Origin of the sequence: Mucilaginibacter terrenus (genome assembly GCF_003432065.1) — a bacterium.
GTDB lineage: Bacteria > Bacteroidota > Bacteroidia > Sphingobacteriales > Sphingobacteriaceae > Mucilaginibacter > Mucilaginibacter terrenus.
This window is the reverse complement of sequence record NZ_QWDE01000001.1, coordinates 1,614,274-1,671,944: the sequence shown is the minus strand read 5'-3', so window position 1 is coordinate 1,671,944 and position 57,671 is coordinate 1,614,274. Positions and strand designations below refer to the sequence as shown.

55 protein-coding genes (2 of these 55 only partly in view) are annotated in these 57,671 nt (G+C 45.3%); 36 read left to right on the top strand and 19 right to left on the bottom strand.

All coding sequences use genetic code 11. The features are described from left to right. From DYU05_RS07385 to DYU05_RS07345, 9 genes are all read left to right on the top strand, one after another. Positions 1-613: the 3' portion of a Gfo/Idh/MocA family protein gene (locus DYU05_RS07385; RefSeq protein WP_205771815.1), read on the top strand. 557 nt of this gene lie to the left of the window's left edge; 613 of the gene's 1,170 nt are visible here — the last part of the coding sequence; its start codon lies off the left edge, out of view; its stop codon occupies positions 611-613. Between the two features lie 3 nt (positions 614-616). After that, positions 617-1,672 (top strand): sugar phosphate isomerase/epimerase family protein, encoded by a 1,056-nt coding sequence (locus DYU05_RS07380; RefSeq protein ID WP_117382310.1) that lies wholly within the window; start codon positions 617-619, stop codon positions 1,670-1,672. A gap of 34 nt (positions 1,673-1,706) precedes the next feature. Then, entirely contained in the window at positions 1,707-2,918 is a 1,212-nt protein-coding gene (locus DYU05_RS07375) for an MFS transporter (protein WP_117382309.1), read from the top strand. Between the two features lie 73 nt (positions 2,919-2,991). Then, positions 2,992-3,435: a c-type cytochrome gene (locus DYU05_RS21315; RefSeq protein ID WP_235853969.1), complete on the top strand. Its 444-nt coding sequence runs from the start codon at positions 2,992-2,994 to the stop codon at positions 3,433-3,435. 48 nt (positions 3,436-3,483) lie between these two features. Beyond that, a complete protein-coding gene (locus tag DYU05_RS07365) occupies positions 3,484-4,734 on the top strand; it encodes a nucleoside permease (RefSeq protein ID WP_117382308.1) in 1,251 nt (416 codons plus the stop codon). 3 nt (positions 4,735-4,737) lie between these two features. Beyond that, entirely contained in the window at positions 4,738-5,628 is an 891-nt protein-coding gene (locus DYU05_RS07360) for a hydroxypyruvate isomerase family protein (protein WP_117382307.1), read from the top strand. 49 nt (positions 5,629-5,677) lie between these two features. Then, positions 5,678-6,553: a sugar phosphate isomerase/epimerase family protein gene (locus DYU05_RS07355; RefSeq protein ID WP_117382306.1), complete on the top strand. Its 876-nt coding sequence runs from the start codon at positions 5,678-5,680 to the stop codon at positions 6,551-6,553. Between the two features lie 25 nt (positions 6,554-6,578). Then, positions 6,579-7,349 (top strand): 3-keto-disaccharide hydrolase, encoded by a 771-nt coding sequence (locus tag DYU05_RS07350; protein ID WP_117382305.1) that lies wholly within the window; start codon positions 6,579-6,581, stop codon positions 7,347-7,349. A 119-nt stretch (positions 7,350-7,468) separates the two neighbouring features. Beyond that, entirely contained in the window at positions 7,469-8,569 is a 1,101-nt protein-coding gene (locus DYU05_RS07345; RefSeq protein WP_235853968.1) for a sialidase family protein, read from the top strand. Positions 8,570-8,591: 22 nt separating this feature from the next. On the opposite strand, the gene DYU05_RS07340 is transcribed toward DYU05_RS07345, so the two are convergent. Together DYU05_RS07340 and DYU05_RS07335 are read right to left on the bottom strand one after the other, a co-directional pair. Further along, positions 8,592-8,993, bottom strand: coding sequence for a tail fiber domain-containing protein (locus tag DYU05_RS07340; RefSeq protein ID WP_117382303.1), 402 nt, complete (start codon positions 8,991-8,993; stop codon positions 8,592-8,594). 199 nt (positions 8,994-9,192) lie between these two features. Continuing rightward, positions 9,193-10,140, bottom strand: a complete 948-nt coding sequence (locus tag DYU05_RS07335; RefSeq protein ID WP_117382302.1) for a manganese catalase family protein — start codon at positions 10,138-10,140, stop codon at positions 9,193-9,195. A 990-nt stretch (positions 10,141-11,130) separates the two neighbouring features. Between DYU05_RS07335 and DYU05_RS07325 the strand changes: the two genes are divergently transcribed. From DYU05_RS07325 to gapS4b, 5 genes are all read left to right on the top strand, one after another. Beyond that, positions 11,131-11,484, top strand: a complete 354-nt coding sequence (locus DYU05_RS07325) for a hypothetical protein (RefSeq protein WP_117382300.1) — start codon at positions 11,131-11,133, stop codon at positions 11,482-11,484. Positions 11,485-11,488: 4 nt separating this feature from the next. Then, on the top strand, positions 11,489-11,905 hold the full coding sequence (locus DYU05_RS07320) for an SH3 domain-containing protein (protein ID WP_117382299.1): 417 nt from the start codon (positions 11,489-11,491) through the stop codon (positions 11,903-11,905). A 22-nt stretch (positions 11,906-11,927) separates the two neighbouring features. Next, positions 11,928-12,338: a DUF937 domain-containing protein gene (locus DYU05_RS07315; RefSeq protein WP_117382298.1), complete on the top strand. Its 411-nt coding sequence runs from the start codon at positions 11,928-11,930 to the stop codon at positions 12,336-12,338. A gap of 841 nt (positions 12,339-13,179) precedes the next feature. Further along, the gene (gene gapS4a, locus DYU05_RS07310; protein WP_117382297.1) at positions 13,180-14,091 is read left to right on the top strand and encodes a GapS4a family protein; all 912 of its coding nucleotides are present in this window, start codon (positions 13,180-13,182) and stop codon (positions 14,089-14,091) included. Then, positions 14,088-15,212, top strand: coding sequence for a GapS4b family protein (gene gapS4b, locus DYU05_RS07305; protein ID WP_117382296.1), 1,125 nt, complete (start codon positions 14,088-14,090; stop codon positions 15,210-15,212). Before gapS4a ends, gapS4b begins: the two co-directional genes overlap by 4 nt. 99 nt (positions 15,213-15,311) lie before the next feature. Here gapS4b and DYU05_RS21065 read toward each other — a convergent pair whose 3' ends face one another. Beyond that, positions 15,312-15,482, bottom strand: a complete 171-nt coding sequence (locus tag DYU05_RS21065) for a hypothetical protein (protein WP_165852018.1) — start codon at positions 15,480-15,482, stop codon at positions 15,312-15,314. 104 nt (positions 15,483-15,586) lie between these two features. Continuing rightward, positions 15,587-15,820: a hypothetical protein gene (locus tag DYU05_RS07300; protein WP_133300190.1), complete on the bottom strand. Its 234-nt coding sequence runs from the start codon at positions 15,818-15,820 to the stop codon at positions 15,587-15,589. Between the two features lie 559 nt (positions 15,821-16,379). Between DYU05_RS07300 and DYU05_RS07295 the strand changes: the two genes are divergently transcribed. The 4 genes from DYU05_RS07295 (at position 16,380) to DYU05_RS07280 (ending at position 23,237) form a co-directional block, all read left to right on the top strand. Then, on the top strand, positions 16,380-20,558 hold the full coding sequence (locus tag DYU05_RS07295) for a hybrid sensor histidine kinase/response regulator (RefSeq protein ID WP_117382294.1): 4,179 nt from the start codon (positions 16,380-16,382) through the stop codon (positions 20,556-20,558). An 84-nt stretch (positions 20,559-20,642) separates the two neighbouring features. Beyond that, positions 20,643-21,413 (top strand): NIPSNAP family protein, encoded by a 771-nt coding sequence (locus DYU05_RS07290; protein WP_117382293.1) that lies wholly within the window; start codon positions 20,643-20,645, stop codon positions 21,411-21,413. 10 nt (positions 21,414-21,423) lie between these two features. After that, positions 21,424-22,632, top strand: a complete 1,209-nt coding sequence (locus DYU05_RS07285) for a glycoside hydrolase family 88 protein (RefSeq protein ID WP_117382292.1) — start codon at positions 21,424-21,426, stop codon at positions 22,630-22,632. A gap of 8 nt (positions 22,633-22,640) precedes the next feature. Further along, entirely contained in the window at positions 22,641-23,237 is a 597-nt protein-coding gene (locus tag DYU05_RS07280; protein ID WP_117382291.1) for a TMEM175 family protein, read from the top strand. Positions 23,238-23,248: 11 nt separating this feature from the next. On the opposite strand, the gene DYU05_RS07275 is transcribed toward DYU05_RS07280, so the two are convergent. Beyond that, positions 23,249-23,893: a YceH family protein gene (locus DYU05_RS07275; protein ID WP_117382290.1), complete on the bottom strand. Its 645-nt coding sequence runs from the start codon at positions 23,891-23,893 to the stop codon at positions 23,249-23,251. A gap of 82 nt (positions 23,894-23,975) precedes the next feature. Between DYU05_RS07275 and DYU05_RS07270 the strand changes: the two genes are divergently transcribed. Beyond that, positions 23,976-24,794 (top strand): SDR family oxidoreductase, encoded by an 819-nt coding sequence (locus DYU05_RS07270; RefSeq protein WP_117382289.1) that lies wholly within the window; start codon positions 23,976-23,978, stop codon positions 24,792-24,794. Here the strand turns inward: DYU05_RS07270 and DYU05_RS07265 are convergent. The 8 genes from DYU05_RS07265 to DYU05_RS07230 form a co-directional block, all read right to left on the bottom strand. Next, positions 24,781-25,173, bottom strand: coding sequence for a group III truncated hemoglobin (locus DYU05_RS07265; protein ID WP_117382288.1), 393 nt, complete (start codon positions 25,171-25,173; stop codon positions 24,781-24,783). The genes DYU05_RS07270 and DYU05_RS07265 overlap by 14 nt on opposite strands. A 48-nt stretch (positions 25,174-25,221) precedes the next feature. After that, a complete protein-coding gene (locus DYU05_RS07260; RefSeq protein WP_117382287.1) occupies positions 25,222-27,879 on the bottom strand; it encodes an alpha-L-rhamnosidase in 2,658 nt (885 codons plus the stop codon). Between the two features lie 65 nt (positions 27,880-27,944). Next, positions 27,945-28,682 (bottom strand): 3-keto-disaccharide hydrolase, encoded by a 738-nt coding sequence (locus tag DYU05_RS07255; RefSeq protein WP_117382286.1) that lies wholly within the window; start codon positions 28,680-28,682, stop codon positions 27,945-27,947. A 29-nt stretch (positions 28,683-28,711) separates the two neighbouring features. Continuing rightward, entirely contained in the window at positions 28,712-30,427 is a 1,716-nt protein-coding gene (locus DYU05_RS07250; protein WP_117382285.1) for a GMC oxidoreductase, read from the bottom strand. Between the two features lie 18 nt (positions 30,428-30,445). Then, positions 30,446-31,564 (bottom strand): hypothetical protein, encoded by a 1,119-nt coding sequence (locus DYU05_RS07245; protein WP_117382284.1) that lies wholly within the window; start codon positions 31,562-31,564, stop codon positions 30,446-30,448. Further along, positions 31,564-32,298, bottom strand: coding sequence for a glucosamine-6-phosphate deaminase (locus tag DYU05_RS07240; protein ID WP_117382283.1), 735 nt, complete (start codon positions 32,296-32,298; stop codon positions 31,564-31,566). The genes DYU05_RS07245 and DYU05_RS07240 overlap by 1 nt, the downstream gene beginning before the upstream one ends. 2 nt (positions 32,299-32,300) lie before the next feature. After that, positions 32,301-33,392, bottom strand: a complete 1,092-nt coding sequence (locus DYU05_RS07235) for a Gfo/Idh/MocA family protein (protein WP_117382282.1) — start codon at positions 33,390-33,392, stop codon at positions 32,301-32,303. 7 nt (positions 33,393-33,399) lie between these two features. Beyond that, positions 33,400-34,083 carry a GDSL-type esterase/lipase family protein gene (locus DYU05_RS07230; protein WP_117382281.1) on the bottom strand — a complete coding sequence of 228 codons (684 nt, stop codon included), beginning with the start codon at positions 34,081-34,083 and terminating at the stop codon, positions 33,400-33,402. A gap of 332 nt (positions 34,084-34,415) precedes the next feature. On the opposite strand from DYU05_RS07230, the gene DYU05_RS07225 reads away from it, so the two are divergent. Both DYU05_RS07225 and lysA read left to right on the top strand, forming a co-directional pair. After that, complete coding sequence (locus DYU05_RS07225) at positions 34,416-35,726, top strand: aspartate kinase (RefSeq protein ID WP_117382280.1); 1,311 nt, start codon at positions 34,416-34,418, stop codon at positions 35,724-35,726. A 138-nt stretch (positions 35,727-35,864) separates the two neighbouring features. Then, positions 35,865-37,034: a diaminopimelate decarboxylase gene (lysA, locus tag DYU05_RS07220; protein WP_117382279.1), complete on the top strand. Its 1,170-nt coding sequence runs from the start codon at positions 35,865-35,867 to the stop codon at positions 37,032-37,034. Here lysA and DYU05_RS07215 read toward each other — a convergent pair. Together DYU05_RS07215 and DYU05_RS07210 are read right to left on the bottom strand one after the other, a co-directional pair. Then, positions 37,031-37,825: a hypothetical protein gene (locus DYU05_RS07215; RefSeq protein ID WP_117382278.1), complete on the bottom strand. Its 795-nt coding sequence runs from the start codon at positions 37,823-37,825 to the stop codon at positions 37,031-37,033. The genes lysA and DYU05_RS07215 overlap by 4 nt on opposite strands. 7 nt (positions 37,826-37,832) lie before the next feature. After that, on the bottom strand, positions 37,833-38,489 hold the full coding sequence (locus DYU05_RS07210; protein ID WP_117382277.1) for an HAD family hydrolase: 657 nt from the start codon (positions 38,487-38,489) through the stop codon (positions 37,833-37,835). A 347-nt stretch (positions 38,490-38,836) separates the two neighbouring features. Here DYU05_RS07210 and DYU05_RS07205 point away from each other — a divergent pair, with 347 nt between their 5' ends. From DYU05_RS07205 to DYU05_RS07195, 3 genes are all read left to right on the top strand, one after another. Further along, complete coding sequence (locus DYU05_RS07205) at positions 38,837-39,976, top strand: GAF domain-containing protein (RefSeq protein WP_133300189.1); 1,140 nt, start codon at positions 38,837-38,839, stop codon at positions 39,974-39,976. A gap of 104 nt (positions 39,977-40,080) precedes the next feature. Further along, positions 40,081-40,623: a TIGR02594 family protein gene (locus tag DYU05_RS07200; protein WP_117382275.1), complete on the top strand. Its 543-nt coding sequence runs from the start codon at positions 40,081-40,083 to the stop codon at positions 40,621-40,623. A gap of 107 nt (positions 40,624-40,730) precedes the next feature. Next, positions 40,731-40,922 (top strand): cold-shock protein, encoded by a 192-nt coding sequence (locus DYU05_RS07195; RefSeq protein WP_117382983.1) that lies wholly within the window; start codon positions 40,731-40,733, stop codon positions 40,920-40,922. A 92-nt stretch (positions 40,923-41,014) separates the two neighbouring features. Here DYU05_RS07195 and DYU05_RS07190 read toward each other — a convergent pair whose 3' ends face one another. Together DYU05_RS07190 and DYU05_RS07185 are read right to left on the bottom strand one after the other, a co-directional pair. Further along, positions 41,015-41,719: a hypothetical protein gene (locus tag DYU05_RS07190; RefSeq protein ID WP_117382274.1), complete on the bottom strand. Its 705-nt coding sequence runs from the start codon at positions 41,717-41,719 to the stop codon at positions 41,015-41,017. Positions 41,720-41,809: 90 nt separating this feature from the next. Next, complete coding sequence (locus DYU05_RS07185) at positions 41,810-43,135, bottom strand: BamA/TamA family outer membrane protein (protein WP_235853967.1); 1,326 nt, start codon at positions 43,133-43,135, stop codon at positions 41,810-41,812. Between the two features lie 352 nt (positions 43,136-43,487). Here DYU05_RS07185 and DYU05_RS07180 point away from each other — a divergent pair, with 352 nt between their 5' ends. Then, positions 43,488-44,585: an SGNH/GDSL hydrolase family protein gene (locus DYU05_RS07180; RefSeq protein ID WP_117382273.1), complete on the top strand. Its 1,098-nt coding sequence runs from the start codon at positions 43,488-43,490 to the stop codon at positions 44,583-44,585. 413 nt (positions 44,586-44,998) lie between these two features. Next, positions 44,999-45,361, top strand: a complete 363-nt coding sequence (locus DYU05_RS07175; protein WP_117382272.1) for a hypothetical protein — start codon at positions 44,999-45,001, stop codon at positions 45,359-45,361. A gap of 652 nt (positions 45,362-46,013) precedes the next feature. Here DYU05_RS07175 and DYU05_RS20895 read toward each other — a convergent pair. Then, positions 46,014-46,208, bottom strand: coding sequence for a hypothetical protein (locus tag DYU05_RS20895; RefSeq protein ID WP_133300188.1), 195 nt, complete (start codon positions 46,206-46,208; stop codon positions 46,014-46,016). A 78-nt stretch (positions 46,209-46,286) separates the two neighbouring features. On the opposite strand from DYU05_RS20895, the gene DYU05_RS07165 reads away from it, so the two are divergent. After that, positions 46,287-47,468 (top strand): alginate lyase family protein, encoded by a 1,182-nt coding sequence (locus tag DYU05_RS07165; RefSeq protein WP_117382270.1) that lies wholly within the window; start codon positions 46,287-46,289, stop codon positions 47,466-47,468. A gap of 54 nt (positions 47,469-47,522) precedes the next feature. Here DYU05_RS07165 and DYU05_RS07160 read toward each other — a convergent pair whose 3' ends face one another. Beyond that, positions 47,523-49,082 (bottom strand): M20/M25/M40 family metallo-hydrolase, encoded by a 1,560-nt coding sequence (locus DYU05_RS07160; protein WP_117382269.1) that lies wholly within the window; start codon positions 49,080-49,082, stop codon positions 47,523-47,525. Positions 49,083-49,313: 231 nt separating this feature from the next. Between DYU05_RS07160 and DYU05_RS21060 the strand changes: the two genes are divergently transcribed. The 9 genes from DYU05_RS21060 to DYU05_RS07120 all read left to right on the top strand — a co-directional run. After that, entirely contained in the window at positions 49,314-49,478 is a 165-nt protein-coding gene (locus DYU05_RS21060; protein WP_165852017.1) for a hypothetical protein, read from the top strand. Positions 49,479-49,631: 153 nt separating this feature from the next. After that, positions 49,632-49,853, top strand: coding sequence for a hypothetical protein (locus tag DYU05_RS07150; RefSeq protein ID WP_117382267.1), 222 nt, complete (start codon positions 49,632-49,634; stop codon positions 49,851-49,853). Positions 49,854-49,880: 27 nt separating this feature from the next. After that, positions 49,881-50,039, top strand: a complete 159-nt coding sequence (locus tag DYU05_RS21055) for a hypothetical protein (RefSeq protein ID WP_165852016.1) — start codon at positions 49,881-49,883, stop codon at positions 50,037-50,039. A gap of 332 nt (positions 50,040-50,371) precedes the next feature. Then, complete coding sequence (locus DYU05_RS07145) at positions 50,372-50,743, top strand: hypothetical protein (RefSeq protein WP_117382266.1); 372 nt, start codon at positions 50,372-50,374, stop codon at positions 50,741-50,743. Positions 50,744-50,927: 184 nt separating this feature from the next. After that, on the top strand, positions 50,928-52,013 hold the full coding sequence (locus tag DYU05_RS07140; protein ID WP_117382265.1) for an efflux RND transporter periplasmic adaptor subunit: 1,086 nt from the start codon (positions 50,928-50,930) through the stop codon (positions 52,011-52,013). Between the two features lie 29 nt (positions 52,014-52,042). Continuing rightward, entirely contained in the window at positions 52,043-55,213 is a 3,171-nt protein-coding gene (locus DYU05_RS07135; protein ID WP_117382264.1) for an efflux RND transporter permease subunit, read from the top strand. After that, the gene (locus DYU05_RS07130; protein WP_117382263.1) at positions 55,206-56,639 is read left to right on the top strand and encodes a TolC family protein; all 1,434 of its coding nucleotides are present in this window, start codon (positions 55,206-55,208) and stop codon (positions 56,637-56,639) included. Before DYU05_RS07135 ends, DYU05_RS07130 begins: the two co-directional genes overlap by 8 nt. A gap of 228 nt (positions 56,640-56,867) precedes the next feature. After that, positions 56,868-57,272 carry a nuclear transport factor 2 family protein gene (locus DYU05_RS07125; RefSeq protein WP_117382262.1) on the top strand — a complete coding sequence of 135 codons (405 nt, stop codon included), beginning with the start codon at positions 56,868-56,870 and terminating at the stop codon, positions 57,270-57,272. Between the two features lie 135 nt (positions 57,273-57,407). Further along, a protein-coding gene (locus DYU05_RS07120; protein ID WP_117382261.1) for a helix-turn-helix transcriptional regulator crosses the window boundary here: on the top strand, positions 57,408-57,671 show its 5' portion. It continues 720 nt past the right edge of the window; 264 of the gene's 984 nt are visible here — the first part of the coding sequence; it begins with the start codon at positions 57,408-57,410; its stop codon lies beyond the right edge, outside the window.

The following is a 57,671-nucleotide window of genomic DNA, read 5'->3' as shown; positions in this document are numbered from 1 at the left end:
ATGGCGTACCGATCCTTCTAAATCGGGCAAGAGCGGTTGCATGGGTGATATAGGCACACACGCCGCCCACCTTGCAGAGTATATCTCCGGTAAAAAGATCACGCAGCTTAATGCCTCTTTAAATATTGTTGTTGACGGCCGTATGCTGGACGATGATGGCGCGGTACTGCTGCGTTTTGAAGATGGCGTTACCGGCACGCTTACTGCATCGCAGGTTGCGGCAGGCGAGGAGAATGCGCTTAAAATACGTGTATATGGCGAAAACGGCAGTTTAGAGTGGAGGCAGGAAGAGCCAAATACCTTAAACCTGAAATGGCTGGATAAACCTGCTCAGGTATTACGTGCAGGCAGCGGTTATACTGATCGCCTGTCTACCTACGCTACCCACAACGCACGTACACCGGGAGGCCACCCTGAGGGCTACCTGGAGGCATTTGGTAATTTGTACCGCAACTTCGCACTGGCGCTAAGCGCTAAGATTGAAGGTGTAGAACCACAGCAGGAATGGCTTGACTTCCCTGGTATTGATGATGGTATCCGCGGCATGGCATTCATTAACAATGTGGTTGCCTCAAACCAAAGCAACGAAAAGTGGACCGACTACACTATCTAACGTATGAACACTATTAAAGGACCTGCTATATTTTTAGCACAATTCATAGGCAACGACGCCCCATTTAACAGCCTGGAAACCATTTGCAAATGGGCTGCAGGTTTGGGTTACAAAGGTGTACAGTTGCCAACAAACGATACCCGCTTTATTGATCTGCAAAAAGCTGCAGAAAGCAAGACCTATGCCGACGAGATAAAAGGCATTGTAAGCGCTGCCGGATTGGAGATCACCGAGCTATCTACCCACTTACAGGGGCAGCTGGTAGCGGTAAATCCGGCCTACGATTCGTTATTTGACGCTTTCGCGCCGGATGCTTATAAGAACAACCCTGCAGAGCGCCAGAAATGGGCTGTGCAGCAGTTAAAGTATGCTGCTAAAGCTTCACAAAATCTAGGTCTTAACGCGCATGTTACCTTTAGCGGAGCGCTTATCTGGCAAACCGTTTACCCGTGGCCACAACGCCCGGCCGGTTTGGTTGATGCTGCTTTTACAGAACTCGCAAAACGCTGGGAGCCTATCCTGAACGTTTTTGACGAGAACGGCATAGACCTGTGTTACGAGATACACCCGGGTGAAGACCTGCATGACGGCATCACTTACGAGATGTTTCTAGACAAGGTAAACCAGCATAAACGCGCTTGTTTACTTTACGATCCATCTCACTTTGTTTTACAGGCGCTTGACTACCTGGAGTACATCGACATCTATCACGAACGTATAAAAATGTTCCATGTGAAAGATGCTGAATTTAATCCTACAGGCCGCCAGGGTGTTTATGGGGGTTACCAGGATTGGATAAACCGCGCGGGCAGGTTCCGCTCTTTAGGAGACGGTCAGGTTGACTTTAAAGGAATTTTTAGCAAATTAACTCAATACGATTATAAAGGCTGGGCAGTGCTGGAGTGGGAGTGTGCTTTAAAGCACCCGGAAGATGGTGCAAGGGAAGGCGCCCAGTTTATTAAGGACCATATCATCAGGGTTACCGACCGTACGTTTGATGATTTTGCGGCATCTGGATCTGATGATGCGTTTAACCGTAAATTAATGGGGATTGAGTAATTAGGCGGTAGAAACCAACAAACCTGATTATAAAATGAGTACTATTAACCGCACCCAATTATTTAGTGCGAGCTGTCTTGCCCTGCTGGTTACTTCTTTGTCTTTCGGTATACGTGCCGGTATCTTAAACAAACTCGGTACAGATTTCGAGTTAGATAAAGCACAACTGGCCACCATTACAGCTACCGCATTTTGGGGCTTCCCGCTGGCCGTTATCGTCGGCGGAGTAATTGTTGACTTGATTGGTATGAAACGCTTGCTTATGCTGGCGTTCTTTTTTCATTTGGCAGGCATCCTGCTCACCGTATTTGCTACCGGTTTCTGGACGCTGTTCTTCTCTACCTTCCTTATCGGCGTTGCCAATGGTACGGTAGAAGCAGCCTGCAACCCACTGGTAACTTGTTTGTACACCGACGAAAAGGCAACCAAGCTTAGCCACTTTCACCTGTGGTTTCCCGGCGGCATCGTAATAGGTACGTTAATAGTATTATTGCTTAATAAAGTAGGCCTTGGATGGCAGGTACAGGTAGGCCTTATGTTGCTGCCTACGCTGCTTTACGGTTACCTGTTCTCCAAACTGGATTTTCCGGTTACCGAGCGTGTGGCATCCGGCGTATCTACCGCAGGTATGTACAAAGCATTGCTTAATCCTTTGTTCATTTTTATGTTTATCTGCATGTTTGGCACTGGTATAACCGAGCTGTTTACGGGCCAGTGGATAGATGTGCTGTTAAAAAATGTTACAGATAATGCTATCCTGATACTTACGCTTGATACAGGCGTAATGGTAGTAGGCAGGGCTTTTGCCAAACCTATCCTTAAACAGTTCTCTCCGCAGGTGGTGCTGTTAATGTCTACCATTTTGGCGGCTGTGGGTATGTACTTATTGGGTACGTTAACCGGCAACGCTGTGTTTTTTGCGGCACTGATATTTGGTATGGGAGTTTGCTTCTTCTGGCCAATGATGCTGGGCTTCGTAAACACCAATCTGCCAAAAACCGGCGCGTTAGGGTTAAACCTTATGGGTGGGGCAGGCATGTTCTCGGTATCTATCTATACCGTTTTTATGGGCAGGTATTACGATAGGATAGTGGCCGATGCAGGTGGCGACAGCAGCCACGCCGGGCAGCAGGTTTTGCAAACAACACTGGTAATACCTATAGTACTTATTGTAGCTTTTACAGGGTTGGTAATTTATATGCGCAGCCGCAACAAAACAGCACCTGCGCCTGTTGTAACAGTTTAAATAAATAATTCATCTGAAAGTAAAAAATCGTACTTTTCGGGAGTTTAATAATTCTATAATAACATTGTAATCCATGAAAAAAGTATTCATCGTTTTAGGTATTAGTTTAGTGATAGCAGCATGTGGAGGCCCAAAACCGGGCGAAACTGAAGAAGGTACTGCCGATAGCGCAAATGCTGCGCAGCAATCAGCCGTTGCACACCAAAGCGATGCCGCACAAGACACTGCCGTATCAAAGATCGGTACCGAAAAAGCAGCAGGTACTGCAGACAATAAAGGCCAGCAGTTAATGGCTTCACTTGATTGTAACACCTGCCATAAAGAGCACGAGAAAGTAATAGGCCCTGCGTTTGCAGACATTGCTAAGAAGTATACGTCGGCTGACGAAGAAATGCTTGCAAAGAAGGTTATTGCAGGCGGCAGCGGCAACTGGGGTACAGTACCAATGACGGCTCACCCTGACCTGAAGCTTGAAGATGCTAAAGAGATGGTTAAATACGTACTGTCGGTTAAATAGCCCTTTTCTGAACTTCTGCGTACTAACCAATTATAACCAAATTAAATTATGACCTTAACTACACGCGTCAAGTTGTCTACCATGATGTTTCTCCAGTTTTTTATCTGGGGATCATGGTTTGTAACAATGGGGACGTATTTAGGTAAAACACTTGCGGCAAGCGGCACGCAAAACGCCACCGCTTATTCAAGCCAGTCTTGGGGCGCAATTATAGCTCCTTTCATAATCGGCTTAATTGCCGACCGTTTCTTTTCAGCACAAAAGGTATTGGGCGTTTTACACCTGATAGGCGCCGCCCTGCTTTATTACATTACAACCATACCCAATTTCGATGGGTTCCTTCCGGTAATATTTGCTTACATGATCGCCTATATGCCAACCCTTGCGCTGGTAAACTCGGTATCGTTCAAGCAAATGACCAATCCAAGTAAAGAATTCCCGCCTATCCGTATCTTGGGTACGTTAGGTTGGATAGTTGCCGGCCTGCTAATTGGCTGGTTAGGATGGGAGCAAAGCAATTCACTGGTGCTTACCTTTAAGATGGCTGCTATCGCGTCTTTAATCTTAGGCTTGCTTAGCTTCGCTTTGCCGTCAACTCCTCCTGCGAAAAAAGGTCAGAAAACAACCATGAGCGACATCATGGGATTGGATTCGATAGGGTTGTTGAAAAACACATCGTATCTTATTTTCTTCATTGCTTCTGTTGCTATATGTATACCGCTGGCATTTTATTACAATTTCACCAACCCTTTTCTTAACGAATTGAAGATGGAAGGTGCTGCTGCAAAGCAATCTATCGGGCAAATGTCTGAACTTGCCTTTATGGCATTAATGCCTTTGTTCTTTGTTAGGCTGGGTGTTAAAAAGATGCTTGCCGTAGGTATGCTTGCCTGGGTGCTGCGTTATGTATTCTTTGCTTACGGAGACATAGGTTCTAATTACTGGATGCTGATTGCGGGTATTGTGCTGCATGGTATCTGTTACGACTTTTTCTTCGTTACCGGTCAGATCTATACAGATAACCTTGCCGGCGAGCGTTTTAAGAGCGCGGCACAGGGCTTTATCACCTTAGCGACTTACGGTGTGGGTATGCTAATAGGATCGTACATGTCGGGCCCGATAGTTGACCATTGGAAAACTGCAGAAGGCCACAACTGGCAAACCATCTGGTTAATACCTGCAGGTATTGCCGGTGTAGTATTGCTTGTGTTCATCATTTTCTTTAAGGATACTAACCAAATACAAAACAAGCCGGGCCTTGATATTGAAGAACCAGCTGAAGGCCGTTTAGAAGTATAAACCATGGCATCAAACCACAACAGACGAACCGCTATTAAAAGCATGCTTGCAGGTACTGCGGCAATAGGGGCATCAGGCATGATCTCCTCTTTCACCGCAGATAACTCAAAATCACCTATGGCCGAAAAGCTGAAAGGAAACATAAACCACGCGGTTTGCCGCTGGTGTTATGGCGATATTACAGTAGAGAACCTTTGCATTGCTGCAAAGGAGATCGGCATAAAGGGTATAGACCTGGTTGGTCCGTTGGACTGGCCTACGCTGAAGAAGCATGGTTTATACTCCTCGATGTGTAATGGTGCGGAAATTAACCTTACAGACGGTTTTGGTGATAAAGAGTTCCACGCGCAACTGCATAAGAACTATACCGAGATGATCCCTAAAGTGGCAGCTGCGGGTTACAAAAACCTTATCTGCTTCAGCGGTAGCCGTCGCGGTAAGGACAACGAAACCGGTTGGAACAACTGTGTAGAAGGCCTTAAACCAATGGTAGCCCTCGCCGAAAAACATGGTGTGGTATTGGTGATGGAACTGCTTAACAGCAAGATTGACCATAAAGACTACCAGGCGGACAGGGTAGAGTGGGGTGCAGAACTTTGCAAGCGCTTAGGATCTGAAAACTTCAAGCTGTTGTTTGACATCTATCACATGCAGATAGACGAGGGTGACGTAATCCGTAACATCCGTCAGTATCACCAGTACATCAATCACTATCATACAGGTGGTGTACCGGGACGTAACGAGATAGACGAAACCCAGGAACTATACTACCCTGCAATTATGCGCGCCATTGTTGAAGTGGGCCACAAAGGGTTTGTAGCACAGGAATTTATACCAAAACAAAAAGACAAGATAGCTTCCTTACGCAAGGCAGTACAGATCTGCGACGTTTAAACCTTTAAACGTTGGCAGTGTCTCAAGTCGGATGATAAACCAGTAATAAATGACAACCAGGAGAAAATTTTTAGCCCAGGCTGGCTTGATGTCGGCCGGAATTATGCTTGCGCCACAATTATTGTCGGCAAAGAGCAAAAACGGTGTTGGCCTGCAATTATACAGCCTTCGCCAGCAATTACCTAAAGACGTAAAAGGCGTAATTGCCGAAGTAGCAAAAGCAGGTTACCAGGAAGTAGAAACTTTTGGTTACTCAAAGACTAATGGTTTTTGGGGCCTTAGCGCCAAGGAATTCAGCGAATTGCTTAAAGCAAATAACCTGAAGACTCCAAGCGGTCACTACGGCCTCGACGAGTTTTTTAGCACCGGTAAAATGGACCAGTTTGATGCGTACATCGAAGCAGCTTTGGCAACAGGCCAAACCTACGTTATTGTACCATCATTAAACCATAACCTGATTAAAACCGCTGCGGATTTTAAGACCATTGCCGAAAAACTGAACAAAGCTGCCGAGGTGTTAAAAACACACGGATTAAAGCTGGGCTACCACAACCACAACTTTGAGTGGACCGAAACTGAAGGTACTACCTTTTACGACACCATACTGAACGCAACCGACCCTAAGCTGGTGAACATGGAGCTGGACCTGTACTGGGTAGTTCGCGCTGGTCATGACCCGATCGAATTGTTCAAGAAACATCCGGGACGCTTCAAGTTTGTGCACGTGAAGGATATGGATAAAACCAACAACAACCTAAACACAGAGATTGGTACCGGTACCATTGATTTCAAGAGCATATTTGCACAGGCGAAACTCGCAGGCATAGAGCACTACATTGTAGAGCAGGAAAATTATACCAATATCGATCCTTACAAGAGCATCGCACAAAGCAGCGGCTACATCAAAAACACGCTGAAAGTTTAATTATCTACCAATAACTATAGTGAAAATGAAACACAAACTAATACTTACCGCTTTACTGTCAGGAGGCTTTTATATGGCTAATGCACAGCAAGGCGCAAAACCTGAAGACACAGAGAAATGGGAGCCGGTACCAAAGGTGGTAACCGCAGGCAAAACGGGCTCCGAAGCTCCGTCTGACGCTGTTGTTCTGTTTGACGGTAAGAACCTGGACGAGTGGGTTGACGTACAAAGCGGTTCACCCGCAAAATGGGACGTTAAGGACGGCATCCTGACCGTTAACAAGTCAACTGGTAACATCGAAACCAAAAAGAAATTCGGCAACTACCAGCTGCACATCGAGTGGAAAGTACCTGCAAACATCACCGGTACAGGCCAGGCACGTGGTAACAGCGGTATCTTTCTTGCTTCAATTGGCAAGGGCGATGCAGGTTACGAGCTTCAGGTGCTTGACTCCTACAACAACAAAACTTACGTAAATGGAATGGCTGGTAGTATTTACAAACAGTTCATCCCGCTTGCAAACCCGACCCGTCCTCCGGGTAGCTGGAACGTTTACGATGTGATCTGGACCGCGCCTACCTTCAAAGCTGATGGAAGTTTGAACACTCCGGCACGTGTAACCGTTATGTTTAACGGTGTATTGGTAGAGAACAACATTGAGTTATTGGGCCCTACACAGTACATTGGTGCTCCAGGCTACCGCCAAGCACACGGTGCATCGCCAATTAAGCTACAGGCTCACGGCGACAAAAGCGAGCCGCTTAGCTTCCGCAACATCTGGGTACGTGAATTATAGTAGCAGTTACCATATTAAAATACAAAGCCGGCACTTTACAGAGTGTCGGCTTTTTTGTTCTTTGTTCTTATTGCAATAATTTTGATATACGGAACCGATGAACCCATCAACACCCTTTATTGCGACCTCAGAACAGGCGAGTAGCAGAGCTTTCTTCATTTCAGGCAAACTTCCTATCTTCCGCCATGCTGTCTCTTAGATATACTTTGATATTCATCCTGGCATCTTTTACTACCTCTTTAGCGCAGCCACAGTGGAAAGTACTAAATCAGGAACTCCTGTTTACCGATCCGCCGTTCAAGAACTGCCATGCATCTACCATAATGCAAACTAAAACAGGCAGGCTACTGGTTGCGTGTTTTGGCGGATCGCAGGAGAGCAAGCCTGACGTTACCATATGGTTGCGCGACCTCAACGCTACCAAACAGCAGCCCGTTATGGTAGCCGATGGCGTTATCAATGATACCCTCCGGTATCCGTGTTGGAACCCGGTGCTCTTTCAATCCCGCAGCGGCAAGCTGTTCCTGTTTTACAAAGTTGGGCCAAACCCGCGCGAATGGTGGGGTATGCTTAAAACCTCCGCCGACGATGGTCGCACCTGGAGCGCTGCCCGGCGTTTGCCCGATGGTATACTCGGCCCGATTAAGAATAAGCCTGTACAGCTAAGCAATGGCGTTATACTGGCACCATCCAGTACTGAGGAGAACAGCGGCAGGTGGAAGGCGCATATAGAAAGCTCTGCCGATGATGGCAACACCTGGACGTCTGCTCCCGTAGATACTACCGGCGCGTTCGACGTTATACAGCCGAGCATATTGAGTTACAAAGGCGGGCGGCTGCAGTTGCTTTGTCGCAGCAAACAGGGCGCTGTTGTACAGGCATGGTCGGCAGATGGGGGCCGGAACTGGGGAAAGCTCAGCAAAACCAGCTTGCTTAACCCGAACTCCGGTACAGATGCGGTTACCCTCAGGAGCGGCACACAACTGATTGTATACAACCCCGACGTACCGGGAAAAGACTGGTATAATGGCCGCGGTAAGCTGCGCGTAGCCGTTTCAAAAGACGGGCAAACCTGGCGCGATATAGCCATGCTGGAAAACGGCAGTAAGGAGGAATACAGTTACCCTGCCGTTATACAAACGCGCGACGGCCTCATACACATCACTTACACCTACAACCGTGTGAATATTAAACACGTGGTATTGCAGGAGGGTAAATAACCATACACTTTTGTCTCTCAGCTTACTTTGCCGACAACCGCCGCACTTCTTCGCGCAGTTGCTTTATCTCTGCCTGTTGTTCCTGTATGGCGCTTACCAGTAAGGGTATCAGCACCTCGTGGTTGGCAGTGCTTACACTGGTGGCTACCTGCTGGTTTTTGCCTGCGGTGTGCCAAATGTTCTTTTCGGTAAGCAGGCCGGGTACCTGGGTAGGTGTTTGCGCGAAGCCGTACTGGCTGCCGGCCGTAAGTTTAAGTGAAGGATATTTCTTCGCGTCGAACTGGTAGGTAACCGGCTGCAGGGCGTTTATCACCGGTAAAGCATTTTGTACGGGTTGCTGTGTAGCTTGCTGGGCATAGGAAGTACCGGCTATTAATGAAAAGCCGAATGCGGCTGCCAGTGCAATATTGTATTTCAGTTTCATATTCGTGACGTAAAATCGCTGTAATTATAACGAGTGGCAAGCAAATTAGTTGCATGCCGGGTTCTTCAGCGGTGCTACATATTGAGACTGAATGCGTTTATTTTTAAGTATGCAGCCGATCGGATACACCCGCTACCCGGGCACAAAAAAGCCCGCCTCTTGTACAAGAGGCAGGCTGCTTAGTTTATAGCGTTATAGTTTATTGTATTTCACCAGAGCCGCTGTAATCGCTCCATTGGGCTACGCCTTTTGGCTGCGGGGCGCTAACCTCTTCGCTCTTGGTTTTGCTCAGCTCCTTGTTCATTTTCTCGGTTTGGGCAAGCTGTTTGTCCATTCCTTTGTCTTTGGTGGTCAGGCCTTGTGTTTCCTGCACGTGTGCAATAGGGTCTGCAATATATTCCCATTCTTTACCGGTTTCCGGCATGGTGCCTTCGTTCCATGGGCCGCGTGCGCTGTTAGCAGGCGACATATTAAAGTACTGCTGCGTAAAGCGCGGATCGGCCTGTAACACACCCGGCGGGAAGTTAGGCTCTATTGTATCCAGCGCCGCTTTAAACATGTTATAGTGCGATACCTCACGTGTCATCAGGAACGATAGGGTATCCTTAACATACGGGTCATCGGTAAACTGCATCAGGTATTCGTACACCAGCTTGGCTCTCGATTCTGATGCCAGGTTGCTGCGAAGGTCTACCGTAAGGTCGCCGTTAGAGTGTATGTACGATGCGCACCATGGTATGCCCTGGCTATTGGTCAAACGCGGACCACCGCCGCTTAGCGTCAGGAATTGCGGGTTTGCAAGCGCTTCGTGTATAATGTTTTCCTTTGCAGCTTTGCCATCCATCACCTGCATAATTTCCGATTGGTCCGCGGCGTCTTTCAGTTCGCCGTTAACGCCTTTCAGCAGCATTTGTATAGTGGCACCCACAATTTCAAGGTGGCTAAACTCTTCGGTCGCAATATCCATCAGCATATCGTACTTGTCCGGATAAGGCACTTTGGCGCCGTAGGCCTGGGTAAAGTACTGCATGGCCGCGGCCAGCTCGCCGTTTTCGCCGCCAAATTGTTCTAGTAACAAGTTAGCAAAGCGTGGGTCGGGACGCGACACCCGGGCGTTAAATTGAAGGTCTTTTACGTGATGGAACATATCTGGAATTTTTTAAGGTAAATGAAAATAATTTAGTTACTAAGTAAACCATAAAACAATACGGAATGTTTCAGTTGATTGACATTATATATTTTAGATAATTTTCTTAAACGTTAAATCATTATAAAGCGGACAGTTGGCAGGAGTTGAATAGGTTTAATCCCCTCCCGGGAGGCGGGGGAAAGAAGGTAGGCATGGATGCGTCCTTCAGCCCAAGGGATAAGTTCCTTCTCAAGAGGGAGTGCGCCGGAATACACCGCGTCATTGCGAGGAACGAAGCAATCCTCGAGCGACATGTAGCCGACATGCATGTCGATGATTGCCACGCTATCGCTCGCAATGACGAACCTGTTTGTCGTCTGGTAAGCTCTCGCGTCATTGCGAGGAACGAAGCAATCTCGAGCGACATGTAGCCGACATGCATGTCGATGATTGCCACGCTATCGCTCGCAATGACGAACCTGTTTGTCGTCTGGTAAGCTCTCGCGTCATTGCGAGGAACGAAGCAATCTCGAGCGACATGTAGTCGGCATGCATGTCGATGATTGCCACGCTATCGCTCGCAATGACGAACCTGTTTGTCGTCTGGTAAGCTCTCGCGTCATTGCGAGGAACGAAGCAATCCTCGTGCGACATGTAGCCGCCATGCATGTCGTGAATTTCCGCGCTATCGCTGCAAAGACTTCGAAATATGGAATGCTTTAACCCACCGCGTCATTGCGATGAACGATGCAATCACCAAGCGATATGTACCATTCCCCTCTTGAGAGGGGGTGCGGCGGATAGCGAAAGGGCAGGGGTGTGTCTTTCCGCTTTGAGCTCTCTGCTCTCAGCCCATCTACCACTTTATGCTTTCACCTTTCAGCTCTCCGCTCTCTCACCACTCACTAAATCTCACCAAATACAAACATTTAATTAAAAAATTTCTTCTTTGGTTAACAAAATTATCAAAATACTAGTTTTTATAACCACTCACAACAACGCTATCTAATGAAAAAGAACTTCGTTAAAGCAGCTTTTATGGCAGCGCTTATGCTGGCCGCCACGCAGCTGCCGGCCTGTAAAGGCAAAGACAAAACCAACAATGCCGACACGGCTACTAACACAACAGCAGCACCTGCCGACACCACCCCAACCGCGCCGGTTGTTGTTGCCGAAGACAGCAAGTTAAAAACTGATGTTACAGACGCTACCAAAGACTTCCCCGGCGTCACCGCCAGCGTAGACAGCGGCGTAGTAACCCTAACAGGTAACATTACGCGCGACAAGCTGCAAAGGCTGATGATGAACCTGAACGCGCTGCACCCAAAAAAGATAAACAACAACTTAACCATCAGCAAATAACACCATGGCACTACAAGAGAAATATGCCGAGCTGATACAGCAGGCAAAAACAGGTGGTATTACCAACCTGCAGGTGCGCGAACAAGACAACGTGTTGTACATTGATGGCAGCACCAGCAGCGGCGAACTTAAGGACAAGCTGTGGGATACCTATAACAAAATAGACCCGGACTACCGCGCAGGCGACCTGGTCCTGAACATAGATGCCACCGCGGCACCGGGCACAAAGGCAAAGGTTACTACGGAATCTTCTAACTTAAACATCCGCAAAGGGCCAGGTACCGATCAGCAGGTGCTGGGCAAAGCAGCCCATAACGAAGAGGTGACGGTATTAAGCCGCCCTAACGAACAATGGAGCCTGGTACGCACCGCTCATGGCGTAGAAGGCTACGCGTACAGCCAGTATTTAACACAGGTATAAACCAATATAAAACAGAAACAATATGTTCGACGAAATATTGAATATGGTGAAGGGCCAGATAGGCGGTCACCCCGAAATAGCATCATCCATTCCCCCGCAGCAGGCAGACGCCGTGCACCACGAGATTGCCACACACATAAACAACGGGCTGCAGAGCCAGGTAGCGCAGCAGGGCGGTGTAGGCGGCCTGCTCGATTCGTTGTCTAACGCGGCGACATCCGGCAGCCCTGTAACCAGCGCCATAGAAGGCGGGCTGGTAGGCAGCCTGGGCAGCAAGTTCGGCCTGTCGCCGGCAGTAACCGGCGCTATATCTGCCGCCTTACCTGGCTTGCTGCAAAAGTTTGCCCACAAAGCCAAAGACCCTAACGACCCAAGCATTACACCCGACAGCATCAGCGGCGGACTTGGCGGCATGCTGAAGAATATTTTTTAAGCACTGATTCTTATAATACGTAAGGCAGGTACAGTAATGTGCCTGCCTTTTTTGTTGGATAACAATTACGCTTAGCTACATATATACATACACCATGGCGCCTCGTTGCGAGGTACGAAGCAATCTTCGATAGAAAAGTAAGGACAAGCATGTCGAAGATTGCCACGCTATCGCTCGCAATGACGTTGGATGAGTTGCCATTAGTTAGATGCGCCATTGGGAGGTACGAAGCAATTTTCCAGAGGGTAGACTGCCAGATCTGACGACTTCTGATTTAGCAATTGGGGCACACAAACGCAAGAAAAACACAAGCGACAACTCGCATAAGAAAATAAAGGAATTCAGTTTTGAAAAAGGAAAGAGGCTTTTTTCTTAAAAGGCATTGATATAATACTACAAAGATGAAAGTTAAAAATAACAGTATATCAATAAAACCAAAGTAAAATAGATACATGCCAATTGGGGTGTAGTATTTTCCGCCGATCAGGACGGATATAGTCGTTAGAACAGCTAAGACCGCTGTTGTTGAAAATACAATTCTTAAAGTAGTTTTATAAAGTGCCAAAATTTAATAATAGTGATTGTCAAAGTGACAATGTTTTTTGCAATATAATAAGTATTTAGATTCATTGATTGCTTTCTCGATCTGTTTCTAACCTTCTGCAAACCGGAAGGAGGACGCTTCCGATAACATAGCGGAGATAAAAGCTATAAACCACTTATGTTCTATGAAAATCATGTCTATATAAATAACTTGTTTTAATTATATTTGACTACAACCTAAACAAGTATCGTGTACAATTCCCTTCTTGTTTAGATATCACATTTAATTATTACCAAGGTGGGAGAACTGTCTAAAAAAATTGGAGAATTTGGAGAACAAGTTGTTGACGACTTTTTGCAGGAAATTGGGTGGGTGCAGGCACAAAAAGGTATACAGCTAAACAATATATTCAAAGATAAGTATAACAAAACAACATACGGAATCGACTTTCTGGTATCTTACGAATGCCCGTTAGTGGATAATTCAATCAAAAATATTTTAGTCTCTGTTAAATACCATAAAGACAAGTATCCTGACAATTTAAAATCTTTAGCCAAGTCTCACTTGATTGAGCTTTCCGAAATGATGCATTCGTTCGATTTTTCTAATGAAAAATCAGCAGCTGACGAAATGTTGGTTGGCAATATTGTTGAGGACATTGGATTATTGATTTGGTTGTGCCATAAAGATTCCAAAATAGACTTACGTAGTGAATTAAGCAACATAAGAGTCGATTTACCTTTCGAAAGAACCAAAATCATCTTGCTGGATAATACGCAAGTCGACTTTTTACTATCTTCAATAACATTTATCAAAACGGTTTTTGATAAAGATGGGTTCGAATTTTATTACCCAAACACAGGTCAAAATATCAACCCCCTAACCAAAATTAACTCCGGTCTTGTATTACCAATAGAATTTATCTCAAGTGCGATCCTACCGTTTAAAACTACTGACAGCAATAATGTTATAACTTTATCAATCGTTAGTGGAGAGAACTTTAGCAACAGTAGCTTACGACGAATTATCGGGCTTGCTCAAGATTTATCAACGAACTTAACCAACCAAATCTTACTAGCGTTTCCGGATTATGACGAATTGGAACACTTGAATGATTTCAATAAGGTCAAGGGAGAGTTTTCAAACAACAACTTTGTTAAGAAAATATACGTCGCTAATTACAACAATAATCGATTTAGAATAAAATGAGAAAGAATCTAAAATCAGTTGATAAAATACTTCCCTATGGAGAAGCTATAAGAGGATTTCTAAATCAGTCTTTTCTTACCGAAACGGATATTAAAGTTTTCCTAAAGAATAGAGGAGTATTTTTGTATGATTATTCAAAAGGTAACTCGGTGCCTTTTATTACCTCTACATTGCTGAGTCCTGGAGAATTTGATTCATTAAAAGAATCACAGGGTACTCGAGAAGATAATCCAAAAAGAACCAATGAGATATTTGAATGGCATGGAGAGCAAACGTTAAAGGATGCAATTACAGAAAACAAAAGTCAAATCCTAAGTTCTTTAATTCCAAATAATTGCAATTTTAGACTTTTAAATAACCCTATAATTCATTTTGACCCAGATAAAAACAATGAAGCAAAAATCATTTTTGAAATAGAACGCGATGATCTAAATAAAAGTTGGTATGAGTCAAGAAGTTCTTTTAAAGCGGAAGTCTATTTAAATCTAAATACGACGAAAAAACAACTTCAACTAACTAAGACATATACATCTGATGAAACTAAGCAAGTTCTTACATTGCTTAGTAAGAACTTGAAAAACTCGTTCAGCGAAAAAGGTTATTTAGATAACTCACAAAAATCACAAAGTATTATCTTCAAAGACTTTTCGAACCAAAATCGGTTTTATTTTTTGTTCAACTTAGCAACCAATCTCCATAATAACGTCTTAGCAGTAGAGCATAAGGACATTAGCGATATTGAATTTAAGCCTGATCCAAATATCAACCTTCCTGATGACTTAAAATGGATGAACGATAAGTCAAAAGTTATTTTAAAAGGTAAGTCGATTCAGAAAACTGATTTTCTTACGAAAGTGGATAATTATCAATTATTAATATTATGGAGTGTGGAGGCTTTATACAGATTTGATATCGGAGGAATTCAAGGCACCTTAACTTTGCAAATAGGATTTCCAGATTACTCGAGAAACAATTACGAAGATGCAGAATTGACAATTGTTCCTAACAAGTGCTACATTTTCGACAGGTCTCATGCAATGAAAAAAAACGAAGTTACAAAAAGACTTCTTGATGAGATCGACAAAATTAAATTCGACATTTACGATCAATTTAAATCTTAGCCAGTTAGAAAAATCAATTTAATAATCCTGACTGGTCCAAATCTAACAACTTGCACCCAAATACCCGGACGCTTCCAGTTTCCGTGCAGTGTAAAAGCCTTACGACCTTTTAAACCTGCTGAACAATCCTTTGCTGCAATTAGCTTCGCCGCTTAGCGCAAGCCCGATGCCGGCACCAAGCGCGGTACCTACAGCCACGTTATGGAGTGCAACGCCCATTGCAATGCCGATGCCCAGGCCGATAACAAACAGGTTCTGGTTCTTTTTCATAGTATGATTTGCTAAATACTTTTGTTGAAATTAGATAAGTGCGGGCACCGGTTGTTACAGGGCTGCACAACAATATTCGCTAAAAAGCAGGAGGCTGGGTACGCTTACACCACCTCGTAAAAGCTGATGCCGTTTGCACCGTAGTTGCGCAGTACGTCTACCGCTTCCTGGGCCAGGCGGGCAGTAGGAGTGGCAATGTTCATGATAACGGCGGTACCCAGCGCGGCAGGGATCAGCTCGATATCGGTTTCCTCAAAGTCGTTAGAGAGCAGGTATTCTTTCGCGTCTTCGGCGTGGCTGTTATCGTCTAAGGTTCCGGTGGCAATGTGTGGGGTCATATGAGCGGGTATCTGTTGGTATGAAGGGCTAACAGCACCGCGGCAAATTTGTTCTGCAGGGTAGCAGAACATGGGTTGCCATCGGCTATTAAAAAAATGTGGTTTTTGCAGATTTTGGTCAGCCAAAACCAACTCCGGCACGCTCCGGCGCGCGGTTGTTGCAGGGTGTAAACAGGGCAGGGGCATTGCCGGTACAATCATCTATATGCCACATTTGCCCCGTGGCGGGGTGTCCCGGTAACCTTCAGCCGGGACACCAAGCGGTATTCATAACTCACTGGTAATTAGAATCTTGCATATTAAGCGTATTTTTCAAGGTGTCCCAAAGTGTCCCGCTTTTGCAAAAATAAAACCGTAAGTAGCTGATAGTCAATAATAGGGTGTCCTAAAGTGTCCCGGGTGTCCCGCTCTCAAAGCGGGACACTCTGGGGTCTTGATTCTTGTCTCTTAACTTCTTGTCTCTTGACTCTTAAGTTCTTGAAAACTAAATTCTTTTTCTTATTTTTCAACTTATTTATACGCCCTCCGTATAAGTACGAACCAATTATTTTTAAACTTCTTGAGAACCTATTTCACCAGATTAGCCTGCAGGGGCGTTTTACTTATATGCCTGCTGCTGAACTGTATAACTACAATTGCGCAAGATCAGAGCCTCAAATTTGAGCACCTGGGCAAAAAGGAAGGGCTTTCGCAGATAAACGTGAGCTGCCTTTTGCAGGATAGCCGGGGCTTTATTTGGGTAGGTACCCGCGACGGCCTTAGCAAATACGACGGTTACACTTTCACCAGCTACAAGCACGATTCGCAGGATGCGGCATCGCTCAGCAGCAGCATGGTGTCGGATATTGCCGAGGATAAAGCAGGGAATATCTGGATAGCTACCATCATCGGCCTCAACAAGCTCGACGGTCGTACCGGCGCCATTACCAAGTACTTACATAACGATAAAGACCCGCGGTCGTTATCGGATAACATCCTCAACAAACTTGTTGTAGACGAGAAGAACAACGTTTGGGTGGCCAGCCAGGGCGGCCTGGACTACCTCGACACCAAAACCAACACCTTTACCAAGCACTATAAGCACCAGCCCGGCAACCCGCAAAGCATCAGTGAAAATAAGGTAAGCTACATTGTGATGGACGACGCGCGGCGCCTGTGGATAGGCACTACCGGCGGCGGCCTGGACATGCTGGACACCCGCACAGGTAAGTTTACCTCGCGTAAGTTTGATGCTAGAGATGCAGGCACAATCGGCGAAAACTTCATTGCGAGCCTCTATGTTGATAAAAGCGCCCGTTTGTGGGTTGGCCTGGTAAACAATGGGCTCAACCGTATAGACCTCGCCACCGGCGCCGTGACCCGCTACCCGCACGATGGCGGTACCAACAGCCCCAAACTGGGTACCATTTACAGCCTAAACATGGACGAGAACCGTAACCTGTGGATAGGCAGCGAGAACGGTGGCCTCCGCATCTTAAACCCGGAGACTGGTAAGTTCTACACCTACCTGCACGATGATATAGACAAGAACAGCATCAACGGTAACACCCTTTACAGCATTTTAAAGGATAACCACGGTAACATGTGGCTGGGCGCTTTTAGCGGTGGTATCAACCTGTATAAGCGCAGTACGGGGAGCTTCACGCATTACAGGCATAACTCATCGGCTAATAGCTTGAGTAATGATTTTGTGCTGTCGCTCTACGAAGACGCCGACAAGAATATATGGGCAGGTACCGATGGCGGCGGCGTGAACAAGTTCGACTTTAAAACTGGTCAGGTAACTCATTATGAAAAAAAACACGGCAAAAACAGTATTACCGGCAACTATGTACTTACAGTAAACCAGGACTGGGAAGGCAATTTCTGGATGGGGACCTGGGCGGATGGGGTAAGCATTTTTAACCCAAAAACAGGCGTTTTCAGGAACATCAAGAGCGAGGCAGGCAAGCCGGGTACCCTGAGCGGTAACAACATCTACGCGTTGATACACGCACGCGATAAAACCACCTGGATAGGCACCTACAACGACGGCCTGAACCATTATAATAAGAAGACCGGGGAAATGACTGTTTATCACCATGATAACAGTAACGCTAGCAGCGTAAGCAGCGACCGAATTTATTCCTTACTGGAGGATAGCCACGGCAACCTTTGGGTAGGTACGTTTGATGGTGGCCTGAACTTATTTAATAAAAACGATAGCACTTTCACCCGCTTTCAGCATGATCCTAAAAAGAACAGCCTGAGCGATAATAACGTCCCCGACATTTATGAGGACCATAAAGGCGGACTCTGGATAAGCACCTTCAACGGCCTCAATTTATTTGATCCGATTAGCCACCATTTCACTGTATTTACCAAAAAGGATGGTTTACCAAGCGATATCATCTACGCAGCCCGGGAGGATGATGACGGTAAAATATGGATTAGTACCAACAACGGATTGTCGGTATATGATCCTTCTACACACAAGTTTAAGAATTATACCGTGGAAGATGGGCTTCAGGAAGATGAGTTTAAATCGCATTCGGCCTACAAAGGTGCATCTGGCAGGCTTTACTTTGGTGGAGTGAACGGCTTTAACGCTTTCTCGCCAAGGCAGATACTAAAGCCGGAGGGGTTTTCGCCGCTGGTGATCACGTCTTTCCAGATATTTAACAAAAAGGTGGTGCCCGCTAAAAGCGCCGATGATCCGTCGCCATTAAAGCAGGACATAGCTGATACCAAAACCATTAAGCTGGATCATAAACAATCAGTTATTTCACTTGAATTTGCTGCGCTTGATTATACATCAGCAGATAAAAAAAGCTACGCTTACATCCTTGAAGGTTTTGATAACGATTGGAATTATGTGGGCTCGCGCCATTCCGCAACATATACCAATTTGCCTGCCGGCACATACACATTCAAGGTGAAATATCGTAACAGCGCAGGTGATTGGTCGCCTGTCACCAGTGGATTGCAGATTATTACCGAGCCGCCATTCTGGCTTACCTGGTGGTTTAAAACGCTTGCAGTTCTATTCGTAGCAGGTGGAGTTATTACTGTGTTCCGTTTACGGGTGCGTGCTATTAAAGCGCAAAAAGCCATTCTTGAAGAGCAGGTCGAGGAACGAACTGAACGCTTGAAAGAGATGAGCAAGGAGGAGCGTATATTGCGTGAAGAGGCAGAAAAAGCACGCGAAGAGGCTGAGAAAGCTAATAAAGCCAAAAGCATCTTCCTGGCGACAATGAGCCACGAGATCCGCACGCCTATGAATGGTGTTATGGGTATGGCTACCTTGCTGTCTAATACTCCACTGAACGAGGAACAACGGGAGTTTACCGAAACCATTAAGAACTGCGGTGATGCATTGTTGAACGTGATAAACGATATACTGGATTTCTCAAAGATTGAATCTGGTAATATGGAACTGGATGAACAGGATTTCGACCTCCGCGATTGTATTGAAAGTGTGCTGGATATTTTTGCGGAAAAAGCGTCCCGTACCAACATCGACCTGGTATATCAGGTGGAGCATAACGTACCTGCGCAAATAATTGCTGATTCACTCCGCTTAAGGCAGATACTGATTAATTTAGTTGGCAACGCGGTTAAATTTACCGCTAAAGGGGAAATTTTTATTTGCGCTACGCTAAAGAGCCATAAAGATGATCGGTTAGAACTAATGTTCGAGATACGAGATACCGGTATTGGTATACCAGCTAATAAGCTCAACAGGCTGTTCAAAGCCTTCTCCCAGGTAGATTCCAGTACAACCCGTAAGTATGGCGGTACCGGTCTTGGTTTGGCCATCAGCGAGAAGCTGGTGAATCTAATGGGTGGCGACATCAGCGTTAAAAGCCAGGTAGGTAAGGGCACCACATTTTCGTTTACCATACTTACAAAGCCGGGCACCACATCGCAGCGCAACTATGTTCACTTAAATGTGGAGCAGGTGCAAAATAAGCGCATTTTAGTTGTAGACGATAACTCAACCAACCGGGATATTCTGGAGGAGCAGCTTAGGCAGTGGAATTTTGTGCCGGTAATGGCGGAGTCGGGCGAGGCTGCCCTTAAGGAGCTTACGTCCGGAGAGCCGGTGCACCTGGTAATATCAGACATGAACATGCCGGAGATGGATGGCATTCATCTTGCCCAGCAAATACGGCAGCATGATGCTGATTTGCCTATAATCCTCCTTACATCAATGGGGAACGAGCAAAGCAAGAAGAACGCGCATTTGTTTAATGCATCATTAACAAAGCCTACTAAACACCAGGTGCTGTACCGCCACATTATAGAACAGCTAAAGTTAAGCGAAGGAGTTAAGCAAGAGCCACAGACTGTACCATCGCCTTTCTCAGAGGAATTTGCTAAACAGCATCCGATGAATATCCTTATTGCTGAAGATAACGCCATTAATCAAAAGCTTGCAAAATACATTTTGAACAAACTTGGCTACAAGCCGGATATGGTTGAGAATGGGCACGAGTGTCTGAACGCCATCGTTAACAAAAAGTATGACATGGTTTTAATGGACGTGCAAATGCCCGAAATGGACGGCCTGGAAGCCACCCGGTTTATCAGGCAGAACATGGACGCTCAACCGGTGATAATTGCGATGACCGCAAATGCAATGTCAGAGGATAAAGACCAATGCCTTAAAGCCGGTATGGATGACTACCTGAGCAAACCACTTAAACTGCCGGAGATTATGGCCGCCCTGGAAAAATGGAAACCAACAAGCGTGTAACGAAATCGTTGTAGTGATACTGATGCTAATATTTGTTGTTTTTAGCACTGTATAGCTATATTTACCTCATCCATTATAACCTCAATGAAAAAACTTTCTACCCTGTTGGCCGCGTTGCTTCTGGCGTTTGTTAGTATGTCAAGCGCAAGCGCATCTGTACATTATTACCGTTTAAGAGTATATCACTTTAAAACTCCTGCACAGGAGAGACTTATTGAGAACTACCTCAAGGACGCTTACTTGCCAGCTCTTCACCGGCAAACCACCTCGCCTGTTGGTGTTTTTAAAACAATGGAACAGGATACGGACAAACGCGTATACGTGCTGCTTACTTACGACAACCTGAAAAAAGCGGTTGAGGCGGATGCCGAATTGGAAAAAGATAAGCAATACCTGCTGGCGGCTAAAGATTACCTGAACGCTGCTTACAACGCCACACCATATACCCGTTTTGAAGACATCTTGCTGAAAGCCTTTGACAAATGGCCGGATACAACAGTTCCGCAATTAAAGTCGCCTAAAGCAGAAAGGGTTTACGAACTGCGTAGCTATGAGGGCCCTACCGAAGCCTTTTATAAGAACAAGGTACAGATGTTTAACGCAGGAGGGGAGACGGTGCTTTTTAACCGTTTAAAGTTTAATGCTGTTTTTTACGCCGGTGTGCTGGCGGGAAGCCGTATGCCTAACCTGATGTATATGACCACTTTTGAGAACAAAGCTGATCGTGATAAACATTGGGAGGTGTTCTCCAACGATGCAGAATGGAAGAACTTGTCTTCAAGACCCGAGTATCAGCATAATGTATCTAAAGCGGATATTATCTTCCTTCATCCGACGGAATATTCTGACCTCTAAGCCATAGCTGATGAAGTATTTTAAACACTGCCTTATAGCGGCCGGACTTTTTGTATCCTGTTCTTTGTTTGCTCAGCAAAGAAATACATTTAAGCCACAGAAGGCATTGCTGGACACCATAGATAATAACATAAAGTTGTCGGTATCCCAGTACAAGTACATGGCTGCGCAATTGCCGCAGGGGCAGTTCCCAAAAACTTTCTACCCTGCTACAAACAAGGCGGAAACAAGTAACTCTGGCTGGTGGTGCAGCGGTTTTTACCCGGGCACCCTGTTGGAACTTTATGAACAAACCCATGACGTTGCCCTTAAAACTGAGGCAGACAGAATATTAAAGCTGCTGGAAAAGGAGCAATATAACACGCATACGCATGACCTTGGTTTTATGATGTATTGCAGCTTTGGTAATGCCAACAGGTTGTCGCCGAACTCTCAATACAAGCAAATATTATTAAATAGTGCTAAAAGCCTGTCTACCCGCTTTAACCCTGCCGTTGGCTGCATTAAATCGTGGGATTCAAAACCCTCGGATTTCCTGGTGATCATCGACAATATGATGAACCTTGAGCTGCTGTTTTGGGCGACGCGCGAGACAGGTGACTCGAGTTTTTACAAGATAGCCGTTACTCATGCCAATACCACCATGAAGAACCACTACCGCCCGGATTACAGCTCTTATCATGTTATCAACTACGATGCGCAAACAGGTGCTGTAAAAGAGAAGAAAACTGCACAAGGCTTTGCAAATGAATCTGCATGGGCAAGGGGACAGGCATGGGGCCTGTACGGTTTTACGGTGATGTACCGCGAAACGAAGGATAAAAAGTATCTGGATGAAGCTAATAGGATCGCCGGGTTCATCCTGAATAATCCAAACCTGCCTGCCGATAAAATACCCTATTGGGACTTTAACGCAACCAACATTCCAAATGCACTTCGCGATGCTTCTGCCGGCGCTATAATGGCTTCGGCACTGCTTGAACTTGCCAGGTACACCGATAAACAAGATGGCAGGAAATACTTCAATGCCGCTGAAATTGTCCTTAAATCATTATCTTCACCGCAATACAAAGCAAAACCAGGTACAAACGGCGGCTTTATTCTACAACACAGTGTAGGCCATTTTCCTGCCGGTACCGAGGTAGATGTACCGCTAACTTATGCCGACTATTATTTTTTAGAGGCGATGGAACGGTATAAAGCATTTGCCGCGAGATAGATTAAAATATGGGTAAAGGGCGCATAGAGGCTTTTAGCGATGGGGTTATAGCGATTATTATCACCATTATGGTTCTTGAACTGAAGGTTCCGCATGATGCAACTATAGAAGGTCTGCGCCCTTTGCTGCCGGTTTTTGTAAGTTATTTGCTAAGCTTTATATATGTAGGCATCTACTGGAACAATCATCACCACATGTTCCAGGCGGTAAAATCTGTTAATGGTGCAGTAATGTGGGCAAATCTGAACCTGCTGTTCTGGCTTTCACTTATCCCTTTTGTTACCGGTTGGATGGGCGAGAACCATTTTGCGCAATGGCCGGTGATCTGCTATGGCTTTGTGCTTATTATGTGCGCGGTCGCTTACAGTATACTGGTGCAGGTGCTTATCAGGCGACACGGAGAGCATTCGCTGCTTGCTCGTGCCTTGGGTAACGATTTTAAAGGAAAAGTATCGGTGGCTATTTATGTGATATCTGTAGCCGTATCCTTTTGGCAATCGTGGATTGCTTTTGCACTATACGTAGTGGTTGCCTGTATCTGGTTTATACCAGACCGGCGAATAGAAAAACGCATCGGCAGTGATGAACTGCACGAACAAAGTTAAGCCAGTTGAATTCAGCTTAGCTCTTTCATCAACTTATCAAAAGCTTCCTTTAACTCGGCCAATTCGTTTTCCACTTTGCTCAAGCGGCTTTCCAGATCAGTACTTCCACGACGAACTGGTTCATCTATCGCGTCATCCGCCGGAACGGTGCCGCCCAGCAGATGCCGGTATCTAACTTCTTTTTGGCCGGGGCGTTTTGGCATTTGCTCCACATAAGGCACATCACCACCGGCAAGTTTTTCCAATATGGACTGAACTTCGTCGAGGTTTTCAAATTCATATAAACGTCCCGAATTAGAGTTGATCTCGCCGGGCGTTAATGGTCCGCGCAATATCAGCAGGCACAATATGGATACTTCTGCCGGAACAACAGGGAACACAATAGCAAAGTTGTGCTTGTACTTTATGACGCGGCTGCTGCCCCCCGTTGCAGTGGAAATCAGTCCCTTTCTTTTCAGCGTGTCTAGCGCAATGGTCACCTCGTTCTCGCTGTACTCAACAACCGGCTTACGCGACGACTTTTGATTACATGCCGCGGTAAGGCTGTTCAGCGTCATGGGGTAGTAGTCGGGCGTGGTTTTGCTTTTTTCCATCAGCGAGCCCATCACGCGCAGCTCGGTGTCATTCAATACAGGTAAAGATTGCGGTGTATCCATGCGCAAATATAATATTGTTTGATTTGATGCCAACGCTTATATCAGCACCGAAACATTGCCAAAGGCTTATTATCTTCGTCTCATGACAATTAGTATTCTGGGCTGTGGGTGGTATGGCTTTGCGCTAGCAAAGCAACTTATTTCGGAGGGTATGTCCGTTAAGGGTTCCACCACTTCTGCCGACAAAGTAGCAACGCTTACTGAAGCGGGCATAACTGCCTTCCTGATAGATACAGGGTTAGATACCGAACTCCCGGGTGAGTTTTTCAGCTGCGATGTCCTCATCATTTCTATCCCCCCTAAAACCAGGAAGGGGGAAGGTGACGGCTATATTACAAAGCTGCAAAAGGTTATTGCGGCATCAGAATCCTATGAAGTTAAAAAGGTAATATTCATAAGTTCGACAGGGGTGTATGCCGACCAGAGTAATACTGTAACCGAAACGTCCAACCCTCAACCTGACACACCATCAGGTGTAATTCTGCTGGCGGCCGAGCAGTTGTTTACTGATAATAAAACGTTTAAAACTACCATCATCAGATTTGGTGGACTAGTTGGTCCTGGACGTGATCCGGGCAGGTTCTTTGCCGGAAAGAAAGATATTCCCAATGGGCTAGCTCCTGTAAACTTGATTCACCTGGACGATTGTATCGGTATAACAAAGGCTGTATTAATGCAAGATAAATTCGGCTGCACTATTAATGCCTGCACGCCGCATCATCCCGCAAAGTTTATCTATTACACTCAGTCGGCGCGGAAATCCGGGTTGGAGTTGCCGCAGTTTGTGCCCGAGTTAAAACAGTGGAAAATAGTTACCAGCGAAGTAGTGGGCAAAATGATAAAGTATGATTCTACGTTAACCAATTGGTATGACTGGATTGGTTACCCTATTGAATATTGAACTTGTTTTGTTTAATATAGGCAATCTTATGCTCAAACATCTCCGCCATTTTCCCGGCGCGCCACTTAGCTTCATCTGCTTTAGCGCCGGTGAATAACTCATCAACAGTAGCTGTAAACAACGCCAGCCATGTTGCAAAATGTTCGTGATCAACCGGCAGTTGAGCATGAGGTGGAAACGGGCGACCGCCGTAAGTATACTCTTCAAGTAATACGGTTTGCCAAAATCGGTACATCTTCTCCAGGTGTATTGGCCATCGGTCTTGTATTCGCTCGTTAAATATCGGGCCGAGTAGTTCGTCCGCCTGTATCCGCTGGTAAAATGTATCTACCAGCAGTCTAATGTCGTCCAGACCTGCTATTTCGTGCCTTGTTTCCATGTTAATACAAAGCTAAAACGTTTTTTGCTGCTTGTGAAGTATATGTTTTTATCTTACGGTAAACTGGTAATTACCTGCTGTTATTTGATAAATGTTTGCAACGGCCTTGCCGTTCAGGTACCCTTTTGTTCCTGCAGGGAAACGCACCTCGCCGGTTGAGTTTGCAGGAACTGTAACGGTGTAGGTAACATCATTAGCATTGCGTTTCCAGGAGGACATGATTTTACCGTATGGCCCCGTATGCTCCGCCTCGAAATGTGCCAGGCCGGGTACAAAGTTTGGCTGTAATATCACGTTCTTAAAGCCGGGTTGCCGTTCATCCGGAATAATGCCGCCAACGCCTTTATACAACCAGGCTCCAATACCGCCAAACATGATGTGATTAAGAGAGATGTCAGACTTGGCATCTATCTTCCAGTTCTCGTAAAGCGTAGTAGCACCGTTCACCATCCACCAGCCCCATGATGGATACGTTTCCTGTGAAGCTATTTTGTAGGCTACGTCTGCATGGCCGTTATCACTTAAAGCATTCAGGATGGCTTTGCCTCCAAGTATACCCACGTCTAAATGGAAGTTGTCGGCTTCAACCCGCTTAGCCAGGTTGTCTGCTACACGGGCTTTAAAATCGTCGGGAACCAGGCCCCAATACAGCGGAACACTAAGTTCGGTTTGCAGGCCTTTGTTGTACATAGCGGTTTCCCGGTTAAGGTACTTGTTGTTAAAAGCGGTCTTAATTTTCAAGCCAAGCTGGTTGTATTTGTCAGCATCTGCCGTTTTGCCCAGCAGTTTCGCAATGCGCGCAAGTATGGTTACGTCCGCGTAGTAATAAGCGGTAGAGGTCATCTCCACGGGCGATACAGACTTTACCGGAACCCAGTCACCTAATCCCCAACTGGTAAGCCCGGTAGGGTATAGGTCGTTAATATGGTTTACATACCTGCGGATATTGTCGTAGTTGTCGGCCAGGATCTTTGTATCGCCATAGAACATATAAATATTCCATGGGATAAGTGCCACAGTGCTGGTCCAGTCAGGTCCGTTGCCCCATTCGTAGCCCCAGCCAGCAGTCGGAATTATAGATGGTAATACCCCGTTGGGCTGTTGCTCGTCGCGGTGGTCGGCCATCCATTTTTCATATACAGTTATGGCGTCAAAACTGTATAAACCTGTTTCTATAGCGATGTGCGCGTCGCCGGTCCAGCCGTTCTTCTCCCGTTGCGGGCAATCAGTAGGATAGCCGAAGAGGTTACTTAAATAGCTGTTGTTGGTTGCATACCATATTTTGTCGATGATCGGGTTTGCACTACTTACGTTGCCCACTGGCGATACATCACTGTGCATAAAGTAACCGGTGAGGCTCTCTTTGGTGACCTCTACAGGTTCGCTGCTACTAACTTCTACATATTGGAAGCCCTTGTAATTGAACCTCGGCATAAAGCTTTCTTCTCCCTTACCGCTCAGTATAAACTCATCTACCTGGAACGGATCTTTGTCGTCGGTCGGGCGGTAGTGAATATCAATGTTTGAAAGATCGACGTGGCCGTTCTTGTACAGGCGCTCGCCGTGCTTAAGGTGGATAATTGTTCCTGCTTTCCCTTTAACTGTTATCTTGCTAACCCCCGAGATGTTCCGACCGATATCAAATACGTAGTTGCCGTCATCCAGCTTTGTTACGGATTTTGAATAAATGGTTTCTACCGCGCGTATAGGCACCACCTGCTGAGCCACGATGTTTTGCGAAGGCGTTGGCCGCGCAAAAGCAGGCTTCCACTTGGTGTCGTCGAAATTGATGGTGTTCCAGTCGGCTTGCTCCAGTCGTGCGTCATAGTGCTCAGCGGTGTAAATGCTGTTGAGTGTTATTGGGCTCAGTGCTGTTTTCCAATGCTCGTTACTGCTTATGGTTTCAATGGTGCCATCTTCATAAGTGATGCGCAGGTCGAGGCAAAACGTAGGCCGTGCGCGCCATGATGCTAAGTGGAAGTCCCATACGGCGGTACTCTGGTGGTTGTACCAGCCGTTGCCTAAGAGTACGCCGATTGCATTTTTTCCGGCTAATATTTGTTTGGTTACGTCGAAAGTAACATAGATCGTGCGTCTGTCAAACCTCGTGTACATAGGGTCTAACCGGTGGTTACCTACCTTTTCCCCATTTAAAGAAAGCTCAAACAAGCCTGCGGCAGCAATGTATGCCCTTGCCGATTTTACCTTTTTACCGGTGCCGAATGTAGTGCGGAAATAAGGCGCAGGCTTAACATTATAGCCCTGCTCGTCGCTTATCCAGGTGCCCTTCCAGTTGTCCATCTGCATAACGCCTGTCTCAAAACTGGCTATGGCAGATGGCGTTGCTTTAACACCATTTTGATCCCATGTTTCTACCTTCCAATAATATTTTGTGTAAGGTTGCAGCTCGCTACCTTCATAGCTTATCAGAATTGCCGGCGATGGCACTCTGTCTGTAGTCCACTTGTTGCCTTTGCCTGATAACACTGCGAGAGAATCTGTACCCACCACCAGTCTGTAAGCAGTTTGCTTAGCACCCTGACGTGAATCGTTCAGCATCCAGGTGAAGCGCGGATGTGTTGCATCTATACCCAGCGGATTTACCAGGTACTCGCAGCGTAAATTTACCGGCTGTGCTGCTTTAGCCGCAGGCAACATCGATAAGAATAAAGTAAATAGGAGGGCAAAGCGGTAAAGTGTTTTCATGGAATGGCTAATATCGAAATTACAAGCGTAATTTCACCACGGAAACACTCTTCTAAGTCTGTTGCTTATAGTTTTCTTATCTTGATATTCCGGTACCAAACATCGGCGCCATGATCCTGAAGAGCAATATGGCCTTTGCGAAACGTTCCGAAGTCTGGCCACTCTTTAAATTTACTTGAGGCAACTAGCTTCTTCCAATCGTCGGTCCAAAGCTTTGTAGTAAGTACCTGCTCGTTGTTTAGTAAAATATTAACCACGCCATCCTTCAGGATAATGGTAGTTTTGTTCCATTGGTCATAAGGCTTGGCTACATCCTTTGAAATGGAGATGAGATCATAAAGTTCACCTGTGCGGTGTTTTGGTATCTGGCCGTCTTCATTAAACTGATTGTCGACCACCTGTGTTTCTATTCCCGTATACCAGCAGTACTCGTACTTTTTCGGGTCTTCCTTAACGTTAAAGATAATGCCGCTGTTTCCTGCTTTGGATATCTTCCATTCTGTAGTAAACTCATAGTTCTCAAATTCGTCGTTCGTAAGCAGGTCACCGCCATCCTTGGTTTGCCAGTCGGCTTTTTGCCGCGCATCAAGATGTAAAATGCCATCTTCAGCTTTCCAGGCCTTACCCGGTTCTGTTTTGCCGTATGTATGCCAGCCGTTAGTTGTCTTACCATCAAATAGTACTGTCCAGGATGTGTCGGCGGCAGTATTAACACTGTCTTGCGGAACAGATTTAGTGTTTGACGATGAGTTACAACCTGCCATTGCAATGGCGGCTATTATGGTAACAAGAACGGTTTTCATGATTGACAAGAGTTACTGTTTGAGAAATATTAAAGCTTACCTTCTTTCATTTGGTTAACTGCATAGGTTGCCGCCCGGGCGGTTAAAGCCATATACAATATAGACGGACTTTGATTGCCTGTACTGGCCATGCAGGCCCCATCCGTAACAAATACGTTTTTGCAGAGGTGCAACTGGTTCCATTCATTTAGTAACGATGTTTTTGGGTCTTTACCCATACGCACGCCGCCCATCTCGTGGATGTCCAGCCCGGGTGCTTGTTTGGTGTTGTGTGTTTGTATGTTCTTGCAGCCGGCTTTTTCCAGCATCTGCGACGTTTGCGTGTGAAAGTCTGCAATCATCCGGTCGTCGTTGTCATCATACGCTACGGAGGTAACCAACAACGGGATCCCCCACTGATCTTTTTTGTCATCGCTCAGGCGCACATGGTTGCTTTCTTTAGGTACGGTTTCGCCCTGTAAATAAGCAAACACATGCCAGCTGCCGGGCTCACAAAGCTCGTCCTTATATTTCGCGCCTATCTGTTCTGTGGTTTTTTCAGAATGTTGATCACGATACGCATTCATGAAAGTGGTGTAACCACCCTTAAAATCAGTTTCCTGTTTGTGCAGGTTGCGGAAGTTAACCAGGATAAGATCCGTAGGGTTGCGGCCGTAATAGTAGCTGTCCAGGTAACCGTCCAGGTCTGCCGTTACCGAGGCTCGATAATTATGAAAAGCGATGTATTTACCCATTAAACCATTGTCGTTGCCTAAACCATTAGGAAAACGCTTTGATTTTGAATTAAGCAGTACAAGGTTGCTGTTTAGTGCAGATGCATTGAGGAAGATGATACGTGCCTTGTATTCTATTACTTGCTTTGTCTCAGCATCGATCACCCGCACGCCGGATGCTTTACCCAACTGTTCGTCGTAAATGATGGAATGTACTACAGAATGCGGGCGAATGGTGAGGTTGCCTGTCTTTTTTGCCCAGGGAAGCGTAGAACTTACCGAACTAAAGTATCCTCCGAATGGGCAGCCTCTCATGCACATATTACGTGCCTGGCATTTGCCCCTCCCTTGCTGCAGGTGTACTTCACCTGGTTCCGTGAGGTGTGCCCAGCGGGCGTGTACCAGGTGCCGGTCGGTATAGTTTTGTTTAAGCGATTCACGGATGTGTTTTAAGGGCGCATTCATCTCAAACGGTGTCATGAATTCGCCATCGGGCATTGCCTCCAGGCCATCTTTGTTACCGCAGATGCCTATAAATTTTTCTACATGGGAGTACCAGGGTGCAACGTCTTTGTAACCAATTGGCCAGCCTATACCATAACCAAAGCGCTCAGGAGCGGTAAATTCAAATTCGCTCCAGCGTTGGGTAGCGCGGCCCCAGGTGAGCGATTTGCCACCAACCTGGTATCCGCGGATCCAATCAAAAGGTTTTTCCTGTACATAAGGGTGATCTGCATCCTTTACAAAAAAGTGATCGCAGTCGTCGCCGTAACCCGCAGCCTTGGTTATAAGCGGGTTTTCTTCCTGCTGTGCACGGTTAATACTTCCACGATACCTGAATTCCCATGGCGGGGTTGCAGCAGTAGGGTAGTCCTTAATGTGTTCTACGTTGCGGCCGCGTTCCAGCACCAGGGTCTTGAGGCCCTGTTCGCAAAGCTCCTTAGCGGCCCAGCCGCCACTTATTCCTGAACCGATAACAATGGCATCAAACGTGAGCGACGCAGTATCGCCCGGGGTTGTATTTACAGACATGAAGAAGTATAATTGGTATTATAAAGATGCTGATATTTTCTGAGATAAATACCCAACCAACGTACTAATTGCAGGGCTTTCGCCGGTATTTATGTAACAATTTGATACGCTGTTTGCGAGGATGAGCGCCAAACCGGCATCTAAACCTAAAAGGCTACCGAGGCAATAACCAGCGTTGAAGTTGTCCCCGGCGCCCGTAGAAATAAGTGGATTGTCAATAAACTGCGGAACATCAACATAATTGCCATTTACATCCCAAGCCAGGGAGATTTTGGAAGTATGAATGATGAGGGTAGATACTTTAAGCAAACTAAACAAGTCCTTACCAACCTGTCCAAGATCCTGCGGGATTTGCTCATTAACCAGGATCCTGTACAGTATGCCTGCCTCATTGCGGTTAAGGCTCAAGGTTGCCTTGCCATAGCGGCCAAACTCTGCTATAAGCTTTAGTGCGGTTGTGATAGCTTCGCTACTGCGTTTAGAACAATCGGACAGGTCGAAGAAGAACTGCTTCGGATCGGTAGTGGGCGGTGCATTTGAGAATACATCTTTCAGTAAACCCTGCCAAATGGCATTGGAGTGTTCCAATTCGCTCCAGTTTACCAGGCATATTAAATCTGCGCTTAAAAAAATGTCCTTTAACTGGGTTAGGCCGATTGCATTATCAATGGTATTCCAGTCGGCATGGTTAAGGTCGGTCATCTGCGCGAGCATGATCTTGCCATCGGCAAACTCCATTGCCGTGGTAAACCCCGGGTTGGTAAAACTGTATAGACTGCAGGCTGGATGCATGGCGGCAAACGCGGGACTTAAGGCAGGCACACCGAAAGCGCCTACACAGCTCACGCTAGCGCCAAGGGCACCCAGCGCATTACTCATGATGGGCATGTTACCGCCAAGCTTCTGTACAAGTTCCTCACTTTCCAGGCTGAAGCCCGAACCGCTCTTTGCCGAGATATAGTTTCCAAACTCTTTAATAGTTTGGAAAAACACCGTAATGCCTTCAATAGTTTTGTTGTTGACCACCTTTACAATGGAGTCTACAAATCCGTCAAACCCGGCAGCTACCTTTTTACCAGATAAAAGTGCAGGCGCATTGTTTAACGCCGTAATTAACTGCGACAACTGCTGATTCATCAGGATGCGCGCTCCAGTTCGGAAGCCGCAAACTTGTCCAGCAGGATGCGGGCATGCGGAAGCGTTTGCAAAATAGTAGCCGGAACATCAACGCTGATATGCCCTTGTAGCGAGTCGGCAATGATGCCGGCCTTTTTGGTGCCTGCTGCTATTAATATAGGTTGTTTAGCTTCCTGCAAGTGCTTTAAGCCAAGTGTAATGCCTTTTGTTAAAGCTGTTTCTTCCTGGAAGTATTTCTGACCTACCTGCACTGTTATAGGATCCAGGTCAGACACATGGGCATACAGGTCCCAGTCAGTTCCTGGTTCGTTTAAGCCGAGGTGGCCGTTCATACCAACACCTACCATCATAATATCCAACCCGCCTTTACTACTGATAAAGTTGTTTATACGCTCGCATTCGGCTTCCAAGTCATCTGCCTTGGCGTTGAACATCACCACGCGCTCCGGATCAATGTCCAGATGGTTAAAGAAGTTTGTGTGCAGGTAATGCTTGCAGCTACCGTGGTTGCTTTCATCCATGCCCACCCATTCGTCTAATCCTACTATATAGCAGCGGCTCAGGTCGGCAGTGCCCTCATGAGCATATTGCACCAGGTAGCGTAACATGCCGGTAGGCGATTCGCCGGATGGGAAACAGATAACGGAATCAGGCTTTTCTTGTAGTTGCTGTACCACGAGGTCGGCAGCTGCTTTAGACATTTCGTCGTTAGTGTCGTATATTTTTATTTTCATTGTTATTCTTGTGTAGGGTTTAACCAAAGATCGACCGGTTTTTTCACTTGGGCAGAATAAGGAAGCATGATTTTTTTGCCGAGCCCGGCAGAAGCGTAAGCAGCGTAGATCATTTCCATTACGGCGCGACCATCCTCACCGGTAACCAGCGGGGTTTTGTCCTCGCGGACGCATTCAATAAAGTGCTTTAATTCGTGTGGATAACCCTGGTTAAACACTTCTTCAAAAATGGTAAATGTCCACCCGGCGGTAGTGTCGGCTTTTTCCATAGCATAGCCATAACCCTCACGGCTGTAAGTAAGTGCCGAGTTACCCAGAAATAAGTCGGCGTAAATTACTCCACCGGTACCATATACCTCACACTTGTCATCCATGCCGCCGTGCTTGGCCCAGCTGCTTTCTGCTATGCAGGTTACGCCGTTCTCAAATTCTACAACAACCACGGCATTGTCCTCGCCTTTGGTGCGGCCTTTGTGAAACACCGTTGCCATGGTTGCGTAAACGCTTTTAGGCATTGCATGATTGGTCATCCACCTGAACCAGCCCAGCGCGTGGCATCCCATGTCCATTAATACGCCTCCACCAGCCAGATCAATGTCATAGAACCAATCTGTATGAGGGCCGCTGTGCTTTTCAGACTGCTTTAGCATGTATACCTCGCCCACGGCTCCTTCATTAACCAGGTGCCGGGCACGCTCGTATTTAGGTGCAAAACATAGCTCTTCTGCGTACATCAGTTTAACGTTGTTTGCTTTGCATGCGGCAATCATTTTATCTGCTTCTTCAAGCGTTACAGCCAGCGGCTTTTCTATGATAATGTGCTTGCCTGCATTTGCTGCTTTAATGCAGTATTCCGCATGCAGGTAGTTTGGTACGCATATATCCACCACATCGCAATCAGTATTTGAAAGCAGTTCATCAACACTGGTGAACGATTGCGCTATGTGGTACTTTGCAGCAAATGCGCTGGCCTTTTCCGCACTGCGGGCGTAAACAGCCACTACTTCAGCTTCGGGAATAAAGCGGTGATATGATTCCAGATGTATGTCGGATATAAAGCCGGCGCCAAGAATGGCTACTTTTGTTTTAGTCATAGCAAGTTTACAGGTACTTGAGTTTTTTTAGATAAGCCACCCAAATTTCATAAGCAGCAGGTTTAAGATGCAGGCCCTCGGCGGTAAGCTCCGCTTTTAAAAGCCCGCTCTTGTCTGCAAAAATGGGCCACAGATTTATGTAGGTGTAGTTTAAAGCCGTGGCATTTGCCTGCAGCATTTTGTTAATACGTGGGATATGTTCGGCTTTGTCGTAATGCTGCGGAAAATGCGGCATTGTTGGATTAAGCGGTAAAATACTCTCTACATAAATCTTGGTATCGGGGCTCTTAGCATGTATTTCCCGCACGATCATAGCGTGATTGTAAGCAATCACCGAGTCGGGTATGTCCTTGCCTATGTCGTTTATCCCAATAAGCAGGAAGATCTTTTTAGGCTTGCGAATGGTAACATCATCTAATCGTTTTAGTAAACCATAAGTGATATCACCACCAATGCCGCGGTTTACTACCGTGGTGTCTTTCAGGATGCCGGCCCAGTTGCCCATTTCCGTGATACTGTTCCCCAGGAACATAATACCGCCGGTGGTCACAGGATGTTTCTTAAACTCGGCAAGCCTTTGCACGGTATGCTCCGGTATGAACGCTATGGTATCAAACAGATTTTGGTTTGTAGGCTTATGCTGCGCCATTGCAAACAAGGGCACAAACATCAGCAGGAAAATGTATTTCATTGATAGTTTACTTGGCAGCTAAAATTAACAAATTACAAACGGGATTAAACAGTTATTTTAATTTGAACGAACTCACCAACTCACCCCGGCGTCGCTACCGCTTGCCGACCCTCTCTACGCTGCGCGTAAAGAGGGTGAGGAGAAAAAGGTTAGAAGATAAAATATGATCCGCTAACAGCACCCCCTCTTTCCGCAAAGCGGAGAGAGGGGGCAGGGGTTCTGAAGCCTCCAAAATATTTTCCTACCTTGTAGATAGAACTGCTTTAAAATCCTATTTTTAGCCCCTCAATTGCAGCAGCGTGTTAGCTGCGGTTGGTTAATAGCACAAGTAGATGAAAGTTTTAAAATTTGGCGGTACATCGGTCGGCAGTCCCGCCCGTATGAAAAAGTTGCTGGATATCATTAATCCTGCAGAGCGCCAGATAGTGGTGCTATCCGCAGTATCGGGAACCACTAATAGCCTGGTAGAAATTGGCCAGGCTTACCTAAGCGGTGATAAGCAAAAGGCAGCTAACCTGATCACTATACTTAAAGATAAGTACGAGGTGTTCATCACCGAACTCTTAGAGAAACCTGAGTTTTACGAGCAGGGCAAAGAAGTAATAGATTACCACTTCAGGTTGCTTAACAACCTGGCTAATGATCTGTTCACTACAATAGAAGATAAGATCATATTAGCTCAGGGCGAGTTGCTTTCTACCACATTGTATCATATATACCTGAAGGAGATAGGCGTGCCATCTGTACTGTTGCCTGCGCTTGACTTCATGAAAATAGATGAAGATAACGAACCTGTTGTTGACCACATCACATCAGAATTAACTCCATTGCTGGAGCAGCACCCGGATAATAACCTGTTTATAACACAGGGCTTTATATGTCGTAATTCTTTTGGCGAGATAGATAACCTGCGCCGCGGTGGCAGCGATTATACTGCATCATTAATAGGTGCGGGCATCAAGAGCGAGGAAGTGCAAATATGGACCGACATTGACGGTATGCACAATAACGATCCACGCATTGTTAAAGGTACCACGCCAATAGCGCAGCTATCTTTTGACGAGGCTGCTGAACTGGCCTACTTTGGCGCCAAAATACTGCACCCGCAAAGTGTGTTCCCGGCGCAGAAATATAAGATTCCCGTGAGGTTGCTTAACACGATGGACCCGCAGGCGCTTGGTACACTAATTACCAACGATAGCGAGAAAGACCGGATCAAGTCAATAGCTGCTAAGGACGACATTACTGCTATTAAAATACAAAGCAGCCGCATGCTGCTGGCGCATGGCTTTTTACGCCGGGTTTTTGAAGTATTTGAGCGTTACCGCACCAGTATAGATATGATCACCACATCTGAGGTGGCGGTATCATTAACTATTGATGATACCACTTACTTGGGCGAGATCACCAAAGAGCTGGCTGCATTTGGAACAGTGGAAATTGATGTGAACCATACTATTATATGCGTTGTAGGTGATTTTGGTGCGGAAAAGCATGGCTACGCAGCCCGTGTTCTTGAAGCGTTGAAGCACATCCCAATCAGGATGATATCTTACGGCGGCAGCGACCACAACATGAGCCTGCTGGTGAAAACCGAAGACAAGGTGGAGGCACTAAGGAGCTTGCATAACAGGTTGTTTTAGACCATCACACTAACACAAACACGTTGTCGAAAGATGACAAGCAATCTTGGATTAGCATGTTTATCAGGGAACGATAACCCTATAGCTAAGAGATTGCTTCGTTCCCCGCAATGACGAAGTTGATAACAAAGAGAAAAGATGTTCACACAAGATACCATAGAACGCTTTAAAGAACTGGAAACACCGTTCTATTACTACGATACAGAAGTGCTGCGCAGCACGCTGAACGCCTGCCGCGATGCATCATCAAAATACGGCTTTCATGTGCATTATGCGATGAAGGCAAACTTTAACCCGGCAGTGGTTGATGCCATACAATCTTATGGGTTTGGTGCCGATTGCGTAAGCGGCGGCGAAGTACGTTACGCTATTGAACATGGCTTTGATAAAAGCAAGGTGGTGTTTGCAGGTGTGGGAAAATCTGACAAGGAGATAAACGAAGCGCTTGATGCAGCTATCTTCTGTTTTAATGTGGAATCTGTACAGGAACTAGAGATTATAAATGAGCTAGCCGCAGCCAGGGGTAAAGTTGCGGGTGTAGCCATCCGTATAAACCCTAATGTTGATGCCCATACGCATCATTTTATAACTACAGGTTTAGACGAGAACAAATTTGGTGTAAATACCTGGCAGTTGAACGATGTAGTTGCTGCATTGCGTAAATCCGCCAATCTTAAGTTCCTTGGCATACATTTTCATATAGGTTCGCAGATAACCGATATGGAGGTTTACAAAAGCCTTTGCATCCGCATAAACGAAATGCAGGACTGGTTTGAAGATCACGGCTTCCAGATAAAAGTTTTAAATACAGGCGGCGGCCTTGGCGTTGATTACCACAACCCGGACAGCAACGGCATAGCTGACTTTGAGAGTTACTTTGCCGTCTTTAAAAAGTTCCTTAATGTTAAACCTGGCCAGGAAGTTCATTTTGAGCTTGGCCGGGCAATGGTAGCACAATGTGCTTCACTGATATCACGCGTGCTGTACGTTAAAATGGGGCAGAAGAAGAACTTCCTGGTGCTGGATGCCGGCATGACCGAACTGATCCGCCCGATGCTTTACCAGGCGTACCATCAAATAGAGAACCTAAGTCGTACAACAGGAGCCGAAGATCAGGAGACTAACTCACACCTTCATTACGACGTGGTCGGCCCCATTTGCGAAAGCACAGACTGTTTCCGTAAAGATGTGGAGCTTCCGGTATCTCAACGTGGTGACCTGATAGCCGTGCGTACAGCAGGTGCTTACGGCGAGGTGATGGCATCAAACTACAACCTGCGCGAAAGGGCGCCATCCGTTTACGCTTAAAATTTATAGGCTAGGCCAAACTGTACTGCCCCGCTTATATCTCCAACGGTTGATCCGGAAGCCATAGTAGTGTGAAAGTTGAAGTGCTTGTAACCTACAAAAGACGTTATGCCCAACATAGCGCTGCTCTCTGTATGCACGTGTAAATCCTCGTCCACACGGTTTAGGTCGCGGGTTATATTGCCTGGCGTTTGGTTTAAAAACAGTTTGAAGCCGAAATTGGTGTTTGCATCAGGCTTTATGATAACCTCTGTGAAGATGCCGTAACTAAACATGCCTGACTGCGCTGCACTGGATACATTAGGCTGGCCTACCTGCGCTTTTCTAAACGCTAGAAAACTACCGCTTTCATGCGAATAGGTCAGGTCAATTCCTATTATCCGGAAATCCGTCTTTCTTGTACTGAGGTAAAATGACCCTGATCCGTTTAAGCCATACCCGTAAAAAGATTTATTTACAAGCGGACTGATAGTGCCATTATCTTCTGTTTTGGTGCGGCTGTATACGCCGGTATAGCCCAGTGCACCGTAACTGAGGTTGAAATGACGTAGCGTGTGGGATCGGTAAACATTAAGCAATCCGCTTTGAGAACCGCCCTGACTGCCAGCGCCATTTTGAGCCAGGTAAACACCGGATGCGTAAACCCTTGTTTTTACCGAATCTTTCGAATGCGGTTTAATCATGAATTGTACATCGTTATGGTAAAGCCCGGGTGCGTAATAGCTCTTGCTACAGGATGAAACTGCGGCTGTAGTTAAAATAAAGGCGGTAAGGTTTAGGTACTTTTTCAATGTGGTTTTAGGTTTGTATCAGTTGTTTTATTTTAAGGTCGTTAAAATCTGCTGCGAAGCCCAGGATGTTTTCCCGGTCTTCAAAGTCTTCCGGATCATGCGTAGTTGTAAGTATACAGGCTCTCATTCCTGCATTCTTTGCAGCTTCGGCACCTTTAGGTACGTCTTCAAACACAACACAATCCTCCGGAGCTACACCCATCATTTTTGCCGGTTTTATAAAGGTCTCCGGATCTGGTTTGCTGTGGGTAACATCATCAGCGCTAACAATTGCTTTAAAGTAATGCCGTATGTTAAGATTATCCAACACAAAATCAATATTAGCTGTTATAGCGGCAGATCCTATTGCCATAGGTATGCCTGCCTGGTAAGCGTCCTCTAAAAATTCCTTCAGGCCGGGGAGTAATTCCATATGGCCCTTATATTCCAACCGGTATTGTTCCTCTTTGTCATTGGAGTACTTTTCTGCCTCATCATGGCTAAACTTGCCTTCTCCAAAAAGCCTTGCCAGTACTTCAGGGTTTTTGCCGTATATATTTGCTTTTATCTGGTCTTCGCTAAAGCCCGCGTGTAATTCTTCGTTCAATAGCCGTGTCCATGCTTTGGCGTGGTAAGGCATATCGTTTACCATGGTACCGTTAAGGTCAAAAATAAATGCTTTCATCAGTGGTAAAAATAACCTTTATAGCCAAAACCACGCAATTGTAATCGTCGTATATCAAATAGCTTACGACTTTTACATTTTATATGATACAATATGGCCAAATATTAATAGCTGCGCTTGGTGGTGGGTATGCGTGTTATTAATGATTTGGTAAGCCCCATGGCAAAAGCCCAGGGGCTTTTTTGTTGGTATTTTTCTACGTATATAAACCCCTGATATATACCTATAGATGCTGATGCAAATACTTAAGCTTAAGGCAATTGCCTTGTAATTAAAGTGAGGTTAAAGTGGTGGTTAAATTTGCATTTACCACAAACTGTTTAAACATTTATTTGTATAATGCTGCAATGAAATATACCGAGGAGGAACGCCTAACGGCTGTCAGCAGATTCATGAGTCCGGATGATGGTATCGCCAAGGATTTAAATGACCTGGTGAATCTGGTCGCGGAAATTTGTGAAACGCCCGTTGCTTTGGTCACGCTTCTTGACAAGGACACCCAGTGGTTTAAGGCAGCTAAAGGCACCGATCTGGAATGTACCGACCGTGGTGTATCGTTTTGCAATTACACAATTGAGCAGGAAGAAGTGCTGGTAATACCTGACATGTTGCTGGATATCACTTTTAACACAAACCCTTTAGTTACCGGTGAGCCAAACGTGCGTTTTTATGCCGGTGCACCATTGATAACTAAAGATGGATATGCCTTGGGCAGCCTTTGTGTAGTGGATATGGAGCCGAGGCAGCTTACCCAGCACCAGTTAACCTCTATAAAGATATTGGCCAAACAAGTGGTAAACCTAATGGAATTACACTGGAGCTTGGGTTCACTTGATGTACAATATCGCCGGGAACAGGAGATGGCTGCTGCCCATCGCGAGTCGGAGATAAAGCTGAAAGCAATATTCGACAGCTCGGTAGATGATCATATTTTGGCAGGGCGAAATTTTGAGATTTTGGCGTTCAATCGTGCTGCAGCTTTATTTGTGCGTACACATCACCAGCATAAGCTGGCCACGGGTGACAATTTGCTGGCCTACACCGATCGTAATATACTTTCCCAATTTAAAAAATACTACACCATAGCACTTTCTGGTCGATCTATTAAGCGCGAATGGTTGCTTTCATCCGGTACAGCTAACGAGTGCTGGAAAGTTACCACCTTTATTCCGGTGCGCGATACAGATGGCGAAGTAATAGGAGTGGCCCTGAACTCTACCGACATAACGCACCGTAAACATCAGGAAGCTTATATAAACGTACAGAACGAAGCATTGCAGCGTATTGCTATTATGCAGTCGCACGAGCTACGCCGCCCTGTAGCATCTTTATTAGGCATTATGGACCTTTTGAAAATGGAGGAGGTTGAGTTTAATTATCTTGACATGATGGAAGTTACTATTAACGAGCTGGACGAAAAGATCCGCGGAATAGTTAAAGACTCTGAAGATACCCTTCACGGTCGCCGTTTGTCTATCGTAGCCTAAAAGTTGCTTTTGCTACAACAACCGTGTTTTTACTGAACATTTTTGGTGTAAACACTCTTGTATTGCTAAAAATATTAGCTATATTTATGTAAATATTTATAGCAATGAAAACCATCCCTGAACCTTATGCCTGGGTTGCTAAAGAACCCGGCCCCAAAATGCTGAAAGAAGCGCTAACCCATTATGGTTTACTGGAGCACAAAGGCACCGGTAGTAATCCCGACATTATGAAATGGGCTAAAGAAGTTGGCGTGGCCGGCTGGTATACCGACGACAGCGTACCGTGGTGCGGCCTTTTTATGGGCATTTGTGCCCAGCGTGCAGGCTTCCCGTACAACACGCAGCTGCTTTCGGCATTGGCATGGGCCAAATGGGGCAAACATGTTGATGATGACAAAGCCATGCTGGGCGATACACTGGTGTTTATACGCCCCGGCGGCGGCCACGTTGCCTTTTACATAGGCGAGAGCAAAGAGAATTACTTGATATATGGCGGCAACCAGGGCGACACTGTTGGGTTTACCTGGATAGCAAAAAGCCGGTTGTTTGCGGTACGTCGCGCTATCTGGAAAGTATCGCAGCCGGAAAATGTCCGCAAGATATTCCTGAACACCACAGGAGTTGTACTAAGCAGTAACGAGCAATAGAGTGGCCCTATAGCTTGCCTGTACACCAGCTACAAAGCAACTATTGCTTTTAAATTATACCATTGCCGATTATTATGCCTACCTTGCGCACTTTAATAAAATATACAATGCAAAAAGGAACAGTAAAATTTTTCAATGAAACAAAGGGTTTTGGCTTTATTATCCCTTCAGAAGGTGGCCAGGAAGTATTTGTTCATTCTACAGGCTTAATCGATCAGATCCGCGAAAACGATAGCGTTGAATTTGACGTGGAGAACGGCCGCAAAGGTTTAAACGCAGTGAATGTAAAAGTTGTTTAATTATAATAATACAATTTAGCGTAAAAACGCCCCGCAATTTGCGGGGCGTTTTTTGTTTATAGGAATCACTATAAAGTATAATTTATAGTGAGTTATGCTTTATCTGTGCGGAACACAGCTACATTTTGCGGGTAAAGTAGTATAAGCAGGAAGATGGATGAAATGCCTAACTCCAGCAGCTCGGAGTTTTTAGAGCTTGGGATAATACCAATGCAAACGAACAGCGCAATAGCGGCAATGATCTGTACACGGTGTGGCACAGGGATACCTGCCCAATCTATAAAACGCTTAACGCCTGGCTTTTTAGCGTAAAGCCATGGTAGCAGGAAAAGGTATAAAGCCACTGTTAAACCAAGCAACCAGGTAAAAACAATCTTGTTCACCTTTTCGCCATCTACAACCATGTTATGCAGGTTGGTTTCATGCTGTGCATTGTTCTCCAAAAAAAACTCAGATGATTCCACATGAAATATTCGCTGACCCCAGCTTATTTCTTCGCCTGCTACAAAAAAGCCGAACAGCGCAGCCACGCTCATACACAGGATAAACATCCAGCTGCGTTTGCTTGCCAGCTTAACCAGGTAAACTATAGCAGTGACTACAGCTACGGATAATGGGAAAACGGTAAAGTTCTCTATAAAGCCGTCTTCGCTGGTATATACATCCTCAAACCACTGCTTGTTTACAAAGCAAATCACAATTCCTGCTATTACCAGTGCAAAAACAATGGTCAGCATTGCAATTTCTATTTTGTTGATCTTTCGGCTTGAAGTAGCCGGCTTGCTTAACTCAGGCATGATGTGTAGTTGATGCTAATTTAACATGCAAACCTAACACACTCCCGCTTTTAATTTGACAGTTTATTGTAAAACGTTAACAGGGTGACGTTAGAATGCCTCGTTCAACCCAAGGAAAAACCCTCTGGAACCGTACTTACCCCACGCATAATCCAGGCATAAGTTGGTGCGGGTAGCCTTATTAAACAGCACGCGCAAACCTGCACCGCCGCCAGGCTGCCATACTTCAAACAAATTGGTTCCAAGGTTATCGGCAGCGGTTTGCATGCTGAAGAAGGTAACACCGCTCAGGAACTTGTTCCTGGTGATAGGGAAACGGTACTCCACCTCGCCATCAAAGTACTTGGTGCCTTTAAAGTAGCCAACAGTATAACCCCTGGCGCTCCTGAAGTTGGGGTCCTTGCCGGAGCCGGGTAGCTCAAGTAAAGGCAGGTCGCCGCTAAGCAGGTACGAACCCCAAGCCCAGAAAGCAATAACATGCTCCGGGTGCGAATGGGATAAGCTGATATACTTTCTTAGGTCCACTGTTAATTGTGCTGCATTTTTACTACTGCCCAAAAAAGTTTCATTCAAACGGATGCCCGCATCAGCATAAATGCCCTTATAGGCACGGTTCTGGTTATCACGGGTGGTATATTGTACGTTGAACAGCATCCCGTTGGCACTGTAACCGTTTCTATTAAAACCGTGCTGATCACTGTAAACATAATATGGTGTAAGCGCGGTAGGTTCAGATCGTTTATCTTCAATGTTACGGCGCAGTTCAAAAGATAAGCCACCCCCAACAAACAGGTGTTCGGCTACTTCCTTATAAACCTTTTCGCTAAAGCGGAAATACAATGCATTAAGCGCATATCCCTTACGGTCAGGATTGGTTAGCGCGATAGCTTCCGGGCTGCTGAAGTTGCCCCGACCAATGCCGATACCAAAGTCCGGCGTAACGGTTTTTGCTGCCACCAGGCTGCCTTGCAGGTTCCATTTGTTGCCGTTGGTGAACACGTTGTGCGTTACGTAAAAATAGATGATGTTTTTGGTGGTGATAGATGCGGATGTTGCTGCTACCGACAACAACGTGCTTGGATCGGTACCTAACACCCTTCCGGCAACTGCTTTTATACCCAACTGAAAACCTATACTGGGGTTTGATGCAATATTGGGAATCACCGTTATACCGGACGGCTTTTTGGTAGTATCAGGCTGTTTATTTGGATGCAGCAGGTCACGCGCAAGGTCGCCAATGTCATATTGCGAGGCAAGCCCCGGATTGGGCGGGTACACCTTCTTGTGATTGCGTAAAGAATCAGCCTTGAGGGAATCGATAGGCGGGGCCACTTGTGCCTTTACAGTCCTGGCGCCAGCTATAACCGACAACAGGAGAACGCCCGAAAACAGATATTTGTGAATGCTTTTTTGCACAGGATTTGTGTTTGGTAACCACAGGTATAACCGTGTGTATTATAAATTGTTTACCATCAAATTGTCAGGAGGTCGTCTAACTATTTCCAGCAATTAGCCTCAATTCAAAAGATGTAGAGCTTTTGTTCCGACCGATAGTTAGACATTATGTTCGTCCTGTAGCCAGCATCGTTTACCACCTTGTCTTAGTGAGCCTGTCGAACCATTAGCGAGGCGTATAGGTCTTCGACAAGCTCAGACTGACGGTGTGAGCGGCTTGTATTATTTTATCAATTTATAATTACTGCAAAGCAAAAATGCAGCATGTTGAACAGGTTTGTTATTATTGTATGAACCAGCTTAACCACGCTCCATGAACTTCAGAAACTTATATCTATCACTAGTCGCTGTTTGCCTCTGTACTGCTGCGTTTGCAAACGCTCCTGCAGACACGCTTTACGCTAAAAAGTTGAACCCTTATGGCCGATATCACTACAACGATAAAAAGCAGCTGGAGCTCATTAGTTCCGCTGTGCATTTCGGTTTCAGTTTTGAGGGTAATAAGTGCGCTTTGTATGTTTCCCTTAACGACGAAAACGGACATGGTTACCTCCAGTACGAACTAGATGGCGTGTACCAGAAGCGTATCCGGGTGGATGGTAGTTCAACCGATCCGCTGATCATTACCGCTCCGACTAGTGGCAAACACGAGATGTGGATATACAAGGCTACCGAGGCGCATACAGGTGCCATAATTGTTAGCAAGGTAGTTGCAGAAAAGATAAAGCCATTAAAGGTGTCAAATGCACCGCTGATAGAGTTTATCGGTAACAGTATTACCTGTGGTGCCGCCTCAGATGCGTCGGAATACGCATGCGGCACGGGCGACTACCAGGATCAGCACAACGCCTATATGGCTTATGGTCCGCGGGTTGCACGGGCGCTGGGTGCAAACTTTATGCTGAGCAGCGTTAGTGGTATAGGCATGTACCGTAACTGGAACACGCTTAGCCCAACCATGCCACAAGTTTATGAGAAAGCGGATTTCCAGGTAAATAGTACGGTAAAGTGGGATTTTAATACTTACAGCCCTAAGGTAGTGAGCATAGCCCTGGGCACAAACGACTTTAGCAGGGGTGACGGTAAATCGCCACGCAAGCCTTTTGACCCGGAAGCTTTCACAGCGGCTTACGTTAAATTTGTGCACCTGGTTAAAACCAAGTACCCTAAAGCCCGCATAGCATTACTGAGCAGCCCTATGGTTAAAGGTGCAGATGCCAAAACGCTGGAAAGCTGCCTTGCTGCCGTAAAAAAGAAAATTGATGCCGATTACCCGTCAGACAAGCCAGTGGAAACTTTCTTTTTCCCGCCAATGGAAGGCCGCGGCTGCGGAGGCCACCCCAGTGTAGAAGACCATGGCATTATGGCGGATGAAGTAACGCTGTTTTTTAAGAAGATATTAGGAGAGTAGTAGGCTGTTTTTAGTTCGAGGTAAATATTTAATAAAGAAGAAGGCACAAGTACACAGCCGCTTGCTGTGCTGAATACTTGCGCTAGAGTGGTAATCAAGAATAACTAAAACGTATTAATGAGATGAGCTTGTACTTCGGGCGGCTATTAAGAGACATTGGGCTGGTGCTGATTTACCTTTTCTTATTGATTCAAAACAAATTAAAAGGAAAGCCGCTCCTCTCATTTAAAGAACATCGCAGACTATCTTATTATGAATACAAGTACTTTTTGGTAGGCTTGGGTATATTGTTGCTAGCCGCGTTAATAATTGATAGAGTATATCGCTAATTTAGGCACAACTACGCCATCACCACTCTCGCACCGGAGAATTTCACCGGCGGAAGGTTCCCATTTATTTTTAAATCAAATAGCATGGTTTTTATAAAACGTATTGAATTTATGGACGATTATGCTTCTGAAGCATGTGTGACGATTTCTGACGGTTTATTCGAGTTGATAGTATTTAAGCACCCGTTTAAATTTGAAAAGATAGAGGTCGACATCCACGAACTGACGGCATTGCATTCGGATAAAATTTATAGGGCCAATACGTATGTATATTCAATTAAAAAGTTAGATGGTTTTTTTGAATATGAATTAACCGGATTAGTTATAGATAGACAGAAGGATTTAGTACGTGTTGGAGAATTCGTTATTGAACTGGACGGCATTATTCCTGGAGATATTTTAGAAGGGGAATTTGTAAGTTGTAGATGCGGCCGCATTGATTGTTAATGTTCTCCATTTGCGACGTGACAACAACTATTTTTTGTTTAAAGAACAGCGGCGGGTGGCGCTCTAGGAGCTAATAAACAGGCACTAAGTGGAACAAGGACAATTATATAGGAACTGGTTCAATCAAGCGAATAGCTGTATGAAAAATTAAGTGATAGTAGCTAATGATTAATAAATTTTTGTATGCGCTATATTTTTGTTTGCTGGATGGTTTGATAAATTTATTTATAAATCTGTTCACAGGCAATCCATCCGTAGTTATTGTTATTTCAACGCTTGTGAGAGCATCTGTCTTTTTGTTATTATTACCAATTACATTCTATCTTATAGCTATTATCATTAACAGGCCGCTAGCCAAAACATGGCATCTGGTGGTAGTACATTTATTAATATACATTGCCATCCCTGTAGCTATTTATGTTCTTAAAGAAAGCAAATCCAGCCTTTATCAAGTGGTTCTTGACCTCCATACCAAGCCTAATTTACTCATTTCGATTTACCTGCCATTTATACTTTCGTCTGCGATCGCTATAATTTTCGCAAGAAGATATAAGTTAGTTATTATATGACTCGCACTGATCCTATGCCGGTGCATGCAGTTCTCCGGCTGCCAAGTATGCAACTGGAGCGAACCATTGTGTACTTGTTGCCCTTAAATTAACCAGCGTGCATTGCACAATTTAAGTGTTACAAACACTTGCGCTCCAAACGTATCAGCCAAAATATTTCGAAAATTTGCTATAACGATGTAGTTGGCTTTTAGGCCGATCTCAATCATCTGTTTTGCCTTGCGCAGCAGGCGTATCAACGCATTTAGCCGTTTGCAAACTGCTGGTTTTTCTTCCAAGCTTTGTATTGTACGGCTTGCATATGGTGTTGCCAATTTACCTGTGCCTGCTGCATTTAAACCAATAACACCTATTTTATGAACACAAAAAAACTAAAGCTTTTGCTATGCTCGCTTATGGGCATTGCAGTTGCCGCCGCAATGGTACAGTGTACCAAAAGCGAAGCGGTATCCAACAACATTAAACCCGACAAACTTGCTGTTACGGCGCAGCCCGCTGCTGCACTGGCCACTACATTTGTGCACCCGGGTATCCTGAACACGCAGGCCAGCCTCACACAGATTGCCAGCGAGGCCAACGCCAATAATGCCGAACGCCTGGCCGCTTACCAGAAAGTGCTTGATTATTGCAACAGCCATAGCCCCAGCAATGGTTATAAGGCAACTATATCGGTAGCATCAAGCGCGGGCACTACAGACGAAACTAACTTTAAAGGCGATGCCCTGCTGTCGTACGCGCTTGCACTGCGCTGGGCAAAAACCGGCGATAACAACTATGCGGTTACCGTTAAACAAATTTTAGATGGCTGGGCCAACGTTTTCCAGGGGATTGTGGTTACCGGCAGTAACCCTAACCCAAACCAGGGCGCGCTTGAAGCTGCCTGGGCAGCGCCTACCTTTGCCGCCGCTGCAGAAATTATTAAGCATTTTAAACTGCCCAACGGCCAAACCGGCGGGTGGACAACCGCTGAGGATAACCAGTTTAAAAGCTTTTTGAACAAGCTTAAGGATAACTATATCAACAACACCCCAAACTACCATAACAACTGGGTGGTGTCTCAGGGGTATGCTAAAATGGCCATCGGTATTTTTGAGGATAGCCAGACGGTTTATAATAATGGCTTAGCGCTGATTAAAACAGTTATACCGGAGATTATAGCAACAGACGGATCTATGAACGGAGAGATATGTGGCCACAGCGATTATACGCACTTTCAATATTCGCTTACCGGCATTACTTACGCGGCTAACCTGGCTGCCATGCAGTTTAACGATATTTCGGTTTACACGGCATCAAACAGCCGTTTGCTGGCCGGCTACAATTATCAGTACAAACTGATCAAGGGAACGGTATCGCCGGGTTGCAACGTTAACGGTTCGCCGTCGAGCCCGATATGGCCGGGTATAGAGATTGCCGACCGCCGCTACCACACTACCGAAACAAGCTTTATACGGAATATTAGTCCGCCATACGGTTTACCGGGCGGCGATGTAGGCTTCCTGGGATGGACATCCTATACACATCATAACGTTTACTAACTTACAAGAGGGCTGCCCATTTCGGCAGCCCTCTTGTTTTTGACCTCGGTGCGCTTACAAGCCGTCAAACACAAAAATTTCTTTCTTTAGCGGTTTACGTGGCAGCATAGTAGGGCGCATGCTGGTTTGATAAACAAACGATGCTACAATAATGGCTGCCTGTTTAAGGTCGGGCATGCTCAGGTGGTCATAATCGTCCAGGTTGCTATGATGGGTGCGGGTTTCATAATCCAGCTCGTCCTGTACAAACTGGAAGCCCGGTATTCCGGCCCAATCAAAACTCTGATGATCGGTAGATCCTGTGTTGCTCATCGTTACTGTTGTAGCGCCGAGATCATGAAATGGCTTAAACCACTCTTTAAAAATTGCGGCGGCAGCAGTATTTCCCTGCGCGTAAATACCCCTTATTTTACCCGTACCGTTATCCAGGTTAAAGTATGCGGATACTTTGCCCTGCTCAGGCTTTGGGGTAAAGGTGGGCGCATCTATAAAGTGGTTTTTAACATAGTTGTAAGAGCCATACAGCCCTTGTTCCTCCCCGCCCCACAGCGCAATACGGATGGTACGTTTTGGTTTAATGCCCAGCGAATCCAGCAGGCGCGCGGCCTCCAGCATTACTATGCATCCCGCGGCATTGTCGGTAGCGCCTGTAGCGCCGGACCACGAATCGAGGTGGCCGCCAAGCATTACCACTTCTGCTTTTAATTTAGGGTCGGTGCCCGGTATCTCACCAATAACGTTATAACCTTTGGTGTCGCTGGTAGATGTAGTGCCTTGCAGGTTTATGGCTATCTCTACTTTTTGTCCTGATGCTATGAGCCGCTTTATCTTTTGTGCATCCTCAAGGGAAATGTCTACCTGCGGAATGGTTTCAGGGTCGGTAATCTTGTGGCCGTACTGCGATTGAACAAACACGGTACCATTGACATTTCTTCTGCCGCCGGAGATAAGCGTAAGTACACCTGCTTTTTTAAGTATCAGGTCTATTTTACGGAACATGGCCATGTAGTTGAAAGCGCCTTCAATTTCTTTCCGGCTTACGAGGTAAGAATCTTTAAGATTAGCCAGGGAGGTGTCTGCTAGCCGGGTAGCTGTTGGTTTAAAATTTCCCTCTCCATTGTAAGGGCCGCCGGTTATCAAAAGGATTTTACCTTTAAATTCTGCAGCGTGCCCGGCAAGATAGGTGGTATCTATAGATTGCTGAGGCGTTAGTATTACCACACTGCCGCGCTGCATACCATTTGTATTTGCACTCCATGGAACGGGGTAAGCGCGGAGTTGTGCTGAGTAAGGCGCAGTCATGCTGATGCTGAAGTCGTTAATCTCCCACTGCTTGCCAAACTCGCCCCAGGGCTCCAGCGTGGTGTTGGCCAATCCCCATTTTTTCATGGTAGCTACTGCCCAATCGGCGGCGCGTTTATAGCCGGGCGAGTTGGTTAGCCTCGGGCCGGATACATCAGTAAGGTAATGTGCAATTTGCGGTATTTGTGAGCTGTTCATCTCTGCGTTGCGGATACGACGGAACACGGCAGTATCAGGGTTTTCCTGTTGTGCCATTGTAATTGTACTGCAGGCGGCAAGTGCCAGGCCGGTGAGGATTAGGTTTAGTTTCATTATATGGTAAGTGTCTGGTTTTTATAAAGATAGGTAATGTATTTAAAAACAAAAGAAGAAATACAACACAATACAGTTGGTGAGTGTAAGGTAGGTCGGTAAACTGTACGGAAGTTTGAACACTACACGTTTTGAGTAAATCTACCAAACTAAAATTGCTGTAATACAGGAAATTATAAAATTTTGGAGTGCTGTTGGATGTTTTGGCACAGCTTTGGTTATAAACCCAATATGAAAGTAGTACACTTAAACGCTGGTACACCAGTTAAAACCACCACCAACGCTATTGTAGATCTGTTTACAAAACAAAGGATCACTTTAAAAACAATTCACGAGCGCTTGGTAGCTGCTGCTTCAGGAACTCAGACATCGCAATTTACAGGCTTCATTGCCTGATCTACATATATACTTATGAAAACATGAAGAGTCTTTTTACAAGGGCTCTTTTTTTTGTCTGTTTTTTTTCGAGTAGATAATCAGGAAAAAACCTCACAAGTTGAAAACTTAATTGGAGTTGATTAGCTTATATATAGTACGCAAGAATAGATAATGATAAAGAACAAACAAACAGAAAGTGACGAGCCGCTACTCGCAGGTGAAGAGCAGGAGAGTGGCGCCGACAAGGATAGTTTAAGCCAGGAAGATATCAACAACGGGGTAAATACTTTTAAGGAAAGTAACCAACCCCATGCCGCGCTGGAAACACCCGAGGGAAAAAACAATGGTGCCCGGCCTGCCGCTTATGACCATCAGCAAACTTATCATCCATAAAGTTCGGTTCAACTTAATAGTACGGTTATGAAAGATAGCAAAGACACCAAGACCATGCAACCTCCTCCACCGCACACCAAACAGGCCGGTACCCGTAAGAAGAAGGTAAGCACATCTGCCAACGAAAGCAACCTTCGCGCCGATCAAAAGAACAGTCAGCATAACGGTACAGACACCGGCCACTAACACCTGTTCATCCCAGAAAGTCAGGAAAGTTTTCTGGTTGTCAAAAGCCGTAAAAAACGAGTGTTTTGCAAATTTTAGCGAACTGAATCTTTAATGTGTTTTCCAGACGGATTTAGGAAATAAAAAAATGTGGTTTTTGCAGATTTTTGCTCATGAAAAAGGCGGTTGTTGGCGCTGATTTTATAATTTCTGATTACCGCAATAACGGCATTTTTTCTGGGTAATCTGCTGACACTAGTTTGTCACTGTCCGGTAAACATGATGAGCATCCAAATAAAACATCTCAATTTATTTTAAGGAACGATTAATCGTGTTATTTTTGCGGAAGATACATGAGGTTCGTTTTCATCCTTTTATTGTCACTGTGCCACCTTATTACAAAGGCTCATGATCATACCGGCGGGGCTAAAAATAGCCGCCTGGTAATCCATCCTCTTTTCAGTGGCGACAGTCAGCAAGATGCTCATATTCAGTCGGGTATCGAGAGTGATCAGGATGATCTTGTTGTCGTTTTAGACGATGACGATAACGATACTGTATCTGCCAGGAGGTATGTATTATTGGTAAAATCGCCAATAGTTCAATACTATTTACAGCTTTTCTCAGGATTTTATCAAGACCCAGATAACAAACAGTTTAGCTATTCCGGATCGTTAATTACCTTCACAGACAGGTATATAACCCAACGGGTTTTAAGAATCTGAAGCATTCCCGCGCATCAGATTTCGCACGAGGTACAATGTAATTTGTACCGTTTCGTGTGTAAAAGCGACATTTTCTAGATATCAAACCGGTTATTCTGTTGCTGCTGTGTATTACGCAGCTGATGCCTTTTAACTTCTACAACCGCTTTGTTGCCAGCCATCAAAATTAATTTTTTAATATACCATGAATAGGAATGTGATGTTCATTGCGCTGTGTGCTCTTTTATATAACACAAGCTGTAACTCGAACAAGGAAGAAAAAACGGAAGAAACTGCAACTTACACTGCAACTAGCCCTTTAAAAATTGATACATCCTACACCAAGGAGTATGTATCGCAGATAAAATCTGTGCGTAACATTGAAGTACGGGCACAGGAGAAAGGATACCTTCAAAAAATCTATGTGGATGAAGGTCAGTTTGTTAAAGCAGGTCAGCCGCTTTTTAGGATAATGCCACAAGCTTTCGAGGCCGAATTACAGAAAGCTGAAGCCGAGACACGTTCTGCTGAAATTGAATTACAGAACACCAAAACGCTGGCGGACAAAAATATCGTATCAAAAAATGAGTACCTGTTAGGTCAGGCTAAACTTGACCAAGCCAAGGCAGAACGTGCACTCGCTAAAATGCACCTTGCATTCACGGAGATTAAAGCACCCTTTGACGGAATTATTGATCGTATTCCTTTAAAGCTTGGCAGCCTTGTGGATGAGGGTGCACTGCTGACAAGCCTGTCAGACAACAATCAGATGTTTGCGTATTTTAATGTGTCAGAGCCTGAATATTTGAACTATCAAACAGATGTTAAAGACAGGGGCGAACGCAAAGTAGACTTGCTGCTCGCAAATGGCCAGCCATTTAAATACAAAGGCGATGTTGAGACCGTAGAAAGTGAATTCAACAGCGAAACGGGAAACATAGCTTTTAGGGCGAGGTTCAACAACCCTGAAAAACTGCTTAGGAATGGCGAAACCGGTAAAGTATTAATGACGGTTCCTTTTAAAAATGCCTTGGTTATTCCACAGAAAGCCACTTATGAAGTGCAGGATAAAACTTACGTGTTTGTAATTGATGATAAAAACGTGGTTAGATCAACCAATATTGAGATAGGTGCCCGTATGCCTGACTTGTATGTTGTTCAAAGCGGAATATCTGCTCGTGACAAAATTCTGCTTGACGGCGTGCAAAAGGTGCGTGATAATGATATAATTAAGTACAAATTCCAGAAGCCTGAAGAGGTTATCTCTCAATTGAAATTAAAAGCGGAATAATCACACTCAATTCTTAATCAAGTAATTAAATGTTTAATAAATTTATTCAAAGGCCGGTTCTGTCGATAGTAATATCGCTCATGATCGTCTTTTTAGGGGTGCTTGCTATCACAACGTTGCCGGTAACGCAGTTCCCATCCATTTCTCCGCCAAAGGTGAATGTAACGGCCGATTACCCTGGTGCAAACGGAGAACTGATGATCAAATCTGTAGTTATTCCGCTGGAAAGAGCTCTGAACGGTGTGCCGGGTATGAAGTACATGACGTCAGATGCTGGTAACGACGGCGAGGCATCTGTACAAATCATATTCAACCTTGGCACCGACCCTAATCAGGCAGCACTAAACGTGCAAAACCGTGTAGCATCTGTCGTAAACAAACTGCCACCATTGGTAGTGCGCGAGGGTGTGAAGATCACCCGGGAAGAATCTAACATGCTGATGTATGTTAACCTTTACAGTAAGGATAAGTCCATGGATCAGAAGTTCTTATACAACTTCTCAGAGATTAATATCCTGTCTGAATTAAAAAGGGTCAACGGTGTAGGCTTTGCAGATATTTTGGGTAACAGGGATTACGCCATGAGAATATGGCTAAAGCCCGACCGTATGCTGGCTTACAAAATTTCGGCAGACGAAGTGATGGAGGCGCTGGCAGCACAAAGTTTAGAGGCTTCGCCAGGTAAAACCGGTGAAAGCTCGGGCAAAAAGTCACAAACTTTTGAGTACGTTCTGAAGTATTCCGGTAGGTTTACTACTAAGGAACAATACGAAAATGTTGGCTTAAGGGCTAATGCTAACGGCGAGATACTGCGATTGAAAGATGTAGCTGATATTGAATTTGGCAGCTCCATGTACGATATCTATTCTAACCTGAATGGCAGGTCATCAGCAGCTATTGTACTAAAACAGTCTTACGGAAGCAATGCCAGCCAGGTTATTAAAGACGTTAAGGCTAAAATGGAGGAGATCAAAAAAACATCTTTCCCGAAAGGTGTAGATTACGAGATCAGCTATGACGTTTCGAAATTTTTGGATGCCTCGATAGAGAAGGTAATTCACACCCTGGTGGAAGCTTTTATATTGGTGGGGCTTGTAGTATTCCTGTTCTTGGGCGACTGGCGCTCCACTATAATTCCGGCCATGGCCGTTCCTGTGTCACTTATCGGGACGTTTGTCTTCATGCAGTTCTTCGGTATTACACTCAACCTAATTACCCTTTTTGCATTGGTTTTGGCCATTGGTGTGGTTGTGGATGACGCCATCGTGGTGATTGAAGCCGTGCACGCTAAAATGGAAGAGGAGCATCTTTCGCCATTAAATGCAACCAAAAAAGCAATGCATGAGATAGCCGGGGCTATTATAGCCATCACATTTTTGATGGCAGCGGTATTTGTGCCTGTAGCGTTCATGTCTGGTCCGGTAGGTATTTTCTACCGGCAGTTCTCCATTACCATGGCGACAGCCATTGTATTATCAGGTATTGTAGCGCTCACGTTAACACCTGCTTTATGCGCCATGATCCTGAAGAACAATCACGGCAAGCCAAGAAAAAAGACGCCCGTAAACATGTTTTTAGATGGCTTCAATAACAGATTCAACAAAACTCAGGATAAATATCAAAGTCTGTTAGGGCGTATTGTAAGCCGCAGATCGGTGACTTTTGTTAGCCTTATTGTTTTTTGTGCGGGCATTTATTTGTTAAACAATACAGTTCCGACAGGTTTTATCCCGAATGAAGACCAGGGGATGTTTTATGCCATCATCCAAACGCCGCCCGGCTCTTCACTGGAACGAACCAATGACATTGCATTAAAATTGCAAAAAGTTGCTGAAACGGTTGATGGTGTGCAGTCTGTATCTGCATTAGCAGGTTATGAGATACTTACAGAAGGTACCGGGTCTAACTCGGGTACGTGTTTAATTAACTTGAAAGATTGGGATCAACGCAAGCACTCCGTACAGGAGATCATAAACGAATTGGAGGAGAAGTCCAAAGATATACCAGGGGCAAACATAGAGTTCTTTCAGCCGCCTGCTGTACCGGGTTATGGTGCTGCGGGTGGTTTCGAGTTGCGTTTACTTGATAAAGCTGGGTCGGGTGATTACAAGCTGATGGAAACTGTAAACAACGACTTTGTAAAAGAGCTGAGCAAACGCAAGGAGCTTTCGTCGGTATTTAGCTTTTATAGCGCCAGTTTCCCGCAGTACATGTTAAAGATCGATAATGATCTGGCCTTACAAAAAGGAGTAACCGTTGATAATGCAATGAATACCCTTTCTACACTGGTGGGTAGTAATTACGAGATCAGTTTCATAAAATTTGGTATCAATTATAAAGTAATTGTGCAATCAGGTCCCGAGTACCGTGCACAGCCAGACGATATCCTGAAGTTGTATGTTAAGAACAACCGTGATGAAATGGTGCCTTACTCTGATTTCATGAAGTTGGAGAAAGTTTATGGCCTCTCGGAAATTACAAGACATAACATGTATAACTCATCCGAGATTAGCGGTTCTGCCGCACCCGGATACAGTAGCGGAACAGCAATAAAAGTTATACAGGAAGTAGCAGAGAAAACTCTGCCACGCGGCTTCGGTATTGGTTGGGCTGGTATCTCTGCGGATGAGGTTGCCCAGGGTAACCAGGCGGTGTACATATTTTTAATTTGTTTGGGCTTTGTTTATCTCATTCTTGCCGCGCAATACGAAAGCTTTATTCTTCCGCTATCGGTAATCATCTCTTTACCCGCGGGTATTTTCGGCGCCTTTCTGTTGCTTAAACTAACCGGGCTGGAAAACAACATATATGCGCAGGTGGCCATGGTAATGCTCATTGGTCTGTTAGGTAAAAATGCTGTATTGATAGTAGAATTTGCTGTACAGCGCCATGCTGCAGGTAGGTCTGTATTAGAGGCAGCAATGGAGGGCTCCAAAGCCAGGTTCCGCCCAATTCTGATGACATCTTTCGCATTTATTGCCGGCTTAATCCCACTGGTAATTGCTTCCGGACCTGGTAAGGTAGGAAACAGAACCATTGGTACAGCAGCTGCAGGCGGTATGCTTTTGGGTACCATTTGCGGCGTATTTGTTATACCGGGTTTGTACTACATATTCGGCACCATAGCAGAAAAAAGCAGGCTTGCTAAGTATGAAGATGAAAATCCGTTTACCGAAGAAATAGACAATAATCATGTATAATCTAAATAAATATAAAGGTATTGTTGTACTGGCGGTTTGCCTTGGAATTGCCAGCTGCAAAGTGCCTGCAATTACGCAGGTAGGTGAAAACAAGCCTCTGCCGGGAATGTACGGCAATAGTGCCGACACCACCAATATCGCCGCCATGCAGTGGCGCAATTTTTTTACAGATGCTAACTTGGTAAGCCTGATAGATACTGCATTAAAGAATAACCAAGAGTTGATGACTACACTGCAGGAGATTCAAATTGCCCGAAATGATATTGGAATACGGCAAGGCCAGCTATCACCAACAGTTGGTTTGAGGGCAGGGGCAGGGCTGGAGAAAACTGGGCGTTATACCAGCCAGGGAGCAGGCGATGCATCTACGGATATTACACCAGGTCAGGAAGTGCCCGACCCGTTAGCTGACTATACGGTAGCCGCTTACGCGAATTGGGAAATTGATATCTGGAAAAAGCTGCACAATGCGAAAAAAGCAGCTGTAACCCGGTACCTGTCCTCGGTAGAAGGAAGAAATTTTGTAGTTACTAATTTGATCAGCGAGATTGCCAACGCTTATTACGAACTGCAATCGTTAGATTGCCAGCTTGCAATTGTAAGGCAGAGCATCCAGTTACAAAAGAATGCACTCGAGATTGTAAAAGTGCAAAAGGATGCGGCCAGGGTTACCGAATTGGCTGTGCAGAAGTTTCAGGCAGAAGTATTAAGTTCACAGGGACTTGAATTTGAAACACTGCAGAAAATAAGGGAGACAGAAAATGATCTTAACTTGTTACTCGGGCGTTATCCGCAGGAAATAAAACGAGACACAAGCAATTTCTTAACCCTTACACCCGCAGCCGTCTACACAGGTATTCCGTCGCAGTTGCTGGCGAACAGGCCAGATGTTAAAAGGGCAGAGCTTGACCTAATAGCCGCTAAGCTGGATGTAAAGGTTGCACGGGCAGAGTTTTACCCCTCATTCAGTATTTCGGCTGCGTTGGGATTTCAGGCGTTTAAGCCAAGTTACCTGTTTAAGTACCCGGGATCGCTGCTCTACTCTATAGCCGGAGATATTGCCGCGCCTCTTGTAAACAGGGCTGGTATAAAAGCTGAGTTCAACAGTGCTAACGCACGTCAGCTGCAGGCCATGTATAACTATCAAAAAACAATTTTAAACGCCTACATTGAAGTAAACACGCAACTTTACGCTATCGATAATTTGCAGAAACGCTATAGCTTAAAGACAAAAGAAGCCGATGCACTTACAAAATCAGTAGACATTTCTAACGCGCTGTTTAAATCTGCCCGGGCAGATTACTTTGAGGTATTGATGACCCAAAGGGATGCGCTCGCGACAAAACTAGAACTAGTGGAAACTAAAAAAGCGCAGTTTACTGCTGTAAACACCATTTACCGCAATCTTGGCGGTGGCTGGAGATAAACTACGTTTTTAGGAAACCAGAGTCGATAATATTATATCCCTACTTAAGCCTAATTAGCTATTATAGCTAGTTAGGCTTTGTTTTTCAACAGCGGTGGATTTTCAGCATTGGATGTCATACTAGTTGATATAAATCAACTTATTTCTTATGATACGTCAATGTGCGGGTTAGTCAAACATGCCAATTTTGTGGAGTTAACAATAACATAAAAACATAAAAATAAAGTCATGAAAACCGCAAAAGAATTATTACTGGATTATTTAGAAAATATAGGGAATCCGGATTTTCAGATTGAACTGTTCGCCGATGATGCTGTATTTGAATTACCTTACCTGGCAAGCCTAGGCATATCAACGCGTTGGGAAGGACGCGAAACATTGTACAACTTTTTAAGCAACTTGCCAAAAACCTTCCCAGGCTTCAAGTTTAAAAACATCCAAATTCATATAGACACTCCTGACCAGGCTTTTGGTGAATACGAAGCTACCGCTACAATTGCTTCCAACGGAAAAGAATATGCTCAACACTATATGGGCCGTGTAGTTGCAGAAAACGGGAAAATTAAACTAATCCGCGAGGCACTTAACATGGTTCCCGTTATAAGGGATATTAGAGGAATCTCCCTTAACTAACCTTTAAATACCCGTAAAGACCTCAGGCGGTAAGTAGCTTGGGGTTTTTTATTTGTCGATTTTAAATTCCAAATCAAAGTGCATGTGAGAGATATTTAATATGCTTAGTTTTGGTGATCAGCACGTCATCAGTTAATGATCTTCAGTTTTAACTCAACACCCGGGTTTGATTTCATGACCTATTTTGCCAGGCATATCGGGGCGAATATAGATAATGATTTGCTGGTCATTCCCGACAACATTGGTACTGGATATATTCGAAAGTTGTCGTTTAGTGCAGAATTCAAGATCACTATGCACCATTATGTGCTAAAAGAGGACCTGATTATTAAACGCAACACCTCCGGCTTGGGCAATGAACTAATTACAATCTTTTTTTACAGTAATGAGCAAACGCTC

What these genes read in the sequence shown, in the direction of transcription:
- DYU05_RS07355 (WP_117382306.1), top strand. Translation starts at nt 5,678, where the DNA reads ATGACAACCAGGAGAAAATTTTTAGCCCAGGCTGGCTTGATGTCGGCC.
- DYU05_RS07255 (WP_117382286.1), bottom strand. Translation starts at nt 28,682, where the DNA reads ATGAAAACCGTTCTTGTTACCATAATAGCCGCCATTGCAATGGCAGGT.
- DYU05_RS07130 (WP_117382263.1), top strand. Translation starts at nt 55,206, where the DNA reads ATGTATAATCTAAATAAATATAAAGGTATTGTTGTACTGGCGGTTTGC.
- gapS4b (WP_117382296.1), top strand. Translation starts at nt 14,088, where the DNA reads ATGAGAAAGAATCTAAAATCAGTTGATAAAATACTTCCCTATGGAGAA.
- DYU05_RS07140 (WP_117382265.1), top strand. Translation starts at nt 50,928, where the DNA reads ATGAATAGGAATGTGATGTTCATTGCGCTGTGTGCTCTTTTATATAAC.
- DYU05_RS07290 (WP_117382293.1), top strand. Translation starts at nt 20,643, where the DNA reads ATGAAAAAACTTTCTACCCTGTTGGCCGCGTTGCTTCTGGCGTTTGTT.
- DYU05_RS07200 (WP_117382275.1), top strand. Translation starts at nt 40,081, where the DNA reads ATGAAAACCATCCCTGAACCTTATGCCTGGGTTGCTAAAGAACCCGGC.
- DYU05_RS07285 (WP_117382292.1), top strand. Translation starts at nt 21,424, where the DNA reads ATGAAGTATTTTAAACACTGCCTTATAGCGGCCGGACTTTTTGTATCC.
- DYU05_RS07380 (WP_117382310.1), top strand. Translation starts at nt 617, where the DNA reads ATGAACACTATTAAAGGACCTGCTATATTTTTAGCACAATTCATAGGC.
- DYU05_RS07300 (WP_133300190.1), bottom strand. Translation starts at nt 15,820, where the DNA reads ATGACCCCACACATTGCCACCGGAACCTTAGACGATAACAGCCACGCC.
- DYU05_RS07315 (WP_117382298.1), top strand. Translation starts at nt 11,928, where the DNA reads ATGTTCGACGAAATATTGAATATGGTGAAGGGCCAGATAGGCGGTCAC.
- DYU05_RS07360 (WP_117382307.1), top strand. Translation starts at nt 4,738, where the DNA reads ATGGCATCAAACCACAACAGACGAACCGCTATTAAAAGCATGCTTGCA.
- DYU05_RS07250 (WP_117382285.1), bottom strand. Translation starts at nt 30,427, where the DNA reads ATGTCTGTAAATACAACCCCGGGCGATACTGCGTCGCTCACGTTTGAT.
- DYU05_RS07335 (WP_117382302.1), bottom strand. Translation starts at nt 10,140, where the DNA reads ATGTTCCATCACGTAAAAGACCTTCAATTTAACGCCCGGGTGTCGCGT.
- lysA (WP_117382279.1), top strand. Translation starts at nt 35,865, where the DNA reads ATGTTCACACAAGATACCATAGAACGCTTTAAAGAACTGGAAACACCG.
- DYU05_RS07165 (WP_117382270.1), top strand. Translation starts at nt 46,287, where the DNA reads ATGAACACAAAAAAACTAAAGCTTTTGCTATGCTCGCTTATGGGCATT.
- DYU05_RS07145 (WP_117382266.1), top strand. Translation starts at nt 50,372, where the DNA reads ATGAGGTTCGTTTTCATCCTTTTATTGTCACTGTGCCACCTTATTACA.
- DYU05_RS07270 (WP_117382289.1), top strand. Translation starts at nt 23,976, where the DNA reads ATGACAATTAGTATTCTGGGCTGTGGGTGGTATGGCTTTGCGCTAGCA.
- DYU05_RS21315 (WP_235853969.1), top strand. Translation starts at nt 2,992, where the DNA reads ATGAAAAAAGTATTCATCGTTTTAGGTATTAGTTTAGTGATAGCAGCA.
- DYU05_RS21055 (WP_165852016.1), top strand. Translation starts at nt 49,881, where the DNA reads ATGAAAGATAGCAAAGACACCAAGACCATGCAACCTCCTCCACCGCAC.
- DYU05_RS07280 (WP_117382291.1), top strand. Translation starts at nt 22,641, where the DNA reads ATGGGTAAAGGGCGCATAGAGGCTTTTAGCGATGGGGTTATAGCGATT.
- DYU05_RS21060 (WP_165852017.1), top strand. Translation starts at nt 49,314, where the DNA reads ATGAAAGTAGTACACTTAAACGCTGGTACACCAGTTAAAACCACCACC.
- DYU05_RS07180 (WP_117382273.1), top strand. Translation starts at nt 43,488, where the DNA reads ATGAACTTCAGAAACTTATATCTATCACTAGTCGCTGTTTGCCTCTGT.
- DYU05_RS07160 (WP_117382269.1), bottom strand. Translation starts at nt 49,082, where the DNA reads ATGAAACTAAACCTAATCCTCACCGGCCTGGCACTTGCCGCCTGCAGT.
- DYU05_RS07205 (WP_133300189.1), top strand. Translation starts at nt 38,837, where the DNA reads ATGAAATATACCGAGGAGGAACGCCTAACGGCTGTCAGCAGATTCATG.
- DYU05_RS07375 (WP_117382309.1), top strand. Translation starts at nt 1,707, where the DNA reads ATGAGTACTATTAACCGCACCCAATTATTTAGTGCGAGCTGTCTTGCC.
- DYU05_RS07265 (WP_117382288.1), bottom strand. Translation starts at nt 25,173, where the DNA reads ATGGAAACAAGGCACGAAATAGCAGGTCTGGACGACATTAGACTGCTG.
- DYU05_RS07150 (WP_117382267.1), top strand. Translation starts at nt 49,632, where the DNA reads ATGATAAAGAACAAACAAACAGAAAGTGACGAGCCGCTACTCGCAGGT.
- DYU05_RS21065 (WP_165852018.1), bottom strand. Translation starts at nt 15,482, where the DNA reads ATGAAAAAGAACCAGAACCTGTTTGTTATCGGCCTGGGCATCGGCATT.
- DYU05_RS07175 (WP_117382272.1), top strand. Translation starts at nt 44,999, where the DNA reads ATGGTTTTTATAAAACGTATTGAATTTATGGACGATTATGCTTCTGAA.
- DYU05_RS07135 (WP_117382264.1), top strand. Translation starts at nt 52,043, where the DNA reads ATGTTTAATAAATTTATTCAAAGGCCGGTTCTGTCGATAGTAATATCG.
- DYU05_RS07320 (WP_117382299.1), top strand. Translation starts at nt 11,489, where the DNA reads ATGGCACTACAAGAGAAATATGCCGAGCTGATACAGCAGGCAAAAACA.
- DYU05_RS07365 (WP_117382308.1), top strand. Translation starts at nt 3,484, where the DNA reads ATGACCTTAACTACACGCGTCAAGTTGTCTACCATGATGTTTCTCCAG.
- DYU05_RS07190 (WP_117382274.1), bottom strand. Translation starts at nt 41,719, where the DNA reads ATGCCTGAGTTAAGCAAGCCGGCTACTTCAAGCCGAAAGATCAACAAA.
- DYU05_RS07235 (WP_117382282.1), bottom strand. Translation starts at nt 33,392, where the DNA reads ATGACTAAAACAAAAGTAGCCATTCTTGGCGCCGGCTTTATATCCGAC.
- DYU05_RS07340 (WP_117382303.1), bottom strand. Translation starts at nt 8,993, where the DNA reads ATGAAACTGAAATACAATATTGCACTGGCAGCCGCATTCGGCTTTTCA.
- DYU05_RS07245 (WP_117382284.1), bottom strand. Translation starts at nt 31,564, where the DNA reads ATGAATCAGCAGTTGTCGCAGTTAATTACGGCGTTAAACAATGCGCCT.
- DYU05_RS07350 (WP_117382305.1), top strand. Translation starts at nt 6,579, where the DNA reads ATGAAACACAAACTAATACTTACCGCTTTACTGTCAGGAGGCTTTTAT.
- DYU05_RS07275 (WP_117382290.1), bottom strand. Translation starts at nt 23,893, where the DNA reads ATGGATACACCGCAATCTTTACCTGTATTGAATGACACCGAGCTGCGC.
- DYU05_RS07210 (WP_117382277.1), bottom strand. Translation starts at nt 38,489, where the DNA reads ATGAAAGCATTTATTTTTGACCTTAACGGTACCATGGTAAACGATATG.
- DYU05_RS07225 (WP_117382280.1), top strand. Translation starts at nt 34,416, where the DNA reads ATGAAAGTTTTAAAATTTGGCGGTACATCGGTCGGCAGTCCCGCCCGT.
- DYU05_RS07260 (WP_117382287.1), bottom strand. Translation starts at nt 27,879, where the DNA reads ATGAAAACACTTTACCGCTTTGCCCTCCTATTTACTTTATTCTTATCG.
- DYU05_RS07240 (WP_117382283.1), bottom strand. Translation starts at nt 32,298, where the DNA reads ATGAAAATAAAAATATACGACACTAACGACGAAATGTCTAAAGCAGCT.
- DYU05_RS07195 (WP_117382983.1), top strand. Translation starts at nt 40,731, where the DNA reads ATGCAAAAAGGAACAGTAAAATTTTTCAATGAAACAAAGGGTTTTGGC.
- DYU05_RS07230 (WP_117382281.1), bottom strand. Translation starts at nt 34,083, where the DNA reads ATGAAATACATTTTCCTGCTGATGTTTGTGCCCTTGTTTGCAATGGCG.
- DYU05_RS07125 (WP_117382262.1), top strand. Translation starts at nt 56,868, where the DNA reads ATGAAAACCGCAAAAGAATTATTACTGGATTATTTAGAAAATATAGGG.
- DYU05_RS07325 (WP_117382300.1), top strand. Translation starts at nt 11,131, where the DNA reads ATGAAAAAGAACTTCGTTAAAGCAGCTTTTATGGCAGCGCTTATGCTG.